Raw genomic sequence first — 57,671 nt, 5'->3', positions numbered from 1 at the left:
TAAAAGCCTGGATTTCGGTACGAGCAGACATGACTTGAGCGCAAATTAAGAAAGCAGCCTGCATGTTACCAACCTCGCCTGCGCTCTGTCCGGCGGGATCGGCCGCTTTTGCGTGAGACAACCGCCAACCATTTTCGGCTGCCCGCACCCTGGCATCCTGTCCGTGGACCGTTTTGTCACAGCCGCCGTGACCCGTCCCGCCCTCGTGCCCTACAATCGCCGCCATGCTTACTGATGCCCGCCCTATTGATCTGCCAGCGCCCGAGGCGCTGGTACGCGAGCTGTCTGCGCGATTGGACGGCTTTCAGGACATTGCCTGGCCTGCCAGCACGGGTTCGACCAATGCCGACTTGCTGGCGCGCGCGCGTCACTGTTCGGGCCCCTGGCTGCTGGGCACTCACCAGCAGGCAGCCGGCCGTGGACGCGCCGGACGCCCCTGGCAGAACCGTATCGGGGCCACGCTGATGTTTTCGTGCGCCTTTCCTGTGCGCATGCCGCCCCACCGGCTGCCGGCCCTGTCGCCTCTGGCCGGGCTGGCCGCAGGCGAGGCGCTGCGCAGCCTGCTGGTACGCGATGCCGATCCGCTGCGCGTCAAATGGCCCAACGATGTGCAATGGCACGATGCCAAATTAGCAGGCGTCTTGGTCGAATCAACCCGCAATCTGGCCCTGCCGGACACCTACACCATTGTCATTGGCATGGGCGTAAACCTGACTGATGCTGATCGGTTATCACAGAGCCTGGGCCGTTCTGTAGCGGACTGGACGACCATCATGCAGCAAACGGACAGCCCCGCCGTCAGCGTGGCCGACATCGTATGCGCCTCGGCAAACGCCTGGCGCCAGGCGGTTCAGGACCTGGAAACCAACGGATTCGACGCCTTTCGCCAACGATTCAGCGCCATTGACGCCCTGGCAGGCCGCGACATCAATGTCATAGATCAGGGCGCGGTCCTGTTCAGCGGCACGGCGCAGGGCCTGGACGAACATGGCCGGCTCCTGGTACAGACGCCTCAGGGGCTCGTCCCCGTATCCGTTGGCGAAGTCTCGATTCGCCCGCGTACCGCGGAGCAAACACCATGATCCTGCTGATCGACTCAGGCAACAGCCGTCTGAAGGTCGGCTGGCTGCATCCATCCGCAGCGACTGGAACGTCGAGCAATACGGAATGCGCCCCCGCAAATGGCAACACAGCGCCGCTGGACAGTGAATCGAACAACAACGGCCCGACTGGCGCCCCGGGCTCTCGCGAACCCGCCGCCATCGCCTTTGATAATCTCGATCCGCACGCCCTGGGAGACTGGCTCGGCACGCTGACGCACAAGCCAATCTCGGCCTTGGGCGTCAATGTCGCAGGCGACGAACGAGGAGCCGGCATTCGCGATGCACTGGCACGCCACAACTGCCCTGTGCACTGGATCACCTCGCGCGCGCAGTTGCTGGATTTGAAAAATAGCTACACCCAGCCTGCGCAGCTCGGTGCCGACCGCCTCGTATCGCTGCTCGGTGTTCGTAGCCGATTGGCGCCCGGACACCCGCCATTCGTGCTGGCCTCATTCGGTACGGCCACCACCATCGACACAGTGGGCCCCGATGACACCTTTATTGGCGGCTTGATTCTTCCTGGCCCGGCGTTGATGCGCAGCTCGCTCGCGCGCGGCACCGCCAACCTGCCCTTGGCCGACGGACCCGTCACCGATTTTCCGACCGATACGCACCAGGCCATTGCCTCGGGCATCGCCGCCGCCCAGGCCGGCGCCGTCGTGCGGCAGTGGCTGGCCGCTTGCCAACGCTACGGACAGCCTGCAGCACTCTATGTCGCAGGCGGCGGCTGGCCCGAGGTCGAACACGAAACGCAACGCCTGCTGGCGCAGGCAGGTAGTACCATGAGTCCAGTCGCTACCCCCTGCTATCTGGACCGCCCCGTCCTCGACGGGCTGGCGCTGATCGCGTCCCAACCCGACCCTCAATCCCTGTGAGCGAACCCTCATGCGCGTGCTTTTTCTGCTGATCGTCGCCGCCAACATCTGGGCCTATGCGCTGGGACAGGGCTGGATCGGCGCGCGGCCCGACGATGCTGGCCGAGATCGGTCCAGATTCGCCCAGGAACTGAACGTAGAACGCATTCGCGTCGGCCCGTAGCACCCCGCGCAGCCTTGCCCGGTTGCGCCGAGTCAAGGCGGCCCGCGTCCAGCCGGCTGCCTCGTCCTCCGCCTAAACGGCCACACGGCGAACACCTGTTTCAAAACGTCCATCGACCGGACACTCGTTCTGGTGCCAGACAGGCCGCGCCCTCTCTCACGCTACGATGGCGGCCACGCGGAACGAGCCCCTTCTTCTTTTGGCGTTGACGATTCCCGACCCAACAGGGCCTCGTTCAGAAACAGGAGTGTAGACACAATGAAAAGCGCCCATACGCAGCGCTGGCTGGCTTTGACCGCCATCGCCAGCACCTTTACTGTAGCCGCCACAGCCGCCCAGGCCACAGGCTACCCCGACCAGCCCATCACCCTCGTCGTGCCGTATTCGGCTGGCGGTGGCGCCGATAACGCCGCACGTATCATCGCCGAAGGCATGGGCGCGGTTTCCGGACAAAGCATCGTCATCGAAAACAAGGGCGGCGCCAGCGGCTCGATCGGCGCCTCTTACGTCGCACGTGCCAAACCCGATGGCTACACCGTGCTGTACGATTCCTCGGCATTCACCATCAACCCGGGATTGCGCAAGCTGCCCTACGACGCCAAGAAAGACTTCATCCCGGTATCGCAGGCCGTCTCCGTCCCCAACATCCTGGTCGCCGCGGAAAAGTCGAGCTTTAATAACCTGTCCGACTTCATCGCCGCTGCCAAAGCGAAACCGGGCCACTACACCTATGCCTCCTACGGGCCTGGCAGCCTGGCGCAGATGGCCGCTGAGCTATTGAAAAAAGACACCGGCATCGATGCCGTACACATTCCCTACAAGGGCGGCGCGCCGGCCATCGTCGACGTCATGGGCGGTCAGGTCGACGTGTACTTCGCCAACGCCGCCTCCAGCCTGAACTATGTCACCAGCGGCAAACTCAAAGCGCTGGCTGTGTCCTCCGACAAACGCATGCCTGAATTGCCCAATGTCGCCACTGTGGCAGAGTCCGATCCCAGTCTCAAGGACTTCAACGTTTACGAGTGGAACGGCTTTTTCCTGCCCGCAGGCACGGCACCCGATGTCGTAGCAAAACTGCAGGATCTCGTGCAAAAAGCCCTCGCCCGGCCCGAAACACGCGACAAACTGGCCAAACTGGGCCTGACCCCCGTCGGCTCCAATGCCGAAGAGTTCGCGCGTTTCATCGACACAGAACAAGCGCGTTGGGCCGAGGTGATCAAGGCCAATAACATCACGGTCAATTAAATCTGCGATACGCAAAGGAGGATGCCCATGAGCCGCCAAGACGATTTCGAACAGGGCCTGAAAAACCGACGCGCCGTCCTGGGCGACGCATGGGTCGAGCGCTCGCTGTCTCGCGCCACCTCCTTTACCGCCGACTACCAGAACCTCATCACCCGCTACGCCTGGCATGACATCTGGAGCCGCCCCGGCCTGCCGCACAAATCGCGCCGCATGATGGTCCTGGCCGTCACGTTGGCGCTCGGGCGTTGGGAAGAGTTCGAACTCCATGTGCGCGCGGCACTGACCGCCGCCGACGACTCGCGCCTCAGCCCGGACGAGCTCAAGGAAGTGTTGCTGCAAAACGCGATCTATGCAGGCGTGCCGGCTGCGAATACGGCGTTTAATTTGGCGCAGAATATCTTGCGTGATGTTGCGGGCGACATCGGCTATGAGTTGCAGCCGGCGGATCCGAGGCAGGCGGATCTGTTCGCGGAGTAACTGGCCGCATCCCTCCGCCTGATGGCACTGGGCACGAAAACTCATAGATTCAAGCACGAGCTCGACCCCGTGCCTCTCAAACATCATTCCGCGACGACCTAACAATTTCGTCGCAGCGCTGGCCAACCGACATTACTCGAACAACGACCGGCCGGCCCAGAGCACTCAGACCTCAGCCACTCGTCCACGGACATTGGCCTGCCCTTTCTCCCAGTCCCAGCTCCCCGGCCTCACGCCGAGTTGGGATGGAACCATTCAGCTACGGACGTTACCTATGCTCAGACCGAAAGGGCTCAGCGTAATCCTTGCTGTTCGCCTCACAGGTACATAACAACCTTTTTTCAACAAATTTGTCAGGAGCCATTTTGGCACTCCCCCCGATTGTTGTAGACCTGGACGGGACCTTGATTTACACGGATATGCTGCACGAAACCGCGCTACGGGCCGTGCGCGAGGATCTGGCCAATGTATTCCGCATTCCGTTCTGGCTACTGCAAGGTAAAGCCGTACTAAAGACAAAGCTGGCGAGATGTGCCCGTGTCGATCTGCAACTACTGCCGTACAACACTGAGCTGATCGAATGGTTAAAGGACAAGCGTCTCGCGGGCCACCGGCTGGTTCTGTGCACCGCTTCCGATCACTCGATAGCACAGGCAATCGCCCGGCGCTTGAATATCTTTGACGAGGTCATAGCGAGTGACGGACGTCACAATCTGTCCGGCATTTCGAAAGCGGCCAGACTGGAACAGCAATTCGGACAAGGAAACTTTGACTATGCGGGTAATTCGGCTGCCGACTTACCTGTCTGGGAACGAGCTCGTCACGCGATCGTGGTCAATGCCTCGCCTCTTTTGACCATCGAAGCCAACAACAACGTCAACGTCCACAAGACATTCCCTCGGCCCCGGGCCGGATGCCGCATATGGAGCAAAGTCGTACGTATCCATCAATGGTTGAAAAACCTGTTGCTCTTTGCCCCATTAGTCGCAGCACATGATCTGACCAACGGACATGCATGGGCATCGCTGGTTCTCGCATTTCTTTCTTTCAGTCTGTGTGCGTCCTCGGTCTACATAACAAATGACCTGCTGGATATAGAACATGATCGGCTGCATCCGCTCAAACGCAAGCGGCCACTTGCATCAGGGCGCGTACCCATCTGGCAGGGAGTATGTGCGGCCCCCCTGCTCTTCATACTCAGCCTCGTATTCGGATACTGGGCAGGCTGGCCTTTTCTTCAATGGCTGGTCGTGTATTTCCTTCTGACATGCTTGTATTCCCTTTGGCTCAAGCGCCTGATGCTGGTGGACTGTTTCACCCTGGCGTTGCTATATACCTTGCGCATTATCGCGGGTGCTGCCGCCATAGGCGTAACGCTGACCTTCTGGTTGTTGGCCTTTTCAATCTTTCTTTTTTTATCTCTCGCCTTCGTAAAGCGTTACGCGGAAATGGAGGTCCAACTGCTAAGCGGCAAGAAAAAAATACATGGCCGTGGCTACCTCTCATCTGATGCGCAGTTGATTCAGACCTTGGGAATAATGGTGGGCTGCCTTTCAGTGCTGGTCTTGGCGCTGTATCTGAACAGCGACGATATCGCGCACCTGTACCGATCACCGGAAATAGTATGGATCGGCGTTCCTACGATGCTTTTCTGGATCAGTTGGATTTGGATGCAAGCGCACCGGGGAAACATGCACGAGGATCCGGTGATCTTTGCCGTCAAAGACAGGGTGAGTCTTGTCTCTGGCCTGATATTTGCCGCTCTCCTCGTCCTCGGCTCAATAGGATTGCCCTGATTTGCACACCGCAACTTGAATCAAAGCGCCTCACGCATGCAGATATATGCGACAGCCATAGACCCGATAAACAAGATTACTGTCCCATGGATTACGGCTATTTAATGCTCTTTTTGAGCAGTATCGCCAGCGCTGCTGCCAGTGTTCTTCTGAAGCTGGCAGCCGACATGTCTGGCGAAGACGCCAGGATACTTCTGCTTAATGGCAAAACAGGGCTGAAAGCGGTGGCACTCGGCTGCTACGGGGCTGGCTTTGTTTTCTATTCAATTTCACTGAAATCGATCCCGTTACAGACAGCTTATCCCATTATGGTTGGCGCAACCATATTGTTGCTGTTCATTTATGGGCTTGTGCTGTCTCAGCCGCTGTCCAGCACGTCCATTATGGGTGCTGTCTTCGTTTGTTTTGGCATATTTCTTCTTTCAGCCAAATGAGTACCAGCTCATTTGACGTTACTCGCCTTTTTGAGGAATTGTTGGTTGATGCTCTCCTCCCGAACATTTTTCTGGGCCTCCCTGACTCTCGTTGTACTGTTCATGATTCTCAGCTTATTTCGTGTCAGACCCGAAATAACGGGAGATGGCCTGGAATATACGCTCATGAGTCAGGCGTTTATAAATCATGGAACGCCGGACATAACATCCAATGATTTCGATGTCGTGCAAACGTATGCCGGCGACGCTCAAACCAACGTTCCCGATGTGGCACATAGGACGCCATTATCCAGCTCGCCGCCGTTCTACGCCGACAAAGACGGAAACTATTATTCGTATCATTTTTGGCTGTACTCACTGCTTGTCGCGCCTTTTCTGTTCATCGTCAAACTTCTGGGTCGCGCGACACCATGGGCCTTTATTGTGGCCAACGTGATTTCTGCTATCGCTGCGTCTTGGGCGATCTGTATGTGGAAAAAGATAGGCAGAGAACAACGGCTGCTTCTGCTGACGCTGTTCTGGAGCTGCGGAACAATACCATATATCCGATGGACTCATCCGGAGGTTTTTTGTGCATCGCTTCTTGTTGTGTCATTGATCTGGGCATGTAATCACAAATACGTCCTTTCAGCCATCTTCGCCGCGATAGCAGCGCAGCAAAATCCACCCATCTTATTATGGGTGGCGGCGCTCATGGCGATTGACCTTTGCAGCCAATATCAACGAACCAAATCCATCTGGCCATCGACCAGAAAGTTGGCGGAATGGGGCGTATGCCTCGTCCTGGCATCCCTTTCGATGGCATTCTTCTTTATTCATTTTGACACCTCAAATCTGATTACCCGCTCCGGAGGTGCAAAGACTGAGTTGATCTCGATCGACAGGCTCTGGTCTTTTTATTTTGATCTGAATCAGGGTGTAGTGTTATTGCTCTGGCCGTTGCTGGCGCTCGTGCCTGTCGTGATGACGTATGGCATCGCCGCGAGCAAGCTGGACAAGAACAGCCTTATTGTCGTCGGCGGCTTGGCACTCATGTCCCTGATGCTGGCGTTCCCATCGATTTCCACCCCCAACTTCAATCCCGGAACGTCGTTCATTCTGCGGTATGCCTATTGGGCAAGCATACCGCTCATTTTCATTGTCACTACTATAGACCTCAAACATGGCAAAGCGAAAGCGATCACATGGGCAGGGATCTTGTCGTATGTTGTCCTTAATCTTTCCTACTACACAGGAAACTGGCCCAGCTATCTTCATTACACTCCGACAGCCCGATATGTAATGGAAAAATTTCCCGGTATGTACAACCCGATTCCGGAGATCTTTATAGAAAGGGCAACGCATTCTGAAGGAAGAAACGACAAAGATATTTATTTTTACGCGGCAAACGGAAAAGTTCGAAAAATCCTATTGAATGCCAGCCACAGAAATATTGGCGAGTTTCAGTGCCTGAATGGCAAACCTGCGCGAGAATACGTGACGTCAAAGGTCAGCGCCGAAGCAGGCTGGACCTATTTCAATCTCAGAGATGGATGTACCTCATTAGTTAACGAGAATGCCGTTTACAAGCCTGTCTCTCCTATCGCCAAGCACGGCACTTTATTCTTTAACGAGAGCGGCACCGGAAAATCCTACCTCGGCGCGGGATGGTCTCACCCGGAAACATGGGGCGTCTGGTCCGCAGCAAACGAAGCCGAGATCGCTCTGCGATTGGCCGACACTAATGTCCAGACGCTTTCGATCAGCGCAAATGCTTTCGTGAACGGCATACACAAAGAGCAACTGATTGACTTCTTTGTGAACGATATTCCTGCCGGATCTATTGTCTTGACACGCTATGACGGCAATAGATTTTCAATCCACATACCGGATGAGGCGTTACCCGATATAAAGCACTCCAATACATTGCGATTGAATCTGAAATTTCGTACCCCTGCACGCCCGAAAGATCTGGGCATCAGCGAGGACGACCGCATGTTGGCACTAGGATTGGTCGCGCTGACAATCAACTAGGGTTGGCCAGTTCATTAAACAACGCCGCATATTGGCTGCCCAACGGAGCGCCGGAGAACAATTGTTCGTAACGAGCCCGCGCACCTTGCCCCAGTTGTGCGGCCCGAGCCGGATCATTGAGCATTGCATTCATCGCCTCAGCCAACGCTTGCTCATTCTCCGGCGGCACCAACAGACCGCTCTCATCCTGTGCATTGATGAAGGACATGCCGGACCCGATGTCACAGCAAATCAGCGGCCGCCCGGCCATAGCGGCCTCGATCAACACCATGCCATAGGCCTCGGAGCGCAGGTGCGACGGCAAGACGAATGCTCGGCAACGCCGCATCAATGCCGCTTTCTCCGCGTCGGAAACCTGCCCGGCGAACAGAACATTGTTGGCGCCTTGACGCGTACTTTGCTCTTTCAATGCAGAGCCTTCGGTCCCGGAGCCGGCAATCACGATGGGCGCATTGACCCGTTTGGCCGAGGCCACGAGCGTATGCAAGCCCTTGTAATAGCGCAACGCCCCCAGAAAAAGGAAAAAGGGCTGTCCCTCGGCCAAGCCCAGGCGAGCGAGCACGCGCGGATCCTCCTGCTGCTGGGATTCAACAATACCCAAAGGAATAGTGCGCACCTTGGCCTTCCAGCGTTGGTCTGACAGGACCGGGCTGGACGCCGCATAAGTCGGCGACGTCGCAACAATCGCCGATACAGAGGAAAGCATGCGCCGCATCAAGGGCGCATAAATCTGACCAAGCGAACGCTGTCGTACGATATCGGAGTGATACACCAATACGGTCGGTTTCTTGGGACGTGTCACCAAGTCCAGCAAATCGGCAAACGGCCATGGGAAGTGATAACAAATCACGTCAGCCTGCCGAGCTCGCGCGGCGAAACGCAGAAAAGCGGCCGGGCCGCCCAGATCGCACGACGCGGGCGCTGCCCACGAGCGGGCTCGCACGACCTGTCCCTCCGGCTGCTCCAGCACCGAGGGAACTGGCGAGGGTGACAAGGTGAAAATCGTACTTTGCACACCATGCCCGGATGTTGCCAAGCATATTTGCCGTATCGCTTCAGCCACCCCGCCAGGCGGATCGGGATAGTAGCAACGGTAAACGTGCAAAACACGCAATGCTGTCATGATCAAGTTCTCCCGAGCATCGCTCGGCGGGCGTCGACGGCCTCGGCGAACACCTGCAGCGCGCTTTGCGCAGCGGCACGCCACGTGAAACGAGCGGCATTGGCGCGCGCCTTGCCAGCAAGCTCGGCATGCAGCGCATCATCGGTCAATAGACGCAACAGGCCGTTGGCGATGGCTGCTTCGTCCCGAGGATTAACCAGCACTCCGGCCTCGCCAGCGACCTCGGGCAATGATGAGATATCGGCAGTGACAACAGGTACGCCAAACGACATGGCTTCGATCAGAGGAAAACCGAATCCTTCATACAGCGACGGCATGGCTAAAAAACGCGCATTCGCATACAGCGTGGACAGCTGGCCATCGGTTACATAGCCGGTCACCAGCACTTGTCCCATCAGCCCCATCTGCGTCAATAGATCGGGCACGTCCACCCCTCCCCAACCTTTGCCTCCGGCAATGACGAACTGATGCGCTGAGCGCACCGCTTGCGGTAAGCGTGCATAGGCGCCCAAAAGGCGCCTGAGGTTCTTGCGTGGCTCCAGCGTACCGACAAACAAGAAATACGGCTGCCGCACACCCAATTCGCGCAAGACGCCCGGATCTGCCGGAGCGCTCAACGCCGTCACCCCTGGATACACCACGCGGACCTTTCCTCGCGCCTCGGGAAACTCTGCTTCTACGTCATCCGCTGTGCTGCGAGACACAGCCATGATGCGATCGGCGAGCCGTACGGCGTCAGGCATCAACGTGCTATCCAGCAGTCTGCTCAACGGCCGCATTGTCTCACCCGCATGCTTCCACACCAGGTCATGGATAGTCACTACGCGCGCAACCGAGGGGGACAGATAACGAGGCAAGCGATGTCCCGGCCCCCAAAACACGTCCAGGCAATCTCGACCCGCTTGCCAGGGCAGAACGGTCTGCGACCATAGCATCCGGCCAATGCGGCCCCGGATCCTGCCTGCTCTCACTCGCGCATTCGGCGCAGACCAATCGCCCACCACTGGCGACTGCGGCATATAGAGCGACAAGTCATGGCCCTGAGCCAGCAGCTCGCTCGAAAGCTCGGCCGTATATCGACCGATACCGGTCACAGGCATCGTCAACAGACGAGCATCGATGCCGATGTTCACGCTGCCCTGTCCCGCAAAGCATTCAGTGCAGTGCGCTGGACAGATAAGGCCGCCTCCAGCAGAAGAGGGTCGTGGCCCATTAGGCCGCGCATAACGGGGATTCTTGTCATGTCGTCGATGGCTTCGCTATCCACTGCGCCAGTTGAGCCGCGCTCTGTTTCCACGTCTGGTAAGGCATACCCTCAGAGGCAGGCGCCTGCTGCTTGGCGTCCAATACCAACCACTGCTTGATCGCATCAGCCAAATCCCGTCCCTGCTTGGCATTGAAATAAGAAGCGTGCTTTCCGGCGACTTCGTGAAAAACCGGAATGTCGCGCGCCAATATCGGCAGCTTGTGCTTCGCCGCTTCGATGAGAGGCAGTCCGAACCCTTCGGCATACGAAGCCGCTAACAGGCATCGGCACGCCGAGTAGATTTCCTGCAGAAACTCATCACTGGCGCCTTCGATCCAGAATAACCGCCGTCCAGATTGAGGATGCGATCTGAGCTTTTCGGCAAACTCGGCGACTTTCCATCCCTGTTTACCAACAATCACCAAATTGGCGTCACACTCCTCACGCCACAGCACCTCGAACGCCTCCAAAGCCTGTGCATGCCCCTTGCGAGGTTCCAGCGTACCCACCATCAAGAAACTGGGGTCAGCTCGAAATGCACTGAGCAGTTCTCGCGCATTGCCAGGCATACCCGACGTTGGGATGGAGCTTTCCAGGTCAGCTCCGTTATGGAACCATCCGGTTGAAAAAGATCTCAGCCGGTTCGGGCGTGGGGCGCTCGCCAGCCACGCGGCGAGTTCTTTTTCGATCACCTGTGAAACGCAGATAGCGCCGTCGCTTTCCGCGACCACTTCCGTCAGCCATCGGCGATAGTTTTCGATAACAGGCGGCTCGGAATATTCGGGATTCAACGCCAGCAAATCGTGCACGACAAATTTGACCTGCACACCCTGGCGGCGCAGCCGTTGATAGAAATCAGCGTGGGCCAGCATGATCGGAGGAGACAAGTCGAGACCCAGAAAGACGTCTCTCTGCGAAAACTCGATCAAGTCGTCAGTCAACTCTGCTGCCGGGCTGACTCCTCTCATCTGGGCAATATACTGACGCGCATACCGATAAGGCTGATCAACGCGCGCATAAATAGGCGCCAGCTCATAGCCGGCAGGAGGATGCTCAAGCCACTCGTTGAGAATGCTGCGCACCACACGTTGAATACCGGTCTTCGCATCGTGTGCGACCAGCTCGGATATATCGAGAAGAAGCTGTCTGGAGACGACTTTTCTCAGCAACGCGGCTTTCAACGTTTCCGTGCTGTCTGCCCAGTTCGACCACGTCATTGCTTCCGATCTCGGATGTTCGCCTCTTCGATATAAGCCCAGCCACGCATCCAGCGCCCCTTGCAAATCGGCAGAAGTGGTGCCCGAAAAATACCAGGCAGCGTCCCCTGCGACTTCGCGGAATACGGGGATGTCGCGAGCGACGATAGGCAACTGATGACGAGCCGCTTCGATGAGCGGCAGGCCGAACCCTTCGTTCAAACTGGCACTCACCAGGCAGGCGGCCGACCGGTAGATTTCGGTCAGGTAGGCATCGGAGATCCCCTGCAACCAAAATAGGCGCTTTCCTGCTTCCGGATGTTTAGTTAACCGATCCGTGAATGCCTCCATCTTCCAGCCCTGGCGGCCCACAAAGACCAGATTGACGTCTTGCCCCGCTGACCATAGTCCGTCGATGGCATCAAGTATCTGCTCTTGACATTTACGCGGCTCAATCGTCGATACACATAGGAAGCTCGGCCGGCTGCGAATCTGAGATAGCGTTTTCTCTGCGTCCGCCGGCAACTGATCTGCGTTCGGAGCAGGCTCTTCTACGCCGTTGTGAACCCAGGTGCATTCAAAATCAGGCGACGTCACAACGTCGGTATCACGTATCCATGCCTGCAATGCCTCGGCAGTGGCCTGGGATACGCAAATGGCGCCATCGGTCAAAGCGATCATGCGCATCAGCTGCTCGTGCAGTGGTCCCAGGCCTGAATCCCAAAAACATTCGGGCATCTGGATAGGCAACAGATCGTGGACCAGGAACTTGACCGTAACGCCCGCACGCATCAACGCCTGATAGAACGCACCATGGGCAATTTGCACATGATGCTGCATATCCAGGCCAAAGAACATATCGCCGCGCTGCCAGCGAATAGGAGTATCCACGGCATCTACGGCCTCGTCTTGCAGGCCGAGCAACTGCTGCGTGTACCGGCGCGCGTAACGATAGCCTTGATCGACGGTGGCATAAACGGGCTCGACGTCATAGCCAGCAGGCGGAGACTGCAGCAGGCAACGCAAATAGTTTCGAACCACCCGCTGCACGCCAGTACCTGCATCATGCTGCCACAATTCCGAAATATCGAGCAGCAATTGACGTTGACAGCCGGTTTGCTCGTTCTGCGCCAAGCAGGCCGATAACGGCGCCAATTCCTGTTCGCCGCTCTGTGGAGACAGCCGCTTGGCGAGCGCTTTCATCAGTACATTATGATGCGATGAGCGCACCAGCCAGGATTGCGGGGCAGGTTGCTCCAGTTTCGTCCAAGCGTCGATGGCGCGGCGGCCCACGATGTCCCACGAAAACCGTTTGGCCTGCTCCAGACCATATTGTCGCAACTCGTCGCGCCACGCCTGGTCGCGCAAGACCTGGACCATTTTTTCTACGATAGAAGGCGTGCTATTGGGATCGAATTGAACGTCTTCGCGCCCCACAACCTCCGGCAAACTGCTGGTGTTGGAACAAATAACGGGAGCACCGCACATCATCGCCTCGAGGGCGGGCAATCCGAAGCCTTCATGCCATGACGGGAAGACGAAAGCTTCGCACAAGTTGTACATCCACAGCAGCTCTTCATCGCTGATGTAGCCCGTCAATACAAGGCTCCGGCTATCAATGCCGGCCGCGTCCGCATGCGAACGCAGCATGTCCGCTTCATAGTCCGGCATCTTGCCCGCAAACACCAGCTGCACATCCGACCGCAGCTCGAGAGGCAGCCGTGCATAGGCCTCGATCAGCCGCGGCAGGTTTTTTCTCTCGTCTGCGCCGCCCGAATACAGAAGAAATTTCTTGTCTATGCCAAACTTGGTTTGCAACGTTGCCCGTTGACTCGGACTGACCGTCACGAGTTTGAAGCAGTCGTCCGTGGCACTCGACACCGAAACGATGCGTTCGTCCGGCACCCCGAGATTCTCCAGCCCTTCCTGTCGTGTGAAATCCGAATTCGACAGCAACACGGCCGCGCGCTTGAGATACTCGACCTTACGAAAATACCAGCGGGAAACGTCTGGATAGGGGTCCAGGTATTTGGCAGAATTCACCAGAGGAATGAGATCGTGCAGCAGCACGCTGACGCGCGTCGCGTGATCGAACTCGCCGACGCTGGTGACTCCATAGCCAGCCACACCCTCAAACAGACTGCCTATGTGCACCACATCAGGTTGCAGGCTCGCGATGAATGCCTCGCGAGTAATTTCTGCAATCTGCCGCCGGGCTTCATTACCCGGCGTACGTTCTTCTACGGGACCGGGGGCATGCCAGACGAGAATATTGTCCTGAGGCAACAAAGCCTCGAATTCGCTCCGAATCGACTCGATGGCCTCCGGCATCAGGCCGCTCAGCACCAGGAAAACCTCGTGGTCTCCGCGATTGCGTACGACGCCTTTGGCAAACCCCATGACATATCGGCCTATTCCCCGGAACCGGCTTTCTGTCTGAGCCCCTTGCATATCCAACACTATGCGCATCAATGTTTCTCCTGCCCAACGTGCTTATATGCCGCCTGCAATTCTTCGTAGATTCGGTTTGCGTGAGCAGTCAGATCGGACGAATTATATGAATCGTAATTATCTGCCATCGACACTGGTGCTGTCTGTACCAGCCCCATCACTCTGCGCAGCTTGTCTTTCAGGCCGGGCATATGGTTCAGAACGCGCAATGCCGTGCGACGCAACTTTGCGTGGCCGTTGACGTAGCGAACCCCGGATCGGACGGTAGACCATACCTGCGCCTTTAACCCGTGCTTGAACAAACGATTGCTCACCCCTCGAAAAGGGGCCGTTAAGCGCCACGATGTACTGGCCTGAATCAGTCGCAATTGGTGATCGGCGTGATCCTTTTGCCGTTCGAGATCTTGCACCCGGCGCTCGGTTTCCTGCGCCAGTTGCGCGGCCTGCTGAACTTGCTGCTCGGCCCGCTGGACTCGCTGTTCGGCCTGTTGGACCAAATGCTCAAGCCGCTGTTTTTCGTGCTCCAGAAGCTCCAATCGCATTTCCAGTGCCATCAAATCGGCACCCTTGAAATCATCGAAGACATTGGGAGGATAGGCGAAAGCACCGCGCAAGGCAGCCTGTTCCTCAGCAACATAGAAACGATTCAGGCCATCCGCATAGCTGAACAAATAGCCGGCGTCGAGCAATATGGGTTCCCACTGCTCGTACGACGGCGTCTGCGACATCGGCAAAGTGGCCTCGACCAGCACGACCCAGGGGCGAAATTTGCGCCAATCGTTGCCGCGCAAAGCCTGTTCTTCCAGGCCTTCCACATCGACTTTCAAAAAATGGATGTCCTGGCCTGCTGGTACATGTGTCTCCAGAATGTCGACGAGACGCTCCATCTTGACGGTTTGCCGGTCCGGATTCCAACCGGCCTCGATATGGCCCTGAACGATACCGTCATCCACCGACGACAACCCGGTACCGTCGATGATATTCATGACGGCTTCGCCACTATGTTCACCGATTGCGACCCGCAGGTTAATGTCACGCGGCCTGGCCGATACCAAAGCAGCATGAAACTTTGGGTTTGGCTCTACATTGATGCCGGACCAACCCTGATCGTAGAACGCCTTGGTGACGGAATGCTCGTCTGGCCACGCTGCGCCAATGTCAACGTAGAACCCGCGCGAAACTGACTTCAACACCCGACGTAGCATCACGTCTTCGTAATTCTGAGCGTAGGAAATAAAGCTCATAGCATCTCAATTCGAATTTCGGGATCTATCCAGGCAACGCCCGCGAAGTTGGGCTTGTTGGCATTGATAACGGTGAACACCAGCGCCAAATCCCGCCATTCATAATTATTGACGAGATGGGTATCGGTACTGACCAAGGCCGTCTGAATGGAATAATGTCCTGGCCCCAGATTAGCGGGAAACGCAACGTGGAAGGTCACGTTGGCGCCGGCTGGAACGTCTGTCAACACCTGACCTTTCAGCTCGGTATTGGTACCGTAGATGACCTGCCCTAACCGATCTTTGATCCCATATCCCAGTACCAGCCTCGGAATAGAAGTGTTGGTTTTCACCTGGATGCGTAGGGTGACCGGTTGGCCTACATCCACGGTCTCTATCGAGCCGCCGGCCTCGTCCAGCAAAGCAACTTCACTGACTACAGCTTCGCCCGTGCCGGAAATCGTTTGTACTTTTCCGTTTTCCAACACGTCTTGCCGGACTTGCTGTCCCTGATGGTCGGCAAGCATCGCATTGTAGTAGTCCATCACGGCCTCAGGCTCGCCTTCCATCAGCAGCTTTCCTGCGCTGAGCAGTATCGCCCGATCACAAATGGACTGAATCGCCTGCTTATCATGAGATACGATCAAGAGCGTGGTGCCTTGCTTACGAAACTCGCGAATACGATCGAAGCTCTTGTGCTGAAAGTAGGTATCGCCCACGGACAAGGCTTCGTCCACGATCAGAATGTCGGGCCGCACAGCAGTCGCCACGCTAAAAGCCAGTCGCACCTGCATACCGCTCGAATACACGCGCACGGGCTGGTCTATGTACTCGCCAATCTCTGCAAATGCTTCGATCTCAGGCATATGAGCGTTTACTTCCTCCACGCTCATACCCAACAGCTGTCCCGCCATAATAGCGTTCTGTCGCCCGGTAAAGTCTGGATGGAAACCCATACCCAACTCTAGCAATGCAGCCACGCGGCCATTCATCTGAACGCTGCCTGTGGTCGGCAGCGTGGTGCCGACGATCATCTTCAACAGTGTGCTTTTGCCTGCCCCATTGATACCGATGATGCCAACCGCCTCGCCAGCATTGACCGCGAAATTCAAACCTTGCAGCACCCAGTGCAATTTATGGTGGGCCCGGCTACGCGGATCCATCCATTCCAATAAACGCGACCAACGCGTGGGGTACTGTTTGTAGGCTTTACCCAAGCTAGAAACGGTAATACTGCCCATCAGAGTTCATCCACCATTTCACCGACGTGCTTGCGAAACAATCGCATCCCCAGTAGACAAAACAACGCAGCCAGCACCGCCACCCAAGCGAGCCTGGTCCAATCGGGCCACTGCCCTTGCATTAAGATCATCTGGCTCGCATCGACCAGCACGGCCATAGGGTTAAAGCGCATCCAAGATTGCAGGCGTTCCGGCAGGATAGTGATCGGATAGACGATCGGTGTAGCCCAAAACCAAAAGTTTAGGAATATCGTAAAGAACTGACCCACGTCGCGAAAGAAAACATTCAGCACGCCCAACGTGATACCCAGGCCGATCGCGAATGCCACCATGATTACCAGCACAGGGATCATCGCCAAAAATGGCATCCCCGGAAAATTGCCGGTGCCAATCAGGAATATCACAAATAGAGAAAAGATAATCGCGAAATTCACTAAACCATTGGCCACCACCGTCACTGGCAGACACAGGCGCGGAAAACTCAATTTCTTAATTAGGTTGGCGTTGTTGATGAAGGTATTCTGGGCGCCGCTGACAATCTCGACGAACAACCCCCATGTGAGCACACCCGCGCACAAGTGAATGCTATAAGCAAACGTCCCATCCACCCCCGGCAGCTTGGCGCGCATGACCTGGGAAAAAATCACCGTGTAGATGACAATCATCGACAACGGATTCAGCACATTCCAAGCCGCCCCTAAAAGCGAATTGCGATACTTGGACTGAAACTCGCGCTTGACGTTGCCGATAATGAAGCCGCGATAGCTCCAAAGCGCGTTAAACATCCCCACCATTACGCACGCCCATAGATATCAGCAAAGCGCACAATGTCGTCCTCGCCCAGGTATTCCCCGCTCTGCACCTCGATCATCACGAGGTCAAGCACGCCCGGGTTTTCCAACCGATGCTTATGGCCGGCAGGAATGTAGGTCGATTCATTGGCTCCCACCAGCAGTTCTTGCTCGCCGTTGACCACGCGAGCCATTCCGCTGACCACGATCCAGTGTTCGCTGCGATGATGGTGCATCTGCAGGCTCAGGCTGGCGCCGGGCTTGACCTCGATGCGCTTGATCTTGAAACGCGGGCCTTCTTCGAGGACCGTATAGGTGCCCCATGGACGCTTTACCGTCCGATGCAGCTTGTAGGCATCGTGGCCCTGGGTCTTGAGGTGGCTGACAACTTGCTTGACCTCTTGGGCCCGGTCTGGATGGGCGATCAGCAGCGCATCAGGCGTATCGATAATCAACAGATCCTGCACTCCCACGGCAGCAACGAGACGGTCGTCACCCTGGGCATACACGTTATGGCTATTGACGAATACCGCATTGCCCGTGGCACGGTTGTTATTGCCATCGGGCGCGGTCAAATCACGCACGGCCACCCAAGAGCCGATGTCACTCCAACCGAAATCACCGGGCACGACAACCACGTTGGACGAACGCTCCATCACGGCATAGTCAATGGAGATATCGGGAACCTCGGCAAATGCCTCGGCCGGAATCTCGGCCATTTTGGTACGGTCCCCGCCTGCGGCGCACGTGGCAGCCCAGCAAGCACGCGTCGCGGTGTCCACATCACTGGCGTGCGCGGCGAGCTCCTGCAGGATGACACCCGCCTTAAAGCAGAACATGCCGGAATTCCAGACAAACCGCCCCGAATCCACATACTCGCGCGCCTTGTCCAACGACGGTTTCTCGACGAACCGCACGACCTGTTTACCGTCGCCCACATCGGCGCCGGTTTCAATATAGCCAAAACCCGTTTCCGGTCCCGTGGGGATGATGCCGAAAGTGACCAGTTTGTCCTGCAACGCCAAGGACCGCGCCTTCGCCACCGCCTGGGCAAAAGCCGCTTGATCCTGTACCAGATGGTCGGCCGGCAACACGAGCATCAATGCGTCAGGACCATGGAGCTCTGCCACCATCTGCGCGGCCATGGCTACCGCGGGCGCGGTATTGCGACCGGCAGGCTCCAGCAGAAAATGAGCGGACATATCAAGATCTGCCAGTGCGATCTCGTCCTTGCTCATGAAGTAATAGTCGCGGTTCGTGACCGTGAGGATATCCGAGGCACCTACTGCAGCGGCACGCCGATAGGTCTTGAGAAGCAGACTTTCGCCGTCGGCGAGCTTCATGAACGGCTTGGGATAGCCTTCGCGCGAAACGGGCCACAGGCGGGTACCAGCGCCACCGGACAGGACAACAGAGATCAGCATATGGATGCCTTGATAACGTTTATAGGGATCTAGCACTTCGCTTCGAAGCAGTTATTCCCGATGACTGAATCATGAAATATTAATCTGGAGCATTTTGCCCCATTTAGCCGCCTGCGGGTGGCGCAAGGTCTGCCGGCATGCGGCGAGGCACATTCAATGTAGCCGCTTTTTCTTCTTTACAATCATCCACTTAGGGATACGAAAAAGCACCAGTTTTCGATACAGCACGATGTACCCTGTGGCAAACGCCAACACGCACACCATCAATACGATGGGCATTTGCCAGAACAGCACGGCTGGAATCACACCCAGCGACGACAGCAACCACAAATACGGCGACGTCAGCGAATTGCGCCAGGTCAGATGGTGCGCTTCGCGCGACCCCACCACCCAGCGTACGACACGCTTGTAGATCAGCATGTGCAGATGCACGCCGTCAGGTGCCCCCGGTGAGTTGCCGCGCACCCAACGTTTGCGATAAATAGAAAATAGCGTCTCGAATACGGGATAGATACACAGCAGCAGCGGAAACCAGGCCGACACCTCGGGATGACGCGCCAGCAGCAACACCGACAACTCGCCGATCATGAAACCCAGGAAATAGGCGCCACCATCACCCAGAAAGATATGACCCCGCGGATAATTCCAGAAGAGGAATCCGATCACGCCGCCGAGCATCCCCAGGGCCACGATCAGCAGCATGCGATCGCCCAAATAGAAACAGACATAGGCGAAGCCCGCGAAAATCATCGCCGACACTACTGCCGCCAAGCCGTTATATCCATCGATGATATTCAGGGCATTGGCCGCGCCGCCGATCGCCACAATCGTGAAAACGAACGATATGGCGCTGAACTGCAGCAGCCAGTCCAAGCCGATGATGTCCACCCGCGTCACCGCGGCGCCAAGCAGAAAATACGCCACCGCCCCCGACGCCATCGCCAGCGCCAAACGGGTCAAGACCCGTACGCGCTTGGTCAGGTCCTCCGTGAATCCCCCCAAAAAGGCGGGCGCAGCCGACAAGCCCAGCAACAGCATGCCCGACAAAACTTCAGGCTCGCGAAAACCCGCCACCATACAGGTAGCCGCCATAGCGACCACCAACGCGAGGCCTCCCACGCGCGGCACAGGCTTGGCGTGGAATTTTTGTACGCTGCCGAGTTCGGAATCCAAAGTCCAACCGTTGCGCCAGAATCGGCTTCGAACAAGTAGCGCAGTGAATACCAACGAGGTAAGAAACGCCGTCAACAAATATTGCATAGCAAAGCAGTGTTAGAAACCCCAAGCTGCCGGGTTCCGTGCGGATTCTATAGGTAGGTACCCATACATAGTGTTTCTGGATTGATCCGCTGGTATTTGCGCATCTCCCCGCCAGACACCGATGCATGCGTATTTATCGCTTCATTTCAGTCGTCGCAGCTATACTCGCTGGATTAGATATCTCCTCTTGGCCACTGCAAGCCTGGAATTCTGCGCTCTTGGTGATTTGAGCCGCACCATAGAATCCATCGCTCTTCAAACTCTGTGGCAAAAACCACAAAAAAAATTCCATCAGGCCAGGTAGGTTTAGAATATTTTACACAAACTATGTAACAATTTTGTCACGCTGCCGTAGCACTTTAAAAGCACCGATAGGCTGCCCAAGCCGTCCCAGCCTGCCGCTTTCTTTTCATGACGCCATCATCTTTACCCCGTACCTCGCTACTGATTACCTTACTGGTAGCCCTCCTGCCTGTACTGACGCTCACTGTGGGTTTAGGCAGCGGTCTGGTCTACATACTGGCTTTCGGCTGTCTCTGCATTGTCTTGACTGCGCCTGCCGCACGCGCACTGCAGTTGCTGCATCCCTACCGCTGGCTGGCGCTCGTGTTGTGCCTGCCGCTGGCGGCCGTACTGCTCAGCCAGTTGCTCAATGGCCATTTGGAAGGCCCCGGCATTGAGCGCGGCCTGCGAATCGCCTTGGGCTTTCCTTGCCTGCTGGCCGGCTTTCTATTGATCGATCGTGACCGGCTACGCCATTTCGTCTGGGGTGTGTTCGCCGCGGGCATTGGCGCCACGGTTGTCGTCTGCTATTTGGCGGGCCCCACGTTAGAGCGCCCACTGACGCCCCAATTCAATGCCGTCGGCTACGGCAACCTCATGCTGCTGATGGCCGTGATGACCCTCTATAGCCTGGGTTGGCAGCTCACCCGCCATCCACGAGCCGAACAGGCGCTCAAACTCGCCGTCGCGGTCATCACCTGCCTGGGTTTCGTCCTGACACAAACTCGTACCGGCTGGATGGCCATCCCGGTGTTCGCAGCGATCGGCATCGTATTGGCTGGCTGGCTCCGCCGCCCAATGCGAGCATTGGCGGCGCTGCTGGGCATTGGCCTGGTCGCACTGGCTATCGGTGCGTCCAGTCCGGCATTGCGTGAACGCGTGGCTCAAGGCGTTCATGAGATTCACGAATGCGTCACCGTGGCCCCGACTGCCGACACGTCCATGTGCATACGTCTGCAGCTATGGGGCGCAGCATGGCATACGATCAAACACTCTCCCTGGTCGGGAATCGACGGTCAATCCACATTCTCAGACGAGCTGCAGCAACTGGCTGCCAAGGGTCAAGTTTCGTCTTTTGTGGCCCGGGATTTCGGCGAGCCGCATAACGATCTGCTGCTGGCGCTGGCCACTAACGGCCTGCTTGGCGGCCTCGCCTTGCTCATTCTGTATTTCGCACCGGCGGCGCTGTTCGCGTGCCGCATGCGCCGTAACGTCCCTCAGGCGCAGCGCGTGGCGGCGGCCATGGGACTCGCGGTGTGTCTGGGTTTCGCCGTCTTTGGCCTCACCGAACTCATGTTCCGGGGCATGCGCACGGTGAGTCTGTACGTGACATTCATCGCGCTGTTTACCGCGCTTTCTGCACCTGGCAAGGGACAACGCAAGACAGCGGCGCTACCAGCTGAATAAACTCGCGCGGGAACCGGTTGCTACGACGACAACCACGTTTGCAACGCCTGCAAGGTCCGCGCGGTGGCGCCGGCATGTGCCGCTGCCCAATCGCGCGCGGCGCGGCTCATAGTCAGGCGACGGTTTTCGTCGCCCACAAGCGTCAACGCGGTGTCTAATGCTTCAGGCACATCGGCAGCCCGCAGCGCGGCGCCTGCGGCAATCGCATCGGTTGCCGCCTGTTTGAAATTGAACGTGTGCGGCCCGACGATGACCGGCACGCCTACGGCGCAGGCCTCGATCAGATTGTGCCCTCCCAGCGGCACAAAACTGCCTGCGACGATGGCCACATCCGCAGCGGCAAAATAAAACGGCATCTCGCCCAGCGTGTCTCCCAGCATCACATCGACATCGAGATCTGCAAGCGGCAAATTTTCTGTTTGCGTCAGCGGTAATTGCCCCTGCTGCGGCGTTGCCTGAGACCTAAGGTCCTGGGGGGCGTATTTTTGGGCTTGGGTGCGCCGCATATACGTCAGCCCCGCGGCATTCAACTGCCCGGCAACCTCCTCAAAGCGTTGTGGATGCCTAGGGATCACCAGATACAACACGGACCGCTGAGCGCTCGCTCCTGCCGCTACCTCCATATCGACAGCCGTCTCTCCGGATCCCGCTATCGCCCCTGCCCCATTCGTCTGCGCGTCGCGCAGCGTCTTTATCGCTCGCACGAATAGTGCGTCTTCGCCTTCGCGCGTACTCGCCACAGCCACCACCGGCCGCCCTACCGCTTGACGCCAAGCCCGGCCCTCTTCGACCTGCGATTCGGGCAAGCTCAGATCGAATTTCAAATTGCCTGTCACGCTGACCCGGCGCGCGCCCGCCTGCTCCAGCCGCTGGGCGTCTTCGGGAGTTTGTGCCAACACGGCATCCAGACCTGCCAACGCATCGCGCAGCGCCCGCCCCATCCATCCCGCCTGGCGCAGCGAAGAGGCGGAAAATCGCGCACTGATCAATGCCATGCGGATCCCTTGCCGGCGCGCCTGCGCCAGCAGGTTGGGCCATACCTCACGCTCGATCAGCAGCCCGCAACGGGGCCCATGACGCTGCAAAAATCCGCGCACAGCACCAGGAAAATCATAGGGCAGCCATGTCTGACGCAATTGACCGGAGGCGATCGCCTCGGCAAACAAGCGAGCGCCTTCGGCCCGGCCTGTCGCTGTCGTATGGGTCAACAATACTGGCAATCCACGTTCCAGCAAGGCCTGTACCAAGGGCTGTGCTGCGCGTGTTTCTCCCAGGCTGACGGCATGCACCCAGACGGGCGGCCGGGCAAAGGGAGCCGGACTGCGGTCATCCGCGCGGCCGAACCTTGCGCCGGAAAAAATACCCCAGTCGCCGCCGGCCCGACGGGCACGCCGCCCCATCCAAAGCCAGACCAAGGGAGCCAGAACATACAACGCCAGAGTGTAGGTGCCGCGTCGCATGTCAGCCCTGTGCCATCACGATCAGCTTGCCGCCAATGCCTGGTCGACAGAGGCCAAGACAGCCTCTCGTGACGGCGGAGCGCCGCGGTCCCCGAGGCTGGCAGTGAAATTCGAACCTATCAACGGGGTGCGCACCGGGGTGGAAGCCCGATAGATCCCCACCGTGGGACGTCCCAACGCGGCCGACAAGTGCGTCAAGCCGCTGTCGAGCCCCACCATGATGCGTGCACCCGCCAATTGCTGGGCAATGGCCGTCAAATCCATGCGGGGCAGCACCTCGACACCGTCAAAACCGGCCACCAGGGCCTGAGCGCGCTCGGCCTCTTGCGGATTGCCTGCCAGCAGCCGCAACGTGCATCCGGCCTCGCGCACGCGCGTAAACACGGCGCGCCAGTCCTCCTCGGGCCAGAGTTTGTCGTCACGGCTGGCCGACGGCATGATCACGGCGTAGCCGCGATCCGTATTCAGATGATGATGCGGACGGGCGCAATCGCCCTGGTCTTTGCAGGACTGCGCCTGCGCGCGCGCCTGCTGCGCGAACGCCTGTAATCCGAAATCCGGCGCGCCGCTGTAGGTATAACCGAACGCCAGAGACGCCAACAATCGTTGCCGCGTCACAGCCGGCTGCCAGAACTCGACACGGTGGCGCACCTGATAAAACATCGATGCCAAAGGCTCGCGAGCCGAACGCCAGTCCAGCCCGTGGCGCACGCCGCGGGTCTGGCGCACCAGCCAGGCCGACTTCATCAGCGCCTGCATATCCAGCACGACGTCGTACTTCACCGAGCGCAACCGCTCGGCCAACGCCCGCCGCTCGGCTTTCACCGGCTCGGACCACCAGGCCTTGCGCCAACGTCGATGCGCCACTTTGATGACGTCATGCACGGCAGGATGCCAGCTCGGTATCTCCGCAAACGCCTCCTCTGCGACCCAGTCGATGACAGCATCGGGGACATGGCGCGCAATATCGGAGATCGCGGGCAGCATGTGCACGAGATCGCCCAGCGACGAAGTACGGACAATAAGAATACGGGTTGCCATCAATGGACTAGCGGGGTACCCACAAAATACGGGTCGGGCCGCAAAACAGAATCCTGGCAATTTACAACAAACGTAAACTTTATGGTGCCCGCCCCGGCAGGCAGCGTCATCGCGGTGCGGACACGGATCGCAATAGCGGTAAAAAGACCGCGCGCAATTCGCCGGCGGCGTCGTCGGTCACCTGATGCGCATTGCGATACCAGGTGCGCCCTTCGCGCGCCACCAGGCATTGCCCCGTGGTGCACAGTTCAACGGCCGGGTCCACAATTCCAAAGGGCTTTACCGTCGGCCAGACTTCCTCGATGCTCCTCACGATTGTCGCCTGGCGCGCCATATGATCGGCCAGACTGGGCCCGTATACATCGACCCCTTTCTGGTTGACACTGAGCAAAGCCGAATCGCGAGGGACGTCGTCATTGGCCAGCCGCGGCACATCCAGGATCAGCGTTACGGCTTTGCCGGCCTGCTGCAGATATCGAATGGTGTCGCGCAACGAGGTGCTGAACGTCGGCGCCGACGTCGGTGAACCATTCACCGCCGTTGCCGTTCCCGCAAAAGCCGTGGCCTCCGCCTCGGTCCAAAAACCAGCCAGAATTACCTGCTGAACGGGAGAGCGCGCGATATATTCCAGCGCTGCGTCGGTGATCTGCGCACAATCTGGACGCACCTGCGAAACCGCCCCGCGCAACGGTGCGCAGTTGGCATACGCCATGGCAACACCATGCAATTGCAGTTCACGTGCCAAAGCGTCGAATGCACCGACCCACATCCGCGCATGCGAGTCCCCCAGCAAGATGAAATCCGGCTGGGACGCCCCCACCGCAGGATCTCCCAGCCCACATCCCGACTGTCCCATGCGGATCGCGTCGAGTTCCGGCTTGCCCTCGCACTCGATACCCGGCGCGACGCTGGTGTCATGATCCAATTGCGTCAGCACTGGCGGCAGGCTCTGCTGATCGGTGCGGCTGGCGTGTATGGTCCACCATCCCGCCCCGACGCATGCGATACATACCCCCAGGGCCCCAGCGAGTATCGTCCTGGACCCCACCTTCGAAAACCATCCCGTCCGGAAAGGCCGCTCGATCCCACGCCACGAGAGCCAGGAAATCAGGAGCGTGAGCGCGAGATACCCTATCACCGGGATTTGCGGCCATCCGTGGACCGACCACACTGTCGAACGCGATAGGACCCACAAGGGCCAATGCCACAAATACAGCGAATAGGACATCAGCCCCACAAACACCAGCGCCCGCAAGGACAGGAGCCGTGTCATCCAGGCCGGCGTGCGCGAATAGCCCGCGTAGAGAATCAGGCCAGTACCGGCCACCGGCACCAAGGCATGCGCAGCGGGAAACGGAGTCGCCTGGGTATAGGTCAACACCGCCCACAGCAGGCAGATCAACCCAACGATCGAGCAAATTTCGGCGAGCCACAGTGGTGGCCGGCTCAGGCGCGACCCTGCCAGCGATGCAATGACACCGCCAAGCAGCAACTCCCACGCCCGGGATGGCAGCAGATAAAACGCGGCCGACGGATCGGCCTGCAACAGGGCGCCGCTCAACCCGAACGACACCAGAGCCAGCCCGGTCAGTACGCTGCGCACCACCCATATAGGCGGTGGGGCAAAAGGTGGGGAACCCGCCGGATCGGCGCGTCGGCCGACCCGAAAAAGCAGCGCCAGCAAGCCCGGCAGCACGATCATGAATTGCACGCCCACAGCCAGCGACCAGAGATGCCACAGCGGTTGCGTGCCCTGGTCGATCTGGTCCCAGTGACCGTTGCCTAAGCCCCAGTAATAGTGATTCGAGAAAAAATAGGCCGTCTGCCAGGCGGCCTTGCCTGTCTCGGCCAACTCGTCAGGCATCAACAGATAAAAGCTCGCAGCCAAGGTGAACGCAACCACCGCCAACAAGGCCGGCACAATGCGTTTGGCGCGACGTGCGTAAAAATCGCAGAAGGAAAATTGGCGTTGATACAGACCGGACAATATTTGCCCAGTGATCAAATAACCGGAAATCACAAAGAAAATATCGACGCCAACGTAGCCACCGCCAAAGCCGGCGACACCTGCGTGACACAGCACCACTGACAGCACTGCCAGGGCGCGCAAACCATCTATATCGGGACGATATTCAGGGGAATACAAAGAAGACGACATACGGCGTGGCACAACTCATGCGTAAAAACACCCAGGAAACTCCATGCATGCAGGCCATGCCTAATGCTAGCCGCTGTTTATATTGGGTTTTGTCCTAGTTTACTCGTGTCTAAATGTACTATTTCGCTACATATTATTAATCATCACTACAGTGGCTCCCTGGGGTTGCGACGAGAACTTGATGCGAGACAGATGACAACGGCGGCCGTCAGGTCCACAATGAATTCAAAAGCAGACCAAGGAGACCGCCATGCGCATAGCCGATGCTCAATGGATTCCGTCCACCCAGCACCAAACCTGGGACGCTCTCATGGACCCTGCTGTGCTGCAGAAATGCCTGCCGGGTTGCGTCAAAATCGAAAAACGATCCCCGACAGAGTATGCCTTGTCCTTGCATGCCAATGTGGGCGGCGTAGAAGCCAGTTACGAAGGAGAAGTTTTGCTTTCCGAACTGAAGCCGCCTCACAGTTGCGCACTGGCCTTCGAGGGTAAAAGCCCGACTGCTTGCCTGGCTATCGGGACTGCGCAGATCAATTTGTCCGAGAAGGACGATGGCACGCGACTGGCCTATACAGTCGCCGCCATGGCCGGAGGAACGCTGGGCAAGGTCGGCGAACCCGTCCTCATGAAGGCCGGCGGCAAGCTGGTGGAAAAATTCTTTGCTGCCTTTATCGATCACATGTCGAAGGTTCCACGTATTGCTCCTCCTCCACCGGCGCAAGAGCCCGAACGTGGTCTGGCCTCTTCACGCTGGTCTTGGTTGGCAGTGGCAGCGGTGGTGGTCATGATTGTGGGATATCACGCCTTCTTCAAATAGGATGACGCCCGCGGCACGGACCGTCATGCTCCGGTTCAACTGCCGGCATGACATAGCCCATCGCTTGAACGCGCGCGCGAACGATGTGAATCATCAAATTTTCTTTGAATCACCGCTCATTCACGATTAGATCGCTGACCTGTCAGTGATATCCTTGGCGGCATGACTACGCCCGCGACGCCCTCTGCTGATACCGCCCCGGAGCCCCCCCGCTCCAAGCGCGATTTGCTGATGGCGATGATGGGCGTGTCGGCCACCGTCGTGTTGGCCGCCTTTGACTCCACCATTGTCAGCACGACGCTGCCGCGCGTCGCGCAAGCCCTCAATGGCATGGCGTTGTACGCGTGGGTGGGCACTGGCTATCTGCTCGCCACCGCGGCGTCCATTTTGATTTTTGGGCGCCTGGGCGATTTATTCGGGCGCAAGCCCCTGATGCTGCTGTCTGTGGCGATCATTGCTCTGGGCTCGATCTCCTGTGGCCTGGCACAATCGATGCCGCAGCTGATTGCCTTCCGTACGTTGCAAGGCATAGGCGGCGGCATGATGATCGCCACGGCCTTCGCCGCGCCAGCCGACTTGTTTCCCGACGCCAAGGAACGAGTGCGTTGGCTCGCGCTGGTGTCGGCGGCCTTTGCCATGGCCAGCGGCATCGGTCCGCTGCTAGGTGGCGCTGCCACACAGGCGTTGGGCTGGCGTGCTGCGTTCTTCATATCTCCGATCGCTGCAGTCGTCGCCCTGTTCCTGCTGGCGCGCTATTTTCCGCGCATCCGGCCACTTGCGACGCAGGCTGGCAGCAGGCGCATCGATTGGGTGGGCAGCCTCCTGCTCGTCATCGCCGTCAGTGCGCCGTTGGCCGCCATGGAGCTGGCCTTTGCGCCCGGCGACCATGCCCATCCCATGCTGGCGCTGGCTTTGGCCTTGGCAGGCGTGGCCGCGATCGCCCTGTTGATTCCCTACGAACGGCGGGTGTCCTCGCCGATTTTTCCGTTGCGCGTCATTGCACGGCCCGAGCCGCAATTGCTGAACGTCGCCGGCCTCGCGGTCGGTGCAGTGATGTTCATCCTGATTTTTTACAGCCCCCTGCTGCTGCAAACGGAAATGGGCTACACCCCCAGCGAGGCCGGCTTGTTGCTGACGCCACTGGTGGCAGCCATTCCCATAGGCAGCATCGTCAACGGGCAGCTCTTTCCCAAACAGAGCGAGCCGCAGCGTCTGATGGTATTTGGGGGCTGTCTGTTGGCAGTAGGCTCGCTCATGGTGCTGGCGTTCGGCAAAGACACCTCGACGATCTGGATCCTGGCGGCTTTTTTCGTCAATGGCTGCGCCTTGGGCTTTTTGCTGCCCAACCTGACACTGTTCATGCAGATGCTCAGCGAGCGCCGCGACGTCGGCATCGCCTCGGCACTGGTACAGACCACTCGCGCCATCGGCAGCGCTGCAGGGACCGCCCTGGTCGGTATTGCCATTGCCCGCAGTTCGGTTTTGCAAGGCGTGCGTATCGGTCTCGTCATCTGCGTCGCCCTGGCCTTGGTTTGCGCCTATCTGGCGCATCGCGTCAAAATGAAAAATGTCCTCACCCGCGCCGCTCAACGGCGTAAAGCCTAACGGGAAATTTGCGTCATGCGCCGTCGCGACTTGCTGGACCTGCTGCTGCTGGCGGCAGTGTGGGGCGGATCATTTCTGTTCATGCGTCTGGCCGTACCGGAGTTTGGGCCCGGCCCGCTCATGGAATTGCGCGTCGGCCTGGCGGCGCTGACACTGCTACCGCTGGCCGCACTGCGTGGCAAGCTCCCACTGATTGCACAACGCTGGAAAGCCATTCTGGTCGTGGGCGCGCTGAATTCCGCCATTCCTTTCCTCCTGTATGCCTATGCCGCTCAGTCGCTTGGCGCCGGATTCATGTCGGTTGCCAATGCGGTCACACCGGTCTGGGGCGCGGTCATCGGCTGGTTATGGCTGAAAGACCGGCTGGCCTGGAGCCGAGCGTTCGGCTTGGCCGTGGCCGTCCTGGGGATCGTTGTACTGGTCTGGGACAAGCTGAATTTCGGCGCGGGGGGCGACGGGCCCGCAGTGCTGGCCGCCGTTTCCGCTCCGCTGTTCTATGGCATCGCCGCCAACTGGACCAAACGATTTCTCAGTGACGTCGACGCGTTGTCCAGTGCAACCGGCAGCATGATCGGGGCTTCGCTCATCCTGGCCCCCCTGGCCATCGCCACCTGGCCGGCCGCGCCCGTCTCCTGGCAAGCATGGTCTGCCACCGTTGCGCTTGCGATTCTCTGCACCGGATTCGCCTACATCATGTTCTTTCGCCTGATCGCCAGCGTCGGTCCAACGGGCGCGGTCAGTGTCACCTTTCTGGTGCCGGTCTTCGGCGTCCTGTGGGGTGTCTGGTTTTTGGACGAAATGCTGACCGCGAGGATCTTGACGGGCGCAGCCATCATTCTGATCGGAACAGCGCTCTCGTTGGGATTGATACGCTGGCCGGCACGACGCGCCTGATCTGAAGGGATCGCGCGATTTCCCGAAGGCAGCGTTTCACACGATGAGCGCCGGGCCTGAAGCGAAGCACGCCTGTATATCGCGCGCCCATGTCAATTTGAAACAAGCGCGAAAAATTTTGTCGATTGCCAGCGTATTACACAAAGATTGCTAGCATTTGACGGCTCTGTCGCAGGCGGTGTGTTGCATCGTCTCGCCAGAGCCCAGTCGTGGCCATTACAAAACAACGACAGCCCTATGGACGTCAAATCACTAGAACGATCAGGCGAAGTTGCCGCTCTGCGTAATAACGGCGAACTTTTGCTCATTGGTCCCTGGTATGTATTCGAGGGAATATCCAGGTCGCTGGTCATCAACGAGCCCACGCGCCTGCGTGCGGTGCTATATCCCCACCTGCGCAACGACGCGTCGCTGGCCAAGCTATCGGCGCTCTATCGACGGTTGATCTGTTCCGGCTCGGTCCCTGGACATTACTCCGCCCAGCAGACCACCGAGCAAATGATGGCGCTGATGCAGGCCGGCCAGATCTCCGCAGTCGCCCTGCCAGACTCGGCCAGCTACGACGTCAACGGCAGCGTGCAACCTGCACAACTGTCGGCCACGCTTTCCGGCCCGGTTTCTCAATGGCCCTTGGCCGATCGGTTCGGCTACGTTCTCAATCAAAGTCTGGAGTACATGCCTGCTGCACTCCAAACAGAACTGGCTGGCCAACTCAGCGGCACGAATCTGGCAATCATTGTCGGCGGTCTCGTGATCTGGGCGGGCTCACACGCCGTCGGCGTAGGGTTTGTCGCCGACGCGGCGCTGATAGCCATCGGCTTTGCTTTCGCGGGCTGGTCGATTTTCAGCGGCATCAAGAGTCTGGCGCGATTTTTCAATTTGACCATCGACGCATCCAGCCAAAACGACCTGAACGAGGCGGCCAAGCAGTTCGCGCAAGGCGTCATGGCGATGGGAGTCGGTGCGGTCATCGCGATGCTGACCCGAGGGGCCGGCCGTCTGGCACCACGGTGAGCAAGCGCAGCCACACCAAGGCCCGCGACCCCGACGCCGACAACGGCGCGATCCGCGGCTGGCGCGCAAAGCGCGCCCTTGCGCAGCCCCAATGACCTGATGGGCGTAGAACGCGCGTCAGACGATCTCCTGGACGCAGTAGGGCGTAAACGATCTCTCATCATTGCCAAACCCGGCTCCGAAGAGTTGCGCATGCTCGATTACTTTGGCGCCGAGGCCTCAGTCGGAGGCCCCTATAATTCCAGTATCTTATTGCGCGAAAATCCCAGCAAAGCCGCAGTCCTGGAAGAGTTCCTGCACGGCACGCAATCGCGCCTGGGTATTGTCGACAGACTGGGCACCAGCGGCCTGGGCAGTGCGGAAACTCACGTAAAAGACTTTATGATTCGCCATCAGGGAATGCTCGGCTTGGGAGACGAAGACGTACGCATCCTTCAAGTACTGCGCGACAAAGGACTCTGACTGTGGCACAAACGTTTTTCATCAAGAATATCTTTCGACTCGGCGACGGCACAACGGCGTTGGCCTGCCAGGGCGACCTTCCGGCGAGTTCGGTCACAGACGTTCAAGCCATCCTGATCGATGAAACAGGCAAAGTGCGCCAGACGATTCAACTCATTGGAAAGCGCACCATGGTCAATGCCACACGGCATCGCGACCTTTGCCTCTTGGAAACGCGCGACACGATAGAGCTTTCAGCGGATGAAGCCCAACAGGGAAAATGGCAACTGACAGTGCAAAGCGCGCCAAACGCCTCCAGCTGAGTCAATACTCTCCCGAACGTCCCGTCAACGCCACGCCGATACGCAGCATCGTATAGGACACGGCATCGACACACCGCTTCCACCAACCGCGCCGCTGATAGTCCAGGGGGCGAACCAATCGCCCGCCTTGTGCGATTGCCGTTTCCAGACGCTGTTGCAGGTCGCGGGCGAACGCCAGATCGTCGACCACGACATTCGCCTCGCGCGCCAGCAATAAGCTGAACGGATCGAGATTCGACGAGCCGACTATAGCCATGTCGTCAATTACCGCGACCTTGGCATGCAGATAGCTGGGCATGTACTCGTAGATTTCTATGCCGCCTCGCAATAACTGATCGTACAGCGATCGCGTCGCGTAATACTGCATGTGGTATTCGATCTTGCCTTGCAGCAGCAAACGCACCTTGACGCCACGTGCAGCCGCACGCAGCAGTGCTTTGCGGAACTGGCGGCCGGGAAAAAAATACGCATTGCCGATCAGAATATCTCGCTGGGCATGTTGAATACCGTACAAATACGCCCGCTCAAACGTCTGCCGATAACGCAAGTTGTCACGCAACACGAGCGCGGCGCGCTGCTGGCCCGCCAGCGCCGCGGAGGGCCACGATGGCAAGCCCAGCTTGACACGGGGCCACTCACGCGGATAACGGCGCAGTCTGGCCCAATTCATCCGTACCCATAGCAAGTCCTGGGCATGCACGGCATACGCCACCAAGGGGCCTCGTACTTGTACTGCAAAATCAAACCGCGGAGCATTGATACCGTCGTGAGGATCGAGATCGTCGTAGTCATCCACGACGTTGATGCCGCCAATGAAAGCGATCTCCCCATCCACGACTGTCAGTTTGCGATGCAAGCGGCGCAGCCGGCTACGTGACGGTACCAGTCGTCCATACCAGGGCGGTTCAGGGCGATAAATGCGGCATTGCCCGCCCGCCTCCACAATGCGATCGCGTATGGCTTGCGCAGTAGTGGCACTGCCAAAACCGTCCAGCACCACTCGAACCTTCACACCGCGACGCGCCGCCTGCTCCAGACTATGCAGAACCTGCCTACCAGTGCGATCGGGCAGAAAGATGTACGTTTCCAGATGCACACTGACGCGCGCCGCATCAATCGCCTGGCACAGCGCCGGAAAAAAATCGGCGCCATTTTGCAGCAGGTCGACGGCGTTATGATCGGTCCAATCCAGCCTGACGATATCGGCCTTCACGGCAGCTCGAGCTCCGCCAGCAACGGGGCATGATCCGACAAGCGCGCCCATTCGCGGCCACGCAGGACACGCGCGCTGCGCACGGCGAATCCACGTTGATAAATGCGGTCCAGCCTGAACCACGGAAACACGGCCGGAAAAGTACGTGGCGGCGGCAGCGGACAATATGCCCCATCCATCCCCAACTGGTTGCCGCGTTCTTGAACGGCCAGCGCGTTGGGCACCCCTCTCAGGGCATTGCTGAGCCGTCGCACCGAATCCCTCAGCCGGGGCAGTTCTCCACCATGACTGCGGGGGGCGTTGGCAAAGACTTCGATCACGCCCAACTGCTGTACGAACAAGGGCGCCAGACGATCACCCCAATCGTTGAAATCCCCTGCGATCAGGATAGGGTCGCCGTCGGGCACCGATTGAGCAATACGCTCTGAGAGCGCCAGAATCTGCCGGCTGCGGCTGCCCGCAAACAATCCGAGATGCACGACAAAACAGTGCACGTTGCGATCCTCGATCCGTACCCGCGCATGCAGCAAGCCTCGCTGCTCCAGGCGATGATCGGAGATATCCAGATTCTCATGATCCAGAATCTCATAGCGCGACAACAGTGCATTGCCATGATCCGTGCGGTCACGAATGGCATTGCACCCATAGGCAACATTCAAGCGCAATGCCGCGGCCAACGACTCGTGCTGCGCATGCGATATGGAACGCTGTTCGTTGCGGCCCTGCACTTCCTGCAGGAACACCAAATCAGGACGCAACCCATACAGGCCGAGACGCAAGTCATTGAGCGACTCGTGACGCCCCAAGGACGAGCGTCCCTTGTGAATGTTGTAGCTGATAACGCGGATAAGCGACATAAACCGAATGGCGCCTTGTATGCAACGGACAAGGGCAGCCTAAGCTGCCCTTACCCTGGCTAGCGGATGGGTAACACGAAACCCGCATCACCCTCTGCCCGCAGATTACTTCATTTCACTTCAACATTGCGCAGACGAATGTGCAGTTCGCGCAATTGCTTCTCGTCAACCTCGGACGGCGCCTGTGTCAGCAGGCACTGGGCGCGCTGGGTCTTGGGGAAAGCGATAACATCGCGAATCGACTCGGCGCCGGTCATCATCGTCACGATACGGTCCAGGCCGAACGCGATCCCGCCATGCGGAGGCGCACCATATTGCAGCGCATCCAACAAGAAGCCGAATTTCTCGCGGGCCTCTTCGGCACCGATCTTCAGCGCACGGAAGACCTTGCTCTGGACTTCTTCGCGGTGAATACGCACGGAACCGCCGCCGATTTCCCAACCGTTGAGCACCATGTCATAGGCCTTGGCGAATGCCTTGCTGGGATCCGATTCCAGGAAGTCTTCGTGGCCGTCCTTGGGGCTGGTGAACGGATGATGTGCCGCAGTGTAGCGGCCGTCTTCCTCGTCGTATTCAAACATCGGGAAGTCGACCACCCACAGGGGTTTCCAGCCGCTGGACGCGAGGTTGTGCTTTTTGCCGAAATCGCTGTGGCCGATCTTGACGCGCAAGGCGCCGATCGCATCATTGACCACCTTGGCACGGTCAGCGCCAAAGAAAATGATATCGCCGTCTTGTGCGCCGGTGCGCTTGATCAACTCGGTCAGCGCGGCATCGTGCAGATTCTTGACGATAGGCGACTGCAGGCCATCACGGCCCTTGGCGGTTTCGTTGACCTTGATATAGGCCAGGCCCTTGGCGCCGTAAATCGCGACAAACTGCGTGTACGCGTCGATCTCGCTACGCGATAACTCGCCGCCGTTCGGCACGCGCAAGGCCACCACGCGGCTGCCCGGTGTCGTGGCGGCGCTGGCGAACACCTTGAAATCCACATCCGCCATGATGTCCGCCACATCGGTGAACTCGAGATTCACGCGCAGGTCGGGCTTGTCCGAACCATAGCGCTGCATGGCGTCGGTCCAGCTCATCATAGGAAATTGCTCGGGCAGCTCAACGCCCTGCACCACCTTGAAGACATGACGGATCATGTTTTCAAAGATCTCGCGAATTTCGACTTCGCTCAGGAACGAGGTTTCGCAATCGATCTGGGTGAATTCCGGCTGACGGTCTGCACGCAGGTCCTCGTCGCGGAAGCACTTGGTGATCTGATAGTAACGATCAAAGCCCGACACCATCAGCATCTGCTTGAACAGCTGCGGCGACTGAGGCAAGGCAAAAAAGTGACCGGCGTTCACACGCGAAGGCACCAGATAGTCGCGCGCGCCTTCGGGCGTACTCTTGGTCAGCATCGGGGTTTCGATGTCGATGAAGCCCAACTGATCCAGGAACTTGCGCACCTCGATGGACACGCGGTAACGCAGCATCAGATTGCGTTGCATCTGCGGACGGCGCAGATCCAGCACACGGTGCGTCAGGCGCGTGGTTTCAGAGAGGTTATCGTCTTCGAGCTGGAACGGCGGCGTGATCGACGCGTTCAGGATTTCGACCTCTTTACACAGCACTTCGACTTCGCCCGAAGCCAGATCGGGGTTCGCCGTGCCTTCGGGGCGCAGACGCACCAGACCGGTGACGCGGATGCAGAACTCGTTGCGCAGGCGTTCGGCGGTGGCAAAGGCGGCATTGTCCGGATCGAACACGATCTGGGCCAGCCCCGCGCGGTCGCGCAGGTCGATGAAGATGACCCCACCGTGGTCACGGCGGCGGTTCACCCAGCCGTACAGGGTGACAGTCTGGCCGAGATGGTCACGGCAAACCTCGCCGGTGTAGCAGGTACGCATTGCGGAATGACTCCTAGGTGCTGTGTATCAGCGTAAAAAAGTTACGAATCAACGGCCGGAGCCGCTGGAATGGGGGCAGCTGCCGCGACCGGCTGGGCCGGCGGCGCCACCACGCCCATGGATACGATGTATTTCAGGGCCGCGTCCACGCTCATTTGCAGCTCAATGACATGGTCGCGGGGCATCATCAGAAAAAAACCCGACGTGGGATTCGGTGTCGTCGGGACATAGACGCTGACGTGTTCGCCCGGCAGATGGTTTGCCACCTCGCCACTGGGCACACCCGTCAGAAAGGCAATCGTCCATGACCCGGCTCGCGGATACTGCACCAACACGGCCTGGCGGAACGCCTGGCCATTGGGCGCCAGTACCGTGTCACTGACCTGCTTGACCGAATTGTAGATGGAACGCACGAGCGGGATGCGGCCCAGGAGAGATTCCCACTGCTCGAGCAGGGTTCGGCCAAGCAGATTGGCGGCAAATATCCCTGTCAGCAGCACGACCACGATAACCAGCGCGAACCGAAAGCCGGGAATATTGATGCCGAACAGCGATTGCGACGACAAAAAGCTGGGCACAAAACCCTCGAGGGTCGCCACCAGCAAACCGAGGACCCAGACGGTAATCGCCAGGGGCACCCAGATCAGCAACCCGGTGATGAAATACTTTTTGATGACGCGCATGCCCATCTGCTCCGCAGCGATCAGGAGGCGGCCGTGGGCGCAGGGGTTGACGGAGAAGCCGCTGGTGCGGGGCTGGCGGTGTCATTCTTGGCAGGCGCAGCCGTTGCGGACGTACTGCTGCCGCCGGACGTACTGCTGTCGGACTTAGCGGCGCCACTTGCACCATTGTTACGGAAATCGGTCACGTACCAGCCCGAGCCCTTGAGCTGAAAGCCGGCCGCAGTGACCTGTTTGGCGTACGTGGACTGGCCGCATTCGGGGCAAACCGACAGCGGCGCGTCAGACATTTTTTGCAGCACGTCCTGGGCATGGCCGCAGGCGCTGCATTTGTAAGCATAGATAGGCATGGTTGGGATGTTCCAGGCACGCCGGCGCATCAAAACCACCATGGCACCGCCCGGGCAAACAGGCGGCGGCCTGGCGGCGCCGGATCCAATACGGGAAAGTATTGAATTTTAGCGGTTTTTGCCGACGAGGCAGTGTCCTACAGCCAACACGTGCTCCTGGAGCGTACTTGCCAGCGGCAGGAGCCATCCCACATAATGAAAATAATTCTCATCCAATGAATTGAGTTTCCATTCTCGTACCACCCGCTTGCTTCGCCAGATCGGGTGGATTTTTCCTCAGGGTGCGTCAAGGAAATCCACCACAGCCCGGTTCAAGGGTGCTGCACATTCCTCCGGTAGCCAATGACCGCAGTCCGGCAGCACCTTGCCCGTAACATGATTGGCATAGCGGCTCACCACTTGTTTTTCGTATTCACCCATACCGCCGTTGCCGCCACCGCCGATGGCCAGCATCGGGATCTCTATCTTCTGCTGAGAGAGTTGCTTGTTGTCGATAACACCTTGGTTCAACACGCGGTAATACCCGAATGCAGCGCTCAAGCTATGCGGCTTGGAATAAGACCTGCTATAGAGATCCAGAAGTTGCGGCGTGAAGACTGCCGTATTCGTGGCGTGCACCTTGATGAAGTGCTCGAAGAAGAAGCGTTCTTTTCCAGCGATCAGCTTCTCCGCGAGTTGGTTATCGGCGTCGAAAAAGCTGAAATGCCACACCAGCGATTCGCCCTGAGGACTATACGCGGGAAAATCGTAGATGCTGTCATCAGGAATGGGCGCTTCCATATAGACCGCGCGACGGATATTGTCCTGATGTTTGACCAGCATGGGATAGGTATTCCAGATACCGATGTCATGCGCCACCAAGTCGAACTTCTGGCCGCCACTGAATTTCTCGGCCAGTTGATACAGCAAAGGGGCAACGTCGATGGCGCGATACGACTTGGGTACCTCCGACTGCCCAAGACCCGGCAGATCCACTGCGACAACGGTACGGTTCTTCGCAAGCTCCGGCATCAATTGATGCCACTCATACCACGTCTGACCGAAACCATGCACTAGATAAACCAACGGCCCGCTGCCGCCTTTGACATAGTGCAGGCGCACGCCATCGACGGTTTGGTATCCGCTGGTAAAACCGGCCGGAACGGGAAATTCATCAGCAGCAAATGTCGGCGCCGAGAGCAGTGCTGCGGACGAGAGGACCAGCGTTGAAAATAGTTTCTTGAACATGAGAGATTTCCCAATTACGTAAAAAATTTAATGTTGAATCACTGCAAAACAACGGCGATCTTGCCGAATGCCTGGTTTGATTCCGCGTATTGATGCGCTTGTGCCAGGTCCTCAAACGGGAATGCCATATCTGGAATTGACGGCATCTTTCATAACGTGGGCTTTCATCGCTCAGTGTCCCGGGACGTGCGTATGACGGGCTCCGGCCCTGAAGCCGTGCGTTCGCGCCGACCACGCGATGACGAATCCGATTATCAGCACCAAAACCAGTGCTGGCGGGAATGACGTCACACCCAACACATCCAGCAGAATCCCCCCTAGGATCCCGCCGCCTGCGATGGCACCGTTCCAGGCAACGACATTCATCGATAACGCCACGTCGGCACCATCGCCGGCCGTATCGGCCAATGCGGTTTGCAACAGCGTTGCCGCTCCGCCGAACGTCAGTCCCCATACGGCCACGCCGACATAGACGGCAGCCGGTACGCGCGCCAGCCAGATAAATAGCAGAGACACCACGACGAAGATTGCCAGGCTGCCCAGCACCGCAGCACGCAAATAGTGATCGACAAGACGGCCTACGACAGCGATGGCGGCCAGCGCCGCAAGGCCGAATATCAGCAGCACGACATCCACGTGCGCGGCCAGGCCCGCTTGCGCAACGAACGGCGCGATGTAGGTGTAGAGAATGTTATGCGCCAGCATCCAGGCGATGACCACGCCAAGCACTGGTCGCAAACCTGGCGTTGTGAACACCCGGCGCAAAGGCAAACGTTCATGGCTGGCCTGCCCCGGATAGTCCGGCACCTTGGCCAGCACCCACACGATCAGCACCAAGGTCAGCGCCGACATGATGGCAAACGCACTACGCCATCCGATGGCGGCGCCGAGCCATGTTCCCAATGGCACACCCAGCGACAACGCGATCGGCGTGCCGACCATCGCCACGGCCAAGGCCTTGCCCTGCTGACGAACAGGAACCATGCGGCGCGCATAGCCTGCCAGCAAACTCCACGCCAGCCCTGCGGCAACACCGGCCAAGAACCGGGCGACGAGCGTCAACCAGTAGTTCGACGACAGCGCCGTGATCGAATTGAATACGAGGAAGCCCACAATCGTCAGCAGCAATACGTTGCGCCGCCGCCAGCCTTGCGTTGCGATGGTGAGTGGAATAACAGCCAGCAAAGAACCCAGCGCGTAAGCCGTAACGGTCTGGCCTACCAGAGAGGTGGAGACGTCCAGACCCTGTGCCATCTGAAGCAACAGTCCAGCCGGCAAGGTTTCAGTGATGATGCAGATGAAGCCGGTCATGGCCAACGCCAGAAGTGCCGCCAGCGGCAAACGGTCGCCCTTGGCCCTGATCGTTGTTGAAGTAGACATTGTCACGGCGATCTTTCTCGATAAAAGGAGGGTTGCGTGAGGTTCGACTTTGACTCGTCTAGATATATATCAATCGGTATATATATAGGCGAAAAATTCCGCATCCCGTGTGAGCTAGATCAACAGAGGATGATGGAACCCGCCTTGTGTGTAGCTACGAGCTACAGCCTTAACTGATTTATGTATCGAACGGTATATTACTTGCGCACCGAAGCATTGTCAACGACTTATATATCGTTTAGTATCTTAATAGAAAAGAACTTCTTGGAGTTAGACATGGCGGTAATGGGGCGTCCGCGAACCTTCGACCGAGACAAAGCCGTTGAACAGGCGATGCACATCTTCTGGCAGAACGGCTACGAGTCCACGTCGTTGAACCAGTTGAAAGCAGGCATTGGCAATGGCATCTCCGCACCAAGCTTCTACGCGGCCTTCAAATCCAAGGAAGCCCTGTTTCAGGAGTGCATGCAACGTTACCTATCCACCTATGCCCAGGTGACGGAATCCCTGTGGGATCCCGACCTTCCTCCACGCGAAGCCATTGAAACCACACTGCGAAACTCGGCCAGAATGCAATGCGACCGAGGGCACCCCAAAGGCTGCATGGTTGGATTGGGCGTCATGAGTGCACCATCCGAAGAAAATGCAGATGTGACCACACCACTGACGCGCTCTCGCGCTCGGACACGAGCAGGCATCGCCTCCTGTGTACAACGAGGTATCGACAGCGGTGAACTGCGCGCCGATACGGATGTCCGGGCATTGGCGACTGTCTTCGATGCCTTTCTGCTAGGACTGCCCACGTTGGCCCGTGATGGTATCCGTTACACGGTAATGGACGCTGCCATCACTCAAGTCATGTGCTCCTGGGATGCGTCGAAGCCACAACGGGCTAATTGACAGACAGCCCACGTTGCCGAGCAATCTCCCAGGACACGTCAAGCCGAAGCATCATCGCCCAATGGGCACCAAGAACATTCCCGCCGCCACCAAGGTAGGCACCAGAGCAGACAGAAACAGCTTGCCTGCGGAAATCGCTTCGTCAGGAAAAAAAGGCCGCAAAATGGCGTAACCCGCGGGATTGGGCGCATTGGCAATTACCGTCAACCCGCCTCCGGTCACCGCACCAGCCACCAACATGTAGTGCCATGTCGGGCTCGATCCCTCGACCAGCGAACCCAGGTAGGTCAGCGCGGCGTTGTCTGTGATCGCCGTCAGCGCGGTCGCACCCCAGAACAATACGGTCGGCTCCAAGCCGCCCAGCAGATCCTGCAGCCACCATTTTTGCAGGCCCCCCAAAACCACCAACCCCGCCAGGAAAAAACCGACCATCAGCCCCTCGCGGATCAGCAAACGATCTTGGTGACGCCGATAGGCATGGGAAAAACCGATGAACAGCATCATCAAACCCAGAAAGACGGCCGGATGGTGCGCCGTCATCACAACCCCCACCAGACATGCCAGGTGAATCAGAATGATCAACAGCGGCACAGGAGCGCGCCTGGGGGGCTCGTCTTCCGCGGCATTGATGCCATTGCCTGTTCCGATACTGTGAGCTATCAGAGCGCTGCGGCAGATCCAGGTCAGAATCCCTGCATTGATGAACACGGCAATCGCGGCACGCCAGCCGAAATGCGTCGCCATAAAGGCCGAATCCCATCCAAACGTGGAAGCCACCATCAAGACCGGTGGCGCAGCATAAGCCGTCAACACCCCGCCGATAGACACGTTGACAAACAACACGCCCAGCGTCAGATATTTAAAGCGTGTATGTCCCGATCGGCGGAAATAAGCGTCACGCAGCAGAATTGCCGCCAGTGTCATCGCCGCCGGCTCAGTGATGAAAGAGCCTCCCAGCGGCACCATCGACATCACAACGAAAAACGTCGCGACCTCGCGTTGCACTGGTAAACAACGCGCCAGGCCCCTCACAACCAGGCCCACCAGTTCGAGGATCGGCCGGCTCGCTGCCACCACCATGATCACGAACACAAAAAGCGGTTCAGTGAAGTTACGCGTATCTACATAATGGATGGCCGCCTCGCTGCCGCTGAGCAGCGCCATACACACGATCAGCACAAAAGCCCAGACGCCAAATACGGCCTCCACCTCGGACAGCAAATGCCATACCCCGGCATGCGGCCCATTGCGATGCGCCAGGCGCGCAAAGACCGGTACCGAAAAAGTGTGGATAACCGCCACCGCAAACAAGATAGTGGCGACAAGCTCAATAGTGTCTGGCATAGGAGAAACCCTGAAACATAGGCAGTGCACCCTCACATTGATCGCAGCGTGCGGGAAAACTCAGGGACTATAACTCAGTGATTTGTACGGCATGCGCCCACGGACTAAGCATTTGCCCTGTCCGCACGCATCGCGTCCAGACGGTAGACCTATGCCCCTCTGAGCAGAGGGGTTGTCGCACACCGGATCAGTCACGCAGGCAGATCATGCGCCAGCTTTCGCACTGGCGTGAAGAAAATGCGCGCCTCTCTCGGCGATCATGACGGTGGGCGAATTGGTATTGCCCGATGTGATTGTCGGCATCACCGACGCGTCAATGACTCGCAAGCCTTGCAAGCCATGCACACGCAACTCAGGGTCCACCACCGCCAAGGAATCCACGCCCATTTTGCACGTCCCTACTGGATGAAAAATCGTGGTCCCGATCTCGCCGGCTGCGCGCGCCAAATCCTCATCGGTCTGCAATGCGTTTCCTGGTTTGTATTCCTCCGGGGCGTAGCATGCCAGCGCCTGCTGCGACACAATACGACGCGTCAGTCGAATACTGTCGGCCGCCACTCGCCGGTCGGCCTCGGTCGATAAATAATTGCACAGGATCTCAGGCGCATCATCCGCTTGAGGGCTCGTGACCCGCACATGGCCACGGCTGGTGGGTCGCAGATTGCAGACCGATGCCGTAAATGCCGGAAAAGCATGCAAAGGTTCACCGAATTTTTCAAGCGACAAGGGCTGCACGTGGTACTGCACATTGGCACGTTCTTGTTCAGGACCGGATCGCGCGAATGCGCCCAACTGCGACGGCGCCATGCTCAGCGGCCCGCGCCGTCCAAAGGCATACTGAGCGCCCATGAGCGCCTTGCCCCATAAAGAGCCCACCATGGCATTCAAGGTTTTGGCGCCAGTGACGCGGTAGATCATGCGCAACTGCAGGTGGTCTTGCAGGTTTTCGCCTACTCCCGGCAAATCGTGCAGCACCGGTATGCCGCGCGCCTGCAACCACGCCGCCGGTCCGACACCGGACACCTGCAGCAATTGCGGCGACCCGATCGCGCCTGCGGCCAGGATGACCTCGGCCCGCGCGCGAGCCATTTGTTCACTGCCATCGCCCAGACGAAACGCCACACCCTCGGCACGTCGATTCTGAAACACGATGCGCGACACGTGCGCACCCGTCATGACGTGTAAATTGGGTCGGCTGGCCGCCGGCTTGAGGAAAGCCCTCGCCGCACTCCAGCGCATACCACGGCGCTGATTGACCTCGAAATAGTCGCAGCCCTCGTTATCGCCCTGGTTGAAATCCGACACGGACGCGATCCCGGCCTGCGCTGCCGCGGCACGAAATGCATCGAGCAAATCCCACGACAAGCGCTGACGCTCGACCCGCCATTCACCGCCCGCACCGTGAAACTCCGACGCTCCGGCATGATGGTCCTCGCTGCGCATGAAAAACGGCAGCACCTCATCCCATCCCCATCCTGTATTGCCCAACGCCGCCCAGCCATCATAGTCCGCGCGCTGGCCACGCATATAAATCATGCCGTTGATCGACGAACTGCCGCCCAGCACACGGCCACGCGGATAGCCCAGGCTGCGCCCATTCAGGCCCGGATCGGGATGCGTGCGATAGCACCAGTCGGTGCGCGGATTTCCGATGCAATACAGATAGCCGACCGGGATATGAATCCAGTGCCAGTTATCGCGACCGCCGGCCTCCAGCAACAACACGCGCTTGCCTGGATCCGACGACAAACGATTGGCCAGCAAACACCCTGCCGACCCTGCGCCCACCACGATGTAATCAAACACCAGATCGGTACTGCCCGTCTCGGCCACCATGGGTTGTGTCTCCGTTATCTTGTTCGGTTTTCCTTCAGTATGCCAGCACAGCGGATCTTATGCTGTCTGCGACGCCGGAAAATCGGCGGTCTCGGCGTCTCTTTTCGCGCGCATCAACAGACTGTGCAACATCTCCGTCGACAAACCGTGCAGCACCAATCGATAGCCAGCGCGCAAGGTCGACAACGGCACCAAGGGATGTTTGTTGTTTACCAGAATCAAATGCTGCGGCGCGCCCAGAATCTGCGCGGCATAAATCCCGACGGTTTCGTCCAACTGCAAGGAGTTCGCCGCTCGCCAGAAATCATTGTCGGTCAGCATCAATTGATAGAGCGGCGTGAACAACTCGATCGCGCTTTGCAGATCCAGAAAATTCCGTTTGCGTTGCGGCATATCTTCCAGCCGCAACCCGGGATCGCGGATCATCGAAAAATCCACTTTCTCGGGCGCATGCATTTCCACACCCGCCTCGCGCAGCGCGCCATTCAACCGGATCACAAAATTGAACAGGTTCAGATCATGTTTGACGAACAACTCGTCCTTCAGATCCGCAATACACATGGGCTCCAGCGGCGTAGTCGACACCTGCACCGGCGCATTGCGTGCGATGAACGACAAGACCTGCGCTCCCAGATGAAAATGCCGCAGGATCAGCCAATTGGCTTCGGGTGAGACAAAGTGTTCCAGCCCCCACGCCAAAATCCGGTGGAGCAGTTTCGAATGCGACCACTTGCGCGGCAGAAACGTCTTGACGACTTGGATCAAGATGATGAACGCGCGCGCCAAGGGCCGCAAAAACGGCAGCAAATACTGGCGCGATCCACAACTGGAATCCGCGAGCCATGCCTCTTTCACGGCATCGGGCAAAGGCGTGCTGCGATCCAGATACAGCGCCAGCCACGGGCTCGGGTCTGCCGGATCGTGTTCGCGTGTCAAAAACTCAGGGGTGCGGGAACTCATGGTTATTCGGCCTCCATCACGTGATGGAATTGCATCAAGTAGAGCGCCGCTGTGCGGCGCGCCGTATCCACGATACGACGCTCTGCCTGGCCGCGATCGTCGGCGTCCAGCGCCAACTCCACCGCCATCAACCAACGCGCCAGATGGTTCTCGTCATTGTGCCCGTGATACTCCAGGAAACGGAATCGATCCGGCGGCAAATCCAGGCTCGCCCTCAAGAGCGGCAACAATGCCGGCACAATGCGTTGGCCTGTGCCTTCGATGATGTAGATGGCGCCCAGCAATCCAATCGGATCCTGCGTCGCCGCCAAGGCATGCAGATAGGCATTCAAGGCCTCGCCGCCGGGATTACGGCGCAACGCATCGATGTCAGCGATTGTGCCACCCGCGTTTCGATAATCCTGAAACAAAATCTGGAAATCGTTCTGCTCCTCGCCGGCATGTACGCCAATCAGATCCGCCAGGGTCTGATACGTATCAGTGAGCGATGCTGCGCCCTCGCGCATCCACTTGCTGCCTTCGCGCACTTGAGGGACCCACTGCTCCATCCAGTTCAAATAATCCGCCGTCGCGAAACGGCGCTCGCGCAAACGCCGCACGACAGGCGTACGCCAGACGCGGGAACGGTAATCGTGCCAGATCGAGGCCAACTCCGTCAGCAGCGGCCCCAGCCCCTGTGGCGCTTGCTCGGGATCATGCGGCGGCGCAATCGTGTCGGCATCATCGCTGTGCACCGATGCGCTCACGGGGGCACTCGGCCGCGTCGTCGCAGCGGCCTGACCTGTGGGCGACGGGACCGATAACGGCGCGTCGACCGCCTCGGCCTCGAACAGCATATATGCCGTCATGAACCGGCCAGACTCCGGGATGTAGCAAAAGACTTGCTGTCCGGGCGTAAGGGTATGCGTTTCGAGGAACTCCGCCAGCATGATCAGAATCGATGCGGCGCCGGTGTTCCCACGCCAGGCCAGGTTGCTGAACCATCGCTCGCGAGGAATCTCCAGCCCCGCTTTTTCCATGAGATCGGCCACGACCGGAATGAATTTCTCTGACGAGTAATGACACAGGAAATGGTCCACCCGTTCAGGATTCACCCAGCCATCACGCACCAGACTCACATACTCGTGAATGCCTATATCAAACAGATGCGGCAACAGGCGAATGTCCTGACGCAATGACAAGGCTCCCGCGGCCTCGGCCTCTGTCCACGATGCGTAATCCAGATGCCCCTGGCCGCCCTCGGCGGGCAAGCCCAGTTGCATGCACACCGGATAGTCGCCCGAAAACGCGCGTTGATGAATCCACTTCAATCGCAATCGCACACCCGACGAAGCTCCCGGTAACGCAGCGCCGCTATTGCCCAGCAACAGCGCGCCCGCCCCATCCGATAGCATCCAGCGCAGAAAATGCGAATCAAAGTCCGCGTCATAGCCTCGCGCGGCAAAACGCGAACGCTTGAACAATCGCGAGGGCATCTCGCTGGCGACCGCCAAGGCGCGAGGATGCGCGCCCAGCTCAATCCCCTGTGCCGCCGATTGAATCGCCGACACCCCGGCCGCGCAGATACCATGCACCGACAGCGTCTCCATCGGTGGCGCCGCCAACTCGCCCTGGATCATATTGGCAAAGCCCGGCATCAAGGCATCGCCGCCCGAGGAACCGCAGGTCAGCAACGACACCTCGCTCAGCGTACGATCCTGCCGGCGCAGACAATCGCCGATAGCCTGCGCGGCTTGCGCAGCATTCGTCCAGCGCGTATTTCCCGTTTCGTCGATTGAGTAATACCGCTGCTTGATGCCGTTTTCAGCCAGAATGCGCTGCTTGATACGGCCCGATATGCGGTTCAACGGCGCAATATAGCGATCCATATCCTCATTGTTCACGGGCTCGCCCGGCATGAAATAGCCGGCGCTTTCCAGATACACGCGGTCAAAGGCAACAGGCATGAGAAGGAACGCTCCTACTTTAAATAATATGTTCCGGCCGCATCAATGAACGACTACGGCAGCGCGGCCAGATCAGCGCCAACACAAACACCCGCAACATATACGGGACCAGGCCGCGTTCGATCAGCATGGGATCGACGCGATGGCGATAATGTTGAACATGCAGACGCGTCAGCTCGGACCAATGCGCGCGGCCATGCTCATGATGTGCGGTATGCAATCCGATGTTGAACAGCAAGGGATTGACCCAGCCTTCGAAATTACGCGCATAGCTCAACCGCGCACGACGCTCAGGCCCGCCGTCGGTATGGGCGTGCTGCAGATAATTCGTCGCCAGCAACCAATGCAGGCCATGCAGCTGCGGCACGATCACGAACACCAGCGCCTTGGCCGGATTTACCGCCAACAGTCCAGCCCATAAACCCAGCCACGCGGCATATTGCCAAAGACAATAGCGCAGCGCCCCCGGCCAGTATCGGCGCAACCGCGCCAACCAGCGCCAGAACAAGGGATACAAACTCCACACCGCTTGAAACGGGTGCAGTAAATACCCCGCGAGATGATTCGTATCGCCACCGTAGCGATAGGTCCGCGCCAAATCACTCGGCCCATGTTGATAGCGATGATGATTGCCCGCATGAGCAGGAAAAAACACAAACGTAGGGTGCCCCTGCAGTAAGGTCAACGCCATATCCGTCGCCCGGTTCGCGCCACGATGACGCCACATGCGCAAGTGCGTATGGTTGTGATGCACGACGCCGATGCCCAATGTCAAAAACAACATCAACCCATACAGCAGCCAATTCAGCCCGTAGATCCACTGCCACGCCATCAATGCCGGCAAGGCGACCATATAAGCCAGGCTTTGCACGTCACGCCAATGACGCAGCATGGGCAGCCGGCGCGGCCCTCTCGCGAGCGCCATGGCACTAGCCCCGACGCTCAATCGCGCCTCGCCGGCTGGCCGCGGCCAATTGCGCTGAGGCCGCATCTGCCGTTAACCGCGTACGGAATAAACGGTCCATGAACGTGAACTGGAATCCATAGTTGCCGTTGTAGCAAGCGTGGTGCAGATGATGCCGGCGGCTGGCGGCAAACCAGTGCGCGTACGACACGCGCGGGAAAAAATCGTAGTTGGCATGCCCCACGCAGTTGAAAAACAGGCTGAACAGCGGCACCGAAAACAGTGACCAGAAACTAAAGTCGTGCAGCACCATGGGCAACAAGATCACATTACCCAACATCAGCGCCTCGATGGGATGAAAGCTGTACGTCGAAAACGGCGTCGTCACCACCGAACGATGATGCGGCAGATGAAAACGGCGCAGCCACCGCGTGTGCAGCAGACGATGGTTGATCCAGAAATGTACGTCGTTCCACGCCACCAATACCAGGATCTCTACAACGATCTGCATGGCACTCGCATCGAGATTGAGATGCGCCCACCCGAGCTGCAAAAGGCCCCAGGGAAAGATCATGCCCAGCCCAAAGATCAGGATGGACAACCCTGACTGCGTCAACTCGCGACGCAGTTGGCCAGGGGCCAACGGTCGCGGATCCAGCGCCCCGCCAATCCCCAGCGCCGGCAGGACATAGCGAGTCAGCAGCCAAGTCGCCGTGCCGAACAACAGATAGATACCGCCGAAAAACAACAGGCCGGCCATCATGACCTGCCACGCCGACAGCGACTCAAAAGTATGCGCCATGGAACTCCATAGCCCACTGCGGGGCTATTCAGGATGGCCGCATCATAGCAATATGGCAGAAATATGTACGCATCGGCATCGCCCGCCGTTCAGGGGATGCCGCCAGGCGATTTGGCGGCATCCCCTGAACGGCAGAACCGGCTGCCCACGCATCAGGCCGCGATGCCCAGCCGGCCCGCAATCGGAAACGCCTGATTCAACCCGATGACGGCCGCCTCCAGCTCTGCCGCCAGGGCGGCACTGGCGTTGGGCATCGGGGCGCGCAGCACATCGGAAAGCAGCCCTTGCCGGGCCAAGAGCGCCTTGAGCGGCCCCGGATTCGGCTCGGCAAATACCAGGCGAATTGCGGGAGCCAGGGCATGGAACAATCCCCGCGCCACCTCCAATTGCTGCATCTGCACCGCCCGATGCATCGCCACGAACAGATCCGGGCGTATATGTGCAGCAGCCGCAATCATGCCACTGCCGCCGAGACACATGGTGGACAATGCCTGCAAATCCTCGCCCGCCATTACCTGCATGCCGCCATCGGCGATCAAGGCCACCGTCTTGTCCAGCGAACCGCCACAATCCTTGATCGCAGCAATATTGCCGTGCCTGGCCAGCGCCAACAGCGTTTCGGTCTCCAGCGTAGCCCCGGTGCGATACGGAATGTCGTAAAGCACCAGCGGCACACGTGAGGCGTCGGCCAGCGTGCGAAAGTACGTCAGCGCACCCTGCTGCCCCGGGCGCACGTAATACGGCGCAGGCGCCAACACCCCCGCCAGCGGCCGCGTCCCGAACGCCGCCAGGCGCTGCATCACATGCCCTTGATGATTCCCCGCCAACCCCATGACCACTGGCAGGCCCTGCGCTTCGTCGAGCACAGTATCCAGCACGGCCAATTGTTCCGCGTCGTCCAGCGCAGCGGCCTCGCCGGTGCTGCCGCAGACCACCAGCCCGTCCACGCCTGCGGATACGTAGTGACGGACCAGGCGCCGCAACGCGCCGCCGTCCACGGCGTCAGTGAAAACATGCCCGCCCCGCGGCGCCTTTGGCTGGCGGCCCACCTCACCGCTGAACGGCGTCACCAAAGGAATCCAGACGCCCTGGAAAATCGAACTAGAAGCAGAACTCGACATAAAGCACTCCTGATGCAATGCGGACCGTCAAAGGAACCGTGCAGAAGTGCTAAGGATGCTGGGGGATATTCGCCGCGTGTCATGCCGCCGGGTTTGCCGCCGTTCCGTCGCCCATCTGACGGAACAGCATGCTCCGGTCAGATGAGCGGCTGTTTTTTGGATTTCAGGCCAACGCACGTCAGCCCCACGCAGCTGGCGCGGAAAGCAACGACGGAGCGGATGGCCGGAAGCATTGGAAAAATAACGCGTACGCGAAGTGGGCGTAGAAGAAACCGAAATCTACCGGGCCGAGGCAAGGCTGTCAATTCGCGGCGACGTCTCAAGGAAGCGCAGATTTCCTGAGTCACAGATAAAAAAGCGTCCTGCCACGCGGCCTACGAAAACCTCACCGCTGCCCGAGACTTTCCAGAAATACGGCGCACAACGCCTCCATCCCTTGGCGGTCCTCGTCGTCGAAACGGCCAGGTTCGGGACTGTCCACATCCCAGACGCCCAGCAATTCGCCATTGAGCACCAGCGGCACCACCACCTCGGAACGCGACGCCGCGTCGCAAGCAATATGCCCCGGAAACGCATGCACGTCCGCCACGACCTGCGTCTGCCACTGGCTTGCCGCTGCGCCGCACACGCCGCGATTCAGAGCAATGCGCACGCAGGCCGGTTTGCCCTGAAAAGGCCCCAGCACGAGCTCTTCGCCGTTATAGAAATAGAAACCCGCCCAATTAATCGTAGGCAGCGCCTGATACGCCAACGCCGCAAAATTGGCGGCATTCGCAATCCGGTCCGTTTCGTCGGTCAACAACGCCCGGGCCTGGGCGGCAAGTTCGGCGTAAAAACGCGGCTTGTTATCGGTAGGAAGATCAGTGGCGGTAAACATGGAAATGTAACTGTACAGGCAACTTTCGAACCAAGTGATTTTAGGCCCACCCGCCCCGTGTGACGGCCTGCCTTGGCGTTGTGGGACAATATTTGCTCATTTTTTCCGTTCTTTTTCCAAAGTTTCCCATGGACCAGCCTCTCGAACCCGTGTGCGTGTTTTCTCAACGCGCCCAACAACTCACCAGCTCCGCCATCCGCGAAATCCTCAAAGTCACCGAACGTCCCGAGGTGATTTCCTTTGCCGGTGGCCTGCCAGCCCCCAGCGGTTTCCCGGTAGAAGTGGTACGAGCGGCGTTCGACAAGGTATTGGCCGACAACGGCCGCGCCGCCCTGCAATATGGTCCCACCGAGGGTTATGCTCCGCTGCGCAAATGGGTGGCCGAGGATCTGAACCGCGCCGGCGCAAAGGTCACGCCGGATCAGATCCTGATCGTCTCGGGCTCGCAACAAGCCCTGGATCTGTTGGGCAAAGTCCTGATCGATGAGGGCAGCAAAATCCTGGTCGAAGACCCCAGCTACCTGGGTGCACTGCAATCGTTCAGCCTGTACCAGCCCAAGTTCGTCCCCGTCGCGACCGATGAGGGCGGCCTGATCCCCGAGACCATTACGCCCGAGCTGGCCGCAGGCGCCCGTTTTCTGTACGCCCTGCCCAATTTCCAGAATCCCACCGGCCGCACCCTGACCCTGGAGCGCCGCAAGGCCCTGGTTCAGCGTGCAGCCCAACTGGGTCTGCCCATCATCGAAGACGATCCCTACGGCGAACTGCGCTACGCCGGCGAACCGCAGCCGGGTCTGCTTGCCCTGGCCAGCGAGTACGGCGCCAATGTCATCCGCCTGGGCACGTTCTCCAAGGTCCTGGCGCCCGGCCTGCGCCTGGGCTACATCGCCGCGCATCGCAGCATCATCGACAAGCTGGTCCAGGCCAAACAAGCCACCGACCTGCACACGCCGACGCTGACCCAGATGGCCGTCTACGAGGCGGTGAAAGACGGCTTCCTCGAAGAGCACCTGCCCGCCGTACGCGAGATCTACCGCGTGCAGGGCCGCTGCATGCTGGACGCCCTCGCGCAGGAATTCCCCGACACCGTCACATGGACCATCCCCGAAGGCGGCATGTTCCTGTGGGTCACGTTGCCCGAGCACATCGACAGCACCAAGCTGCTGGCCCAGGCCATCGAGCAGAACGTGGCCTTTGTTCCCGGCAAGCCGTTCTACGCGGGCAAACCCCAGACCAACACTTTGCGCCTGAGCTTTGTCACTGTCCCCGAGGACAAGATCCGCTCCGGCATTGCCACTCTGGGCAAATTGATCAAACAATACGTCTGATCTCTTACGTTGGGCGGCGCATTCCACGGCGCCGCCTTGTCCCAGCACACGCCTATCCACCGAGTTGTCATTATGGCGAGCGCGCAGCAAACCTCCTCTCCCGATCTGAACGACATCGTCTTTACCGACTGGGTCGAACGTTGGCTACCTAAATCGTGGCGTCCTTACGCACGCCTGTGCCGTCTGGACCGCCCTATTGGCACCTGGCTGACGCTCCTGCCTTGCATCGCCACGCTGATCCAGGCTGCCGGCGGTCTGCCGGAACTGGGTCGATTGATCGTGTTCTCGCTCGGCGCCTTGCTGATGCGCGGCATCGGCTGCACCGTCAACGACATGTGCGACCGCGATATAGACAAACATGTTGAGCGCACCCGGTTTCGTCCACTGACCAGCGGCCAGCTCAGCATGCGGCAGGCAGTGTGGTTCCTGCTGGGCCAGTTGCTGGTCTGCGGATCGCTGCTGTTTTTCATCAACGAGATGAGCCGTTGGCTGGCTATCGCCGTCCTGCCATTCGTGTTCATCTACCCATTGTGCAAGCGCGTCACCTACTGGCCGCAGGTTGTTTTGGGTATCTGCTTTAACTGGGGCATGCTGATGGCGTGGTCCGATACGCAAAACACCGTACCGCTGGGCGCCATTGCCATGTGGCTGGGTGCGGTGTTGTGGCAAGTCGGCTATGACAGCATCTACGCCTACATCGACGTGCGCGATGACCAGCAACTCGGCCTGCGCTCGACGGCCCTGCGATTTGGCGACCGTGGCAAACAATGGGTGGGCGGGTTTTATCTCGCCACCATCATTCTGTGGGCATGGGGCGGCTACGATATCGGCATGAGCTGGGCCTACCAGGTCGGTATCTTTGCCGTTGCGGTGCACTTGGCATGGCAGTTGTATATCTTTGATCTGCAACGGCCGGCACGCAGCTTCATGCTGTTTCGTGCGAACCTCTGGACTGGCCTGCTGCTGATCGCAGCAGCGTTGGCCGGTACACTCATCTGACGCCCGGATAGCGGGCATGCAACAAGGAGTCGTCATGTCCGTTCTACCCCGCCTGTCCTGCTGGCTTGCCGGTGCCGCCCTGTTGGTGCCGGCCCTCTATGTCCAGGCTGCCCCCGCGGCCGCCATCCAGGACTGCAGCGCCCTGCGCAGTTGCGCGGCCAAGTTCTGCCACATCGAAAACGACATCGCCGCCGCACAAGCCAACGGCAATACCCATCGCGAGGCCGGCCTGCGCCGTGCGCTATCGGAGGCCCGCGGATCCTGCACGAACGAGTCTTTACGCAAAGACCGTCTGCAGGCGATCGATGAACGCAAAGAAGAAGTCCAGGAACGCGAAGAAGAACTCGCCGAAGCCCGCGCCAAAGGCAAACAAGACAAAATCAACAAGGCTCAACGCAAACTCGAAGAAGCCCAGGCCGACCTGAAAGACGCGGAAGACGAACTGCAGCGCTAGCAGCGCACGGGGAATCCAAGCCCGAAAACGTCGTCGATGGGCGCCCCGGCAAGACGAGCTGACCCTGGCCCGTCGATTCCATTTATCATCTAAATCGCACGGTTTTCACAAAACCGTCACCAATTATCCTTATTTTTGGAAAAATATTTTCAGAAAACTAGGGTTTATCCCAGGTCTCAACAGGCACACAATGTCTTCAACGGGCAACAATCACACCCCCTAAAAATTTAGCTGCCGGGTGCGATGGTCCCAAGACAATGAACTGGAGATCGTCATGAAGACCCTTGCTACTGCCATCCTGTTATCCCTGGGTGTCGCCGCTGGCGCCCAAGCCGCTGATACCAACACACAACCCATGACCCGCGCCCAAGTGCAGGCCGAACTGGCTCAGGCCAAGGCCAACGGCCAATACAGCTTTGGTGATCTGGACTACCCGCCCACCGTCGCCGCCCAAGGCCCCGGCCTCAGCCGCGCCGAAGTCCAAGCTCAATTGGCCCAAGCCAAGACCGCCGGCCTGGTGACCTACGGCGAAGAAGATTACCCCGCCGCCGTGGCCGACAACGGCAGCCACCTGACGCGCGCTCAAGTACGAGCCGAACTGGCCGAAGCCAAAGCTTCCGGCAACTACTCGTTCGGCGACCTGGACTATCCGCCGTCCAATAGCTGATTGTCCCGATCGGGGGTCCCCCCTCCTCCCCCGGCACACTGGCCTCCTTCGGGAGGCCTTTGTGCGTCTGGAGACAGCGTCCATGCGCTCGACGCCGTACTGCCGTCCTGTGGCAGCACTGGCGATACCCATCCAGATCGACGAATATGAATTGCGTCGAGCCGTACCGCAGTAGGGCAGACTACGCCCAGCCCTCCAGGCGCAACGTCGCCCGTACCAGACGCTGTTCTTCTTGCTCAATCTCGCCCAAGCTTTGCCGCACGCTGTTGACATGATCCGTGGCGGCTTGATGGGCCTGATCCGGCAGACGCGCCGTCACCGCCTCGAACACGGCCGTGTGCTGACGATCAATTTGTTGCTTGTGCGGCTGGCGATGGTACAGATTATTCACACAGGCAAATACTGACCCCAGCATCAGGTCCGTCAACGATTGCAGTGTGTGCGTCAGCACTGGATTATGCGAGGCCTCGCACACGGCCAAATGAAAAGCGTGGTCCAGATGGGCGTGCGTCGCAATATCGGTGTCCTGCTCATGCGCGTCCATCATGGCCTGATAACGCCGGCGGATCATGATGAAATCCGCCTCGGTCCCTCGAATCGCCGCCAGGCGCGCAGACTCCCCCTCGAGCAGGGCGCGCACCTCCAGCAAGTCATACAGCGTGCGCGGCTGGGAATGGAACAAATGCACCAGCGGTCCCGCATCCACCTGTGAAATCGGCGCCACGAACGAGCCCTTGCCTTGCTCGGTGTGAATGATGCCGCGTGCGCGCAAGAGTTTCAGCCCCTCGCGCAGGGCCGTACGAGAAGCGCCGAGTTTTTCCGTCAAACGGCGCTCGGACGGCAATGCCTGCCCGGCTTTGAGCACGCCATCCATGATCAGGCGCTCAATACGTTCGGCCACCACGTCGGCGACCTGGCGTCCTGCTGTCGCAGTCTCTGTTTCCATACGGAGCTCACTGGTATGACCGGGTGATCACCTCTCATGCCGCATGCATGCGGGATCCAGTCAAGTAATTGAAATAGAACCATAAAAAAGCCCATTCCCGCAAATTCACACTAAATAAACTGGTATGACCAGCAGGTTCAGAGGTAGACATCGTGCCCGCATGCCCCGATCATGTAGGTTCATCGCGCTGGTTGCGCCCGCCCCTGATTTTTTGCGAGCAAAAGATGACTGAACGTATTGAGCAAGATGGCCTGCAAGTGGCGGCCGTGCTTCACCAATTCATCCAAAACGAGGCCTTGCCCGCAAGCGGCATTGCCCCTCAAGAATTCTGGCGCGGTTTTGCCGCCATCGTGCGCGACCTCGCGCCGCGCAATCGCGCACTGCTGGCAGACCGTGACCGCCTGCAAAATGAGCTGGACAACTGGCATCGCGCCAATCCTGGCCCAGTACGCGATCTCGCCGCTTACCGGGCGTTTCTCACCAAAATCGGCTACCTGCTGCCCGTTCCCGACGCCGTGCAAGTCAGCACGCCCGATGTCGACGCCGAAATCGCCGAGCAAGCCGGCCCGCAGTTGGTCGTACCCATGTCCAATGCACGCTATGCCCTGAACGCCGCTAACGCGCGCTGGGGCAGCCTGTACGACGCCCTGTATGGCACCGACGCCATCCCTCCGACACCCGGCGACACCGGCCGCGGCTATTTCCCGCAACGCGGCGAAGCCGTCATTGCCCGCGCACGCGCCGTGCTGGATCAAGCTGCGCCCCTGGCGCAGGGCTCGCATGCAGATGCCACGTCCTACACCATCGACAACGGCCAACTGGTCGTCACAACCCAACAAGGCAGCACCGGACTGAAAGACGCCGCGCAGTTCGTGGGCTATGTCGGCGAACCGCAGGCCCCGCAATCCATCCTGCTCAAACATCACGGCCTGCATATCGAAATCCAGATCGATCGCACGCACACCATTGGTGCCACGGATTCGGCCGGCGTCAAAGACGTGGTGGTCGAAGCCGCGCTGACCACCATCATGGATTGCGAAGATTCCGTCGCCGCCGTCGACGCGGATGACAAAGTGCAGATCTACCGCAACTGGCTCGGCCTCATGAAAGGCGACCTGACCGAGGAAGTCACCAAAAACGGCCAGACCTTCACGCGCCGCATGAATGCCGACCGCGAATACCGCACACCCGACGGCAAGAGCACACTGACCTTGCATGGCCGTTCGCTGCTGTTTGTACGTAACGTCGGCCACTTGATGACCAACCCGGCGATTCTGGATGCCAGCGGCAACGAGATCCCCGAAGGCATTCTGGACGCCGTGCTTACGACCTTGACGGCCCTGCCTGACCGTGCAAACAAACGCAATTCGCGCAAGGGCTCGATCTACATCGTCAAACCCAAGATGCATGGCCCCATCGAAGCGGCCTTTGCCAATGAATTGTTCGATCGAGTCGAGAACCTGCTCGGTCTGCCGCGCCACACGATCAAGATGGGCATCATGGACGAAGAGCGGCGCACCAGCGTCAACCTCAAGGCGTGCATCCTGGCAGCAGCCGGCCGCGTCGCCTTCATCAATACGGGCTTCCTCGATCGCACAGGTGACGAAATGCACTCCACCATGGAAGCAGGTCCCATGATGCGCAAGGGCGACATGAAATCCAGCGCCTGGATCGCCGCCTATGAGCGCAGCAACGTTCTGGTCGGCCTGGATTGCGGCTTGCGTGGCCGTGCCCAGATCGGCAAAGGCATGTGGGCCATGCCCGACCTGATGGCCGCCATGCTGGAGCAAAAAATTGCCCATCCCAAGGCCGGCGCCAATACCGCGTGGGTACCGTCACCCACCGCAGCCACCCTGCACGCCTTGCACTATCACCAAGTCGACGTGTCTGCCGTGCAACAGCAACTGGAAAGCACCAGACTCGCCGACGTACAAGACGAACTGCTCAATGGCTTGTTGATCGTCCCTGTCGGCAACCCCGCCGACTGGAGTCCCGATGACATCCGCCGCGAACTGGAAAACAACGCCCAGGGCATCCTCGGCTATGTCGTGCGCTGGATCGACCAGGGTGTCGGGTGCTCGAAAGTCCCGGACATCAACGACGTCGGCCTGATGGAAGACCGCGCCACGCTGCGTATCTCCAGCCAGCACATCGCCAACTGGTTGCGTCATGGCATCACGACGCGCGAACAAGTGCAGGAAACTCTCGAGCGCATGGCCAAAGTCGTCGACCAGCAAAACGCCAACGACCCGCTGTATCAACCCATGGCCGGTCATTTCGATACGTCCGTTGCGTTCCAGGCGGCCAGCGCCCTGGTGTTCGAAGGCCTGACGCAGCCCAACGGCTACACCGAGCCATTGCTGCATCGTTATCGCCAGGAGTACAAAGCGGCGCATTGAGTCCGCACATTCCGCGATGATCTTTCGACGGGCCCTTGATAGGGCCCGTTTTTTTTTTGTTTTTATCGATTACCGCACTCAAACATTTCAAGAATTAAAAGTAATTGCGAATTACTCGCATTTTCAATAAAAAGATAGGTTTTCCTTCTATCTTTCCTGTCTGGAGCCCCTCCGTGGCTTACTCAATGTACTTCCGGCAACGTCCTGCATGGTTCGGTGTCCAACGTCCCAGTCTGCCTTCGGTGCTGGCCCTGGCCTTGGCTGGCGTCTATGCGACTTGCGCCCAAGCGCAGTCCATTGACGCACCGAGCGCAACCACTGCATCGAGCGTGACGCAAATGCCAGCCGTCACCATTCAGGCCGATACCCTCGATGACTCGCTGGAGCACCTGAACACCCCGGTGAACGCAGGTGCATTGGGCAGCCGCACGCAACTCGAAACACCGTTCTCCAGTACCGTTGTCACCGCTGCAGATATCGAAAACCGCCAGGTTTCCAAACTGGGCGACGTGTTTGCGCTGGACGCCTCTGTAGGCGATAACAGCTCGTCCAACGGGGCCTGGGCCAGCTATCTGACCGTGCGTGGCCTGCCCCTGGATTGGCAGAACTCGTACCGCATCGATGGCAAGCCCTTTGTCAGCTATGTCACCACCTTGCCCTATGAGCAATTCGAACGCATCGACTTGCTCAAGGGCGCCTCGGGATTCATGTACGGCTTTGGCGCGCCGGGCGGCATGCTGAACTACGTCACCAAGAAACCCACCGACGAGCCTGTACGCAGCATCACACTAGGCTATACCTCGCAAAGCGTGCTGCGCGAATCCGTTGATCTGGGAGGCCGCGCCGGCGATGACGGACGATTCGGCTATCGGCTCAACGCGACTCACGAAGAAGGCACCACCTACAACGACGGCTCGCTTTATCGGGACTCGGTTTCGTTGGCACTGGACGCGCGTCTGACTGACAAATTGACGTGGGACTTTCAGTCCATCTACCAGGACCGCAAAGCCATCAGGCAGGACGCGACCATCACCGCGGCAGGCATGTCGGGCACCTCGCTGCCCTCGCCACTGCGAGCCG

At 58.9% G+C, this 57,671-nt stretch carries 51 protein-coding genes (2 of these 51 running past the window's edge); 22 read left to right on the top strand and 29 right to left on the bottom strand.

Going from position 1 to position 57,671, the window contains the following annotated elements; translation table 11 throughout:
• A protein-coding gene (locus ACNA0I_RS16140) for an alpha/beta hydrolase (protein WP_415807012.1) crosses the window boundary here: on the bottom strand, window positions 1-31 show its beginning. The gene continues 623 nt to the left of window position 1, outside the view; the window shows 31 of its 654 coding nt (coding positions 1-31); the start codon lies at window positions 29-31; the stop codon falls past the left edge of the window.
• 193 nt (window positions 32-224) lie between these two features.
• Here ACNA0I_RS16140 and ACNA0I_RS16135 point away from each other — a divergent pair, with 193 nt between their 5' ends.
• From ACNA0I_RS16135 to ACNA0I_RS16100, 8 genes are all read left to right on the top strand, one after another.
• Entirely contained in the window at window positions 225-1,082 is an 858-nt protein-coding gene (locus ACNA0I_RS16135; protein WP_415807011.1) for a biotin--[acetyl-CoA-carboxylase] ligase, read from the top strand.
• Window positions 1,079-1,978, top strand: a complete 900-nt coding sequence (locus tag ACNA0I_RS16130; protein WP_415807010.1) for a type III pantothenate kinase — start codon at window positions 1,079-1,081, stop codon at window positions 1,976-1,978. Before ACNA0I_RS16135 ends, ACNA0I_RS16130 begins: the two co-directional genes overlap by 4 nt.
• Window positions 1,979-1,988: 10 nt before the next feature.
• Complete coding sequence (locus tag ACNA0I_RS16125; protein ID WP_415807009.1) at window positions 1,989-2,141, top strand: hypothetical protein; 153 nt, start codon at window positions 1,989-1,991, stop codon at window positions 2,139-2,141.
• Window positions 2,142-2,399: 258 nt separating this feature from the next.
• Window positions 2,400-3,386 carry a tripartite tricarboxylate transporter substrate binding protein gene (locus tag ACNA0I_RS16120; RefSeq protein WP_415807008.1) on the top strand — a complete coding sequence of 329 codons (987 nt, stop codon included), beginning with the start codon at window positions 2,400-2,402 and terminating at the stop codon, window positions 3,384-3,386.
• A 27-nt stretch (window positions 3,387-3,413) separates the two neighbouring features.
• A complete protein-coding gene (locus tag ACNA0I_RS16115; protein WP_415807007.1) occupies window positions 3,414-3,863 on the top strand; it encodes a carboxymuconolactone decarboxylase family protein in 450 nt (149 codons plus the stop codon).
• Between the two features lie 305 nt (window positions 3,864-4,168).
• Window positions 4,169-5,659 carry a UbiA family prenyltransferase gene (locus ACNA0I_RS16110; RefSeq protein WP_415807006.1) on the top strand — a complete coding sequence of 497 codons (1,491 nt, stop codon included), beginning with the start codon at window positions 4,169-4,171 and terminating at the stop codon, window positions 5,657-5,659.
• Window positions 5,660-5,745: 86 nt separating this feature from the next.
• On the top strand, window positions 5,746-6,093 hold the full coding sequence (locus ACNA0I_RS16105; RefSeq protein WP_415807005.1) for a DMT family transporter: 348 nt from the start codon (window positions 5,746-5,748) through the stop codon (window positions 6,091-6,093).
• Between the two features lie 165 nt (window positions 6,094-6,258).
• Window positions 6,259-8,106: a hypothetical protein gene (locus ACNA0I_RS16100; protein ID WP_415807004.1), complete on the top strand. Its 1,848-nt coding sequence runs from the start codon at window positions 6,259-6,261 to the stop codon at window positions 8,104-8,106.
• On the opposite strand, the gene ACNA0I_RS16095 is transcribed toward ACNA0I_RS16100, so the two are convergent.
• The 8 genes from ACNA0I_RS16095 to ACNA0I_RS16060 form a co-directional block, all read right to left on the bottom strand.
• On the bottom strand, window positions 8,099-9,229 hold the full coding sequence (locus ACNA0I_RS16095; RefSeq protein ID WP_415807003.1) for a glycosyltransferase: 1,131 nt from the start codon (window positions 9,227-9,229) through the stop codon (window positions 8,099-8,101). The two genes, ACNA0I_RS16100 and ACNA0I_RS16095, sit on opposite strands and share 8 nt — an antisense overlap.
• 2 nt (window positions 9,230-9,231) lie before the next feature.
• Entirely contained in the window at window positions 9,232-10,362 is a 1,131-nt protein-coding gene (locus ACNA0I_RS16090; RefSeq protein WP_415807002.1) for a glycosyltransferase family 4 protein, read from the bottom strand.
• Window positions 10,363-10,468: 106 nt separating this feature from the next.
• On the bottom strand, window positions 10,469-14,140 hold the full coding sequence (locus ACNA0I_RS16085) for a glycosyltransferase family 4 protein (RefSeq protein ID WP_415807001.1): 3,672 nt from the start codon (window positions 14,138-14,140) through the stop codon (window positions 10,469-10,471).
• Window positions 14,140-15,366, bottom strand: coding sequence for an FkbM family methyltransferase (locus ACNA0I_RS16080; RefSeq protein WP_415807000.1), 1,227 nt, complete (start codon window positions 15,364-15,366; stop codon window positions 14,140-14,142). The genes ACNA0I_RS16085 and ACNA0I_RS16080 overlap by 1 nt, the downstream gene beginning before the upstream one ends.
• Entirely contained in the window at window positions 15,363-16,586 is a 1,224-nt protein-coding gene (locus ACNA0I_RS16075) for an ABC transporter ATP-binding protein (RefSeq protein ID WP_415806999.1), read from the bottom strand. The genes ACNA0I_RS16080 and ACNA0I_RS16075 overlap by 4 nt, the downstream gene beginning before the upstream one ends.
• Window positions 16,586-17,380, bottom strand: coding sequence for an ABC transporter permease (locus tag ACNA0I_RS16070; RefSeq protein ID WP_415806998.1), 795 nt, complete (start codon window positions 17,378-17,380; stop codon window positions 16,586-16,588). The genes ACNA0I_RS16075 and ACNA0I_RS16070 overlap by 1 nt, the downstream gene beginning before the upstream one ends.
• Window positions 17,380-18,801, bottom strand: coding sequence for a mannose-1-phosphate guanylyltransferase/mannose-6-phosphate isomerase (locus ACNA0I_RS16065; protein ID WP_415806997.1), 1,422 nt, complete (start codon window positions 18,799-18,801; stop codon window positions 17,380-17,382). Before ACNA0I_RS16065 ends, ACNA0I_RS16070 begins: the two co-directional genes overlap by 1 nt.
• Window positions 18,802-18,954: 153 nt before the next feature.
• Window positions 18,955-20,061, bottom strand: a complete 1,107-nt coding sequence (locus ACNA0I_RS16060; protein ID WP_415806996.1) for an MraY family glycosyltransferase — start codon at window positions 20,059-20,061, stop codon at window positions 18,955-18,957.
• Between the two features lie 411 nt (window positions 20,062-20,472).
• Here ACNA0I_RS16060 and ACNA0I_RS16055 point away from each other — a divergent pair, with 411 nt between their 5' ends.
• On the top strand, window positions 20,473-21,750 hold the full coding sequence (locus ACNA0I_RS16055; protein WP_415806995.1) for an O-antigen ligase family protein: 1,278 nt from the start codon (window positions 20,473-20,475) through the stop codon (window positions 21,748-21,750).
• A 20-nt stretch (window positions 21,751-21,770) separates the two neighbouring features.
• On the opposite strand, the gene ACNA0I_RS16050 is transcribed toward ACNA0I_RS16055, so the two are convergent.
• From ACNA0I_RS16050 to ACNA0I_RS16040, 3 genes are all read right to left on the bottom strand, one after another.
• Window positions 21,771-23,210, bottom strand: coding sequence for a 3-deoxy-D-manno-octulosonic acid transferase (locus ACNA0I_RS16050; protein WP_415806993.1), 1,440 nt, complete (start codon window positions 23,208-23,210; stop codon window positions 21,771-21,773).
• A 21-nt stretch (window positions 23,211-23,231) separates the two neighbouring features.
• A complete protein-coding gene (gene waaC, locus ACNA0I_RS16045) occupies window positions 23,232-24,251 on the bottom strand; it encodes a lipopolysaccharide heptosyltransferase I (RefSeq protein ID WP_415806992.1) in 1,020 nt (339 codons plus the stop codon).
• 106 nt (window positions 24,252-24,357) lie between these two features.
• Complete coding sequence (locus ACNA0I_RS16040) at window positions 24,358-26,409, bottom strand: acyltransferase family protein (RefSeq protein WP_415806991.1); 2,052 nt, start codon at window positions 26,407-26,409, stop codon at window positions 24,358-24,360.
• Between the two features lie 250 nt (window positions 26,410-26,659).
• Between ACNA0I_RS16040 and ACNA0I_RS16035 the strand changes: the two genes are divergently transcribed.
• From ACNA0I_RS16035 to ACNA0I_RS16010, 6 genes are all read left to right on the top strand, one after another.
• Complete coding sequence (locus ACNA0I_RS16035) at window positions 26,660-27,226, top strand: CoxG family protein (protein ID WP_415806990.1); 567 nt, start codon at window positions 26,660-26,662, stop codon at window positions 27,224-27,226.
• A gap of 162 nt (window positions 27,227-27,388) precedes the next feature.
• On the top strand, window positions 27,389-28,831 hold the full coding sequence (locus tag ACNA0I_RS16030) for an MFS transporter (protein WP_415806989.1): 1,443 nt from the start codon (window positions 27,389-27,391) through the stop codon (window positions 28,829-28,831).
• Between the two features lie 15 nt (window positions 28,832-28,846).
• Entirely contained in the window at window positions 28,847-29,725 is an 879-nt protein-coding gene (locus tag ACNA0I_RS16025; RefSeq protein ID WP_415806988.1) for a DMT family transporter, read from the top strand.
• 237 nt (window positions 29,726-29,962) lie between these two features.
• Window positions 29,963-30,739: a hypothetical protein gene (locus tag ACNA0I_RS16020; RefSeq protein WP_415806987.1), complete on the top strand. Its 777-nt coding sequence runs from the start codon at window positions 29,963-29,965 to the stop codon at window positions 30,737-30,739.
• Between the two features lie 78 nt (window positions 30,740-30,817).
• The gene (locus ACNA0I_RS16015; protein ID WP_415806986.1) at window positions 30,818-31,201 is read left to right on the top strand and encodes a hypothetical protein; all 384 of its coding nucleotides are present in this window, start codon (window positions 30,818-30,820) and stop codon (window positions 31,199-31,201) included.
• A gap of 2 nt (window positions 31,202-31,203) precedes the next feature.
• Window positions 31,204-31,503: a hypothetical protein gene (locus ACNA0I_RS16010; RefSeq protein ID WP_415806985.1), complete on the top strand. Its 300-nt coding sequence runs from the start codon at window positions 31,204-31,206 to the stop codon at window positions 31,501-31,503.
• Between the two features lies 1 nt (window position 31,504).
• On the opposite strand, the gene clsB is transcribed toward ACNA0I_RS16010, so the two are convergent.
• From clsB to ACNA0I_RS15970, 8 genes are all read right to left on the bottom strand, one after another.
• Window positions 31,505-32,716 (bottom strand): cardiolipin synthase ClsB, encoded by a 1,212-nt coding sequence (gene clsB, locus ACNA0I_RS16005; protein WP_415806984.1) that lies wholly within the window; start codon window positions 32,714-32,716, stop codon window positions 31,505-31,507.
• On the bottom strand, window positions 32,713-33,573 hold the full coding sequence (locus ACNA0I_RS16000) for an endonuclease/exonuclease/phosphatase family protein (RefSeq protein ID WP_415806983.1): 861 nt from the start codon (window positions 33,571-33,573) through the stop codon (window positions 32,713-32,715). Before ACNA0I_RS16000 ends, clsB begins: the two co-directional genes overlap by 4 nt.
• 110 nt (window positions 33,574-33,683) lie before the next feature.
• A complete protein-coding gene (gene aspS, locus ACNA0I_RS15995; protein WP_415806982.1) occupies window positions 33,684-35,471 on the bottom strand; it encodes an aspartate--tRNA ligase in 1,788 nt (595 codons plus the stop codon).
• Between the two features lie 41 nt (window positions 35,472-35,512).
• Window positions 35,513-36,154 (bottom strand): DUF502 domain-containing protein, encoded by a 642-nt coding sequence (locus tag ACNA0I_RS15990; RefSeq protein ID WP_415806981.1) that lies wholly within the window; start codon window positions 36,152-36,154, stop codon window positions 35,513-35,515.
• 20 nt (window positions 36,155-36,174) lie between these two features.
• The gene (locus ACNA0I_RS15985; protein WP_415806980.1) at window positions 36,175-36,501 is read right to left on the bottom strand and encodes an FmdB family zinc ribbon protein; all 327 of its coding nucleotides are present in this window, start codon (window positions 36,499-36,501) and stop codon (window positions 36,175-36,177) included.
• Window positions 36,502-36,777: 276 nt separating this feature from the next.
• The gene (locus ACNA0I_RS15980; RefSeq protein ID WP_415806979.1) at window positions 36,778-37,728 is read right to left on the bottom strand and encodes an alpha/beta fold hydrolase; all 951 of its coding nucleotides are present in this window, start codon (window positions 37,726-37,728) and stop codon (window positions 36,778-36,780) included.
• 38 nt (window positions 37,729-37,766) lie between these two features.
• On the bottom strand, window positions 37,767-37,856 hold the full coding sequence (locus ACNA0I_RS15975) for a zinc-binding dehydrogenase (protein WP_415806978.1): 90 nt from the start codon (window positions 37,854-37,856) through the stop codon (window positions 37,767-37,769).
• Window positions 37,857-37,899: 43 nt separating this feature from the next.
• A complete protein-coding gene (locus ACNA0I_RS15970; RefSeq protein WP_415806977.1) occupies window positions 37,900-39,108 on the bottom strand; it encodes an MFS transporter in 1,209 nt (402 codons plus the stop codon).
• Window positions 39,109-39,384: 276 nt separating this feature from the next.
• On the opposite strand from ACNA0I_RS15970, the gene ACNA0I_RS15965 reads away from it, so the two are divergent.
• Window positions 39,385-40,008 carry a TetR/AcrR family transcriptional regulator gene (locus tag ACNA0I_RS15965; RefSeq protein ID WP_415806976.1) on the top strand — a complete coding sequence of 208 codons (624 nt, stop codon included), beginning with the start codon at window positions 39,385-39,387 and terminating at the stop codon, window positions 40,006-40,008.
• A gap of 51 nt (window positions 40,009-40,059) precedes the next feature.
• On the opposite strand, the gene ACNA0I_RS15960 is transcribed toward ACNA0I_RS15965, so the two are convergent.
• The 8 genes from ACNA0I_RS15960 to ACNA0I_RS15925 all read right to left on the bottom strand — a co-directional run bounded on the left by ACNA0I_RS15960 (window position 40,060) and on the right by ACNA0I_RS15925 (window position 49,798).
• Window positions 40,060-41,352 carry a putative Na+/H+ antiporter gene (locus ACNA0I_RS15960; protein ID WP_415806975.1) on the bottom strand — a complete coding sequence of 431 codons (1,293 nt, stop codon included), beginning with the start codon at window positions 41,350-41,352 and terminating at the stop codon, window positions 40,060-40,062.
• Window positions 41,353-41,556: 204 nt separating this feature from the next.
• Entirely contained in the window at window positions 41,557-43,188 is a 1,632-nt protein-coding gene (locus ACNA0I_RS15955; protein WP_415806974.1) for a GMC family oxidoreductase, read from the bottom strand.
• A gap of 57 nt (window positions 43,189-43,245) precedes the next feature.
• Window positions 43,246-44,148, bottom strand: a complete 903-nt coding sequence (locus ACNA0I_RS15950) for a DUF6999 family protein (protein WP_415806973.1) — start codon at window positions 44,146-44,148, stop codon at window positions 43,246-43,248.
• Between the two features lie 2 nt (window positions 44,149-44,150).
• Window positions 44,151-46,094 carry an iron-containing redox enzyme family protein gene (locus ACNA0I_RS15945; protein ID WP_415806972.1) on the bottom strand — a complete coding sequence of 648 codons (1,944 nt, stop codon included), beginning with the start codon at window positions 46,092-46,094 and terminating at the stop codon, window positions 44,151-44,153.
• A gap of 19 nt (window positions 46,095-46,113) precedes the next feature.
• Window positions 46,114-47,019, bottom strand: a complete 906-nt coding sequence (locus tag ACNA0I_RS15940; protein ID WP_415806971.1) for a fatty acid desaturase — start codon at window positions 47,017-47,019, stop codon at window positions 46,114-46,116.
• 4 nt (window positions 47,020-47,023) lie between these two features.
• Window positions 47,024-47,800 (bottom strand): sterol desaturase family protein, encoded by a 777-nt coding sequence (locus ACNA0I_RS15935; protein WP_415806970.1) that lies wholly within the window; start codon window positions 47,798-47,800, stop codon window positions 47,024-47,026.
• Window positions 47,801-47,952: 152 nt separating this feature from the next.
• The gene (gene dapA / locus ACNA0I_RS15930) at window positions 47,953-48,921 is read right to left on the bottom strand and encodes a 4-hydroxy-tetrahydrodipicolinate synthase (RefSeq protein WP_415806969.1); all 969 of its coding nucleotides are present in this window, start codon (window positions 48,919-48,921) and stop codon (window positions 47,953-47,955) included.
• Window positions 48,922-49,306: 385 nt separating this feature from the next.
• Window positions 49,307-49,798, bottom strand: a complete 492-nt coding sequence (locus ACNA0I_RS15925) for a GAF domain-containing protein (protein ID WP_415806968.1) — start codon at window positions 49,796-49,798, stop codon at window positions 49,307-49,309.
• A gap of 128 nt (window positions 49,799-49,926) precedes the next feature.
• On the opposite strand from ACNA0I_RS15925, the gene ACNA0I_RS15920 reads away from it, so the two are divergent.
• The 4 genes from ACNA0I_RS15920 (at window position 49,927) to ACNA0I_RS15905 (ending at window position 53,246) form a co-directional block, all read left to right on the top strand.
• Window positions 49,927-51,126, top strand: coding sequence for an aminotransferase-like domain-containing protein (locus tag ACNA0I_RS15920; RefSeq protein WP_415806967.1), 1,200 nt, complete (start codon window positions 49,927-49,929; stop codon window positions 51,124-51,126).
• A gap of 72 nt (window positions 51,127-51,198) precedes the next feature.
• Complete coding sequence (gene ubiA, locus ACNA0I_RS15915) at window positions 51,199-52,125, top strand: 4-hydroxybenzoate octaprenyltransferase (RefSeq protein WP_415806966.1); 927 nt, start codon at window positions 51,199-51,201, stop codon at window positions 52,123-52,125.
• A gap of 34 nt (window positions 52,126-52,159) precedes the next feature.
• A complete protein-coding gene (locus ACNA0I_RS15910; protein ID WP_415806965.1) occupies window positions 52,160-52,579 on the top strand; it encodes a DUF1090 domain-containing protein in 420 nt (139 codons plus the stop codon).
• Between the two features lie 274 nt (window positions 52,580-52,853).
• Complete coding sequence (locus tag ACNA0I_RS15905) at window positions 52,854-53,246, top strand: DUF4148 domain-containing protein (protein WP_415806963.1); 393 nt, start codon at window positions 52,854-52,856, stop codon at window positions 53,244-53,246.
• A 181-nt stretch (window positions 53,247-53,427) separates the two neighbouring features.
• Here ACNA0I_RS15905 and glcC read toward each other — a convergent pair whose 3' ends face one another.
• Window positions 53,428-54,192 (bottom strand): transcriptional regulator GlcC, encoded by a 765-nt coding sequence (glcC, locus tag ACNA0I_RS15900; protein ID WP_415806962.1) that lies wholly within the window; start codon window positions 54,190-54,192, stop codon window positions 53,428-53,430.
• A gap of 224 nt (window positions 54,193-54,416) precedes the next feature.
• Here glcC and ACNA0I_RS15895 point away from each other — a divergent pair, with 224 nt between their 5' ends.
• Window positions 54,417-56,591, top strand: a complete 2,175-nt coding sequence (locus tag ACNA0I_RS15895; protein ID WP_415806961.1) for a malate synthase G — start codon at window positions 54,417-54,419, stop codon at window positions 56,589-56,591.
• Window positions 56,592-56,776: 185 nt separating this feature from the next.
• Window positions 56,777-57,671, top strand: partial view of a TonB-dependent siderophore receptor gene (locus ACNA0I_RS15890; RefSeq protein WP_415807033.1) — the 5' portion only. It continues 1,286 nt past the right edge of the window; the window shows 895 of its 2,181 coding nt (coding positions 1-895); its start codon is at window positions 56,777-56,779; its stop codon lies beyond the right edge, outside the window.

The sequence above is a fragment of the Bordetella muralis genome (genome assembly GCF_965139205.1).
Lineage (GTDB): Bacteria > Pseudomonadota > Gammaproteobacteria > Burkholderiales > Burkholderiaceae_B > Bordetella_A > Bordetella_A muralis.
This window is presented reverse-complemented; position numbering and strand designations above follow the sequence as displayed.

Coding starts and splice junctions, on each gene's coding strand:
- aspS (WP_415806982.1), bottom strand. CDS start 35,471: ATGCGTACCTGCTACACCGGCGAGGTTTGCCGTGACCATCTCGGCCAG.
- ACNA0I_RS15935 (WP_415806970.1), bottom strand. CDS start 47,800: ATGGCGCATACTTTTGAGTCGCTGTCGGCGTGGCAGGTCATGATGGCC.
- ACNA0I_RS15960 (WP_415806975.1), bottom strand. CDS start 41,352: ATGCCAGACACTATTGAGCTTGTCGCCACTATCTTGTTTGCGGTGGCG.
- ACNA0I_RS15980 (WP_415806979.1), bottom strand. CDS start 37,728: ATGTTCAAGAAACTATTTTCAACGCTGGTCCTCTCGTCCGCAGCACTG.
- ACNA0I_RS15920 (WP_415806967.1), top strand. CDS start 49,927: ATGGACCAGCCTCTCGAACCCGTGTGCGTGTTTTCTCAACGCGCCCAA.
- ubiA (WP_415806966.1), top strand. CDS start 51,199: ATGGCGAGCGCGCAGCAAACCTCCTCTCCCGATCTGAACGACATCGTC.
- ACNA0I_RS16135 (WP_415807011.1), top strand. CDS start 225: ATGCTTACTGATGCCCGCCCTATTGATCTGCCAGCGCCCGAGGCGCTG.
- ACNA0I_RS16070 (WP_415806998.1), bottom strand. CDS start 17,380: ATGGTGGGGATGTTTAACGCGCTTTGGAGCTATCGCGGCTTCATTATC.
- ACNA0I_RS16115 (WP_415807007.1), top strand. CDS start 3,414: ATGAGCCGCCAAGACGATTTCGAACAGGGCCTGAAAAACCGACGCGCC.
- ACNA0I_RS15945 (WP_415806972.1), bottom strand. CDS start 46,094: ATGCCTGTTGCCTTTGACCGCGTGTATCTGGAAAGCGCCGGCTATTTC.
- ACNA0I_RS15905 (WP_415806963.1), top strand. CDS start 52,854: ATGAAGACCCTTGCTACTGCCATCCTGTTATCCCTGGGTGTCGCCGCT.
- ACNA0I_RS16020 (WP_415806987.1), top strand. CDS start 29,963: ATGGACGTCAAATCACTAGAACGATCAGGCGAAGTTGCCGCTCTGCGT.
- ACNA0I_RS16000 (WP_415806983.1), bottom strand. CDS start 33,573: ATGTCGCTTATCCGCGTTATCAGCTACAACATTCACAAGGGACGCTCG.
- ACNA0I_RS16040 (WP_415806991.1), bottom strand. CDS start 26,409: ATGTCGTCTTCTTTGTATTCCCCTGAATATCGTCCCGATATAGATGGT.
- ACNA0I_RS16125 (WP_415807009.1), top strand. CDS start 1,989: ATGCGCGTGCTTTTTCTGCTGATCGTCGCCGCCAACATCTGGGCCTAT.
- ACNA0I_RS16065 (WP_415806997.1), bottom strand. CDS start 18,801: ATGCTGATCTCTGTTGTCCTGTCCGGTGGCGCTGGTACCCGCCTGTGG.
- ACNA0I_RS16100 (WP_415807004.1), top strand. CDS start 6,259: ATGAGTCAGGCGTTTATAAATCATGGAACGCCGGACATAACATCCAAT.
- ACNA0I_RS16060 (WP_415806996.1), bottom strand. CDS start 20,061: ATGCAATATTTGTTGACGGCGTTTCTTACCTCGTTGGTATTCACTGCG.
- ACNA0I_RS15955 (WP_415806974.1), bottom strand. CDS start 43,188: ATGGTGGCCGAGACGGGCAGTACCGATCTGGTGTTTGATTACATCGTG.
- dapA (WP_415806969.1), bottom strand. CDS start 48,921: ATGTCGAGTTCTGCTTCTAGTTCGATTTTCCAGGGCGTCTGGATTCCT.
- ACNA0I_RS15925 (WP_415806968.1), bottom strand. CDS start 49,798: ATGTTTACCGCCACTGATCTTCCTACCGATAACAAGCCGCGTTTTTAC.
- ACNA0I_RS15975 (WP_415806978.1), bottom strand. CDS start 37,856: ATGGCATTCCCGTTTGAGGACCTGGCACAAGCGCATCAATACGCGGAA.
- ACNA0I_RS16055 (WP_415806995.1), top strand. CDS start 20,473: ATGACGCCATCATCTTTACCCCGTACCTCGCTACTGATTACCTTACTG.
- ACNA0I_RS15990 (WP_415806981.1), bottom strand. CDS start 36,154: ATGCGCGTCATCAAAAAGTATTTCATCACCGGGTTGCTGATCTGGGTG.
- ACNA0I_RS16050 (WP_415806993.1), bottom strand. CDS start 23,210: ATGCGACGCGGCACCTACACTCTGGCGTTGTATGTTCTGGCTCCCTTG.
- ACNA0I_RS15910 (WP_415806965.1), top strand. CDS start 52,160: ATGTCCGTTCTACCCCGCCTGTCCTGCTGGCTTGCCGGTGCCGCCCTG.
- ACNA0I_RS16035 (WP_415806990.1), top strand. CDS start 26,660: ATGCGCATAGCCGATGCTCAATGGATTCCGTCCACCCAGCACCAAACC.
- ACNA0I_RS15950 (WP_415806973.1), bottom strand. CDS start 44,148: ATGAGTTCCCGCACCCCTGAGTTTTTGACACGCGAACACGATCCGGCA.
- ACNA0I_RS15985 (WP_415806980.1), bottom strand. CDS start 36,501: ATGCCTATCTATGCTTACAAATGCAGCGCCTGCGGCCATGCCCAGGAC.
- ACNA0I_RS16080 (WP_415807000.1), bottom strand. CDS start 15,366: ATGAGCTTTATTTCCTACGCTCAGAATTACGAAGACGTGATGCTACGT.
- ACNA0I_RS15965 (WP_415806976.1), top strand. CDS start 39,385: ATGGCGGTAATGGGGCGTCCGCGAACCTTCGACCGAGACAAAGCCGTT.
- ACNA0I_RS16025 (WP_415806988.1), top strand. CDS start 28,847: ATGCGCCGTCGCGACTTGCTGGACCTGCTGCTGCTGGCGGCAGTGTGG.
- ACNA0I_RS16030 (WP_415806989.1), top strand. CDS start 27,389: ATGACTACGCCCGCGACGCCCTCTGCTGATACCGCCCCGGAGCCCCCC.
- ACNA0I_RS16095 (WP_415807003.1), bottom strand. CDS start 9,229: ATGACAGCATTGCGTGTTTTGCACGTTTACCGTTGCTACTATCCCGAT.
- ACNA0I_RS16130 (WP_415807010.1), top strand. CDS start 1,079: ATGATCCTGCTGATCGACTCAGGCAACAGCCGTCTGAAGGTCGGCTGG.
- ACNA0I_RS15895 (WP_415806961.1), top strand. CDS start 54,417: ATGACTGAACGTATTGAGCAAGATGGCCTGCAAGTGGCGGCCGTGCTT.
- ACNA0I_RS16085 (WP_415807001.1), bottom strand. CDS start 14,140: ATGCGCATAGTGTTGGATATGCAAGGGGCTCAGACAGAAAGCCGGTTC.
- ACNA0I_RS16075 (WP_415806999.1), bottom strand. CDS start 16,586: ATGGGCAGTATTACCGTTTCTAGCTTGGGTAAAGCCTACAAACAGTAC.
- ACNA0I_RS15940 (WP_415806971.1), bottom strand. CDS start 47,019: ATGGCGCTCGCGAGAGGGCCGCGCCGGCTGCCCATGCTGCGTCATTGG.
- ACNA0I_RS16105 (WP_415807005.1), top strand. CDS start 5,746: ATGGATTACGGCTATTTAATGCTCTTTTTGAGCAGTATCGCCAGCGCT.
- glcC (WP_415806962.1), bottom strand. CDS start 54,192: ATGGAAACAGAGACTGCGACAGCAGGACGCCAGGTCGCCGACGTGGTG.
- ACNA0I_RS15970 (WP_415806977.1), bottom strand. CDS start 39,108: ATGTCTACTTCAACAACGATCAGGGCCAAGGGCGACCGTTTGCCGCTG.
- ACNA0I_RS16120 (WP_415807008.1), top strand. CDS start 2,400: ATGAAAAGCGCCCATACGCAGCGCTGGCTGGCTTTGACCGCCATCGCC.
- waaC (WP_415806992.1), bottom strand. CDS start 24,251: ATGGCAACCCGTATTCTTATTGTCCGTACTTCGTCGCTGGGCGATCTC.